The 55,238-nt window shown below is 67.3% G+C and carries 52 protein-coding genes, 2 pseudogenes and 1 riboswitch (1 of these 55 running past the window's edge); of the genes and pseudogenes, 31 read left to right on the forward strand and 23 right to left on the reverse strand.

Annotation, left to right across the window (positions count from 1 at the left end; genetic code table 11):
- Window positions 1-189: transposase (locus ACR80S_RS15210; protein ID WP_435403720.1), on the forward strand; the 189-nt coding region annotated here is incomplete at its 5' end.
- A gap of 385 nt (window positions 190-574) precedes the next feature.
- Here the strand turns inward: ACR80S_RS15210 and ACR80S_RS15215 are convergent.
- From ACR80S_RS15215 to ACR80S_RS15235, 5 genes are all read right to left on the reverse strand, one after another.
- Window positions 575-1,480 carry an extracellular catalytic domain type 1 short-chain-length polyhydroxyalkanoate depolymerase gene (locus ACR80S_RS15215; RefSeq protein ID WP_435403721.1) on the reverse strand — a complete coding sequence of 302 codons (906 nt, stop codon included), beginning with the start codon at window positions 1,478-1,480 and terminating at the stop codon, window positions 575-577.
- Window positions 1,481-1,872: 392 nt separating this feature from the next.
- Complete coding sequence (locus ACR80S_RS15220) at window positions 1,873-1,998, reverse strand: hypothetical protein (RefSeq protein WP_435401668.1); 126 nt, start codon at window positions 1,996-1,998, stop codon at window positions 1,873-1,875.
- Window positions 1,999-2,113: 115 nt separating this feature from the next.
- Window positions 2,114-2,968, reverse strand: a complete 855-nt coding sequence (locus tag ACR80S_RS15225) for an alpha/beta fold hydrolase (RefSeq protein WP_435403722.1) — start codon at window positions 2,966-2,968, stop codon at window positions 2,114-2,116.
- Window positions 2,969-2,988: 20 nt separating this feature from the next.
- A complete protein-coding gene (locus ACR80S_RS15230) occupies window positions 2,989-3,330 on the reverse strand; it encodes an SDR family NAD(P)-dependent oxidoreductase (RefSeq protein ID WP_435403723.1) in 342 nt (113 codons plus the stop codon).
- Between the two features lie 76 nt (window positions 3,331-3,406).
- Complete coding sequence (locus ACR80S_RS15235) at window positions 3,407-3,688, reverse strand: DUF503 domain-containing protein (RefSeq protein WP_435401666.1); 282 nt, start codon at window positions 3,686-3,688, stop codon at window positions 3,407-3,409.
- A gap of 131 nt (window positions 3,689-3,819) precedes the next feature.
- Here ACR80S_RS15235 and ACR80S_RS15240 point away from each other — a divergent pair, with 131 nt between their 5' ends.
- The 9 genes from ACR80S_RS15240 (at window position 3,820) to ACR80S_RS15280 (ending at window position 12,490) form a co-directional block, all read left to right on the forward strand.
- Window positions 3,820-5,241 carry a CHAD domain-containing protein gene (locus ACR80S_RS15240; protein WP_435403724.1) on the forward strand — a complete coding sequence of 474 codons (1,422 nt, stop codon included), beginning with the start codon at window positions 3,820-3,822 and terminating at the stop codon, window positions 5,239-5,241.
- 104 nt (window positions 5,242-5,345) lie between these two features.
- Window positions 5,346-6,389, forward strand: coding sequence for a nucleoside monophosphate kinase (locus tag ACR80S_RS15245; protein WP_435403725.1), 1,044 nt, complete (start codon window positions 5,346-5,348; stop codon window positions 6,387-6,389).
- Window positions 6,390-6,564: 175 nt separating this feature from the next.
- Window positions 6,565-7,383, forward strand: a complete 819-nt coding sequence (locus tag ACR80S_RS15250) for an ion transporter (protein ID WP_435403726.1) — start codon at window positions 6,565-6,567, stop codon at window positions 7,381-7,383.
- Window positions 7,384-7,490: 107 nt separating this feature from the next.
- Window positions 7,491-8,321, forward strand: a complete 831-nt coding sequence (locus tag ACR80S_RS15255; protein WP_435403727.1) for an SDR family oxidoreductase — start codon at window positions 7,491-7,493, stop codon at window positions 8,319-8,321.
- A gap of 62 nt (window positions 8,322-8,383) precedes the next feature.
- Window positions 8,384-8,734, forward strand: coding sequence for a DUF3147 family protein (locus ACR80S_RS15260; protein ID WP_435403728.1), 351 nt, complete (start codon window positions 8,384-8,386; stop codon window positions 8,732-8,734).
- A 328-nt stretch (window positions 8,735-9,062) separates the two neighbouring features.
- A complete protein-coding gene (locus ACR80S_RS15265) occupies window positions 9,063-9,581 on the forward strand; it encodes a peroxiredoxin-like family protein (RefSeq protein ID WP_435403729.1) in 519 nt (172 codons plus the stop codon).
- A 300-nt stretch (window positions 9,582-9,881) separates the two neighbouring features.
- Entirely contained in the window at window positions 9,882-10,652 is a 771-nt protein-coding gene (locus ACR80S_RS15270; RefSeq protein WP_435403730.1) for a 3-hydroxybutyrate dehydrogenase, read from the forward strand.
- A gap of 3 nt (window positions 10,653-10,655) precedes the next feature.
- Window positions 10,656-11,399, forward strand: a complete 744-nt coding sequence (locus tag ACR80S_RS15275) for an acetoacetate decarboxylase (RefSeq protein WP_435401658.1) — start codon at window positions 10,656-10,658, stop codon at window positions 11,397-11,399.
- 44 nt (window positions 11,400-11,443) lie between these two features.
- Entirely contained in the window at window positions 11,444-12,490 is a 1,047-nt protein-coding gene (locus ACR80S_RS15280) for a patatin-like phospholipase family protein (RefSeq protein ID WP_435401657.1), read from the forward strand.
- On the opposite strand, the gene ACR80S_RS15285 is transcribed toward ACR80S_RS15280, so the two are convergent.
- Window positions 12,478-15,783, reverse strand: coding sequence for an AAA family ATPase (locus ACR80S_RS15285; RefSeq protein ID WP_435403731.1), 3,306 nt, complete (start codon window positions 15,781-15,783; stop codon window positions 12,478-12,480). The two genes, ACR80S_RS15280 and ACR80S_RS15285, sit on opposite strands and share 13 nt — an antisense overlap.
- Window positions 15,780-17,075, reverse strand: coding sequence for an exonuclease SbcCD subunit D C-terminal domain-containing protein (locus ACR80S_RS15290; protein ID WP_435403732.1), 1,296 nt, complete (start codon window positions 17,073-17,075; stop codon window positions 15,780-15,782). Before ACR80S_RS15290 ends, ACR80S_RS15285 begins: the two co-directional genes overlap by 4 nt.
- 93 nt (window positions 17,076-17,168) lie before the next feature.
- Between ACR80S_RS15290 and nfi the strand changes: the two genes are divergently transcribed.
- Window positions 17,169-17,855, forward strand: a complete 687-nt coding sequence (gene nfi / locus ACR80S_RS15295; protein WP_435401654.1) for a deoxyribonuclease V — start codon at window positions 17,169-17,171, stop codon at window positions 17,853-17,855.
- Here the strand turns inward: nfi and ACR80S_RS15300 are convergent.
- On the reverse strand, window positions 17,852-18,757 hold the full coding sequence (locus ACR80S_RS15300; protein WP_435401653.1) for an aldo/keto reductase: 906 nt from the start codon (window positions 18,755-18,757) through the stop codon (window positions 17,852-17,854). The genes nfi and ACR80S_RS15300 overlap by 4 nt on opposite strands.
- Before the next feature lie 152 nt (window positions 18,758-18,909).
- Here ACR80S_RS15300 and ACR80S_RS15305 point away from each other — a divergent pair, with 152 nt between their 5' ends.
- The 3 genes from ACR80S_RS15305 (at window position 18,910) to ACR80S_RS15315 (ending at window position 20,609) form a co-directional block, all read left to right on the forward strand.
- Window positions 18,910-19,479: a DUF1415 domain-containing protein gene (locus ACR80S_RS15305; protein ID WP_435401652.1), complete on the forward strand. Its 570-nt coding sequence runs from the start codon at window positions 18,910-18,912 to the stop codon at window positions 19,477-19,479.
- Window positions 19,480-19,551: 72 nt separating this feature from the next.
- Complete coding sequence (gene tpx, locus ACR80S_RS15310) at window positions 19,552-20,052, forward strand: thiol peroxidase (protein ID WP_435403733.1); 501 nt, start codon at window positions 19,552-19,554, stop codon at window positions 20,050-20,052.
- Between the two features lie 122 nt (window positions 20,053-20,174).
- Window positions 20,175-20,609 carry an OsmC family protein gene (locus tag ACR80S_RS15315; RefSeq protein ID WP_435401650.1) on the forward strand — a complete coding sequence of 145 codons (435 nt, stop codon included), beginning with the start codon at window positions 20,175-20,177 and terminating at the stop codon, window positions 20,607-20,609.
- Window positions 20,610-20,659: 50 nt separating this feature from the next.
- On the opposite strand, the gene ACR80S_RS15320 is transcribed toward ACR80S_RS15315, so the two are convergent.
- Both ACR80S_RS15320 and ACR80S_RS15325 read right to left on the reverse strand, forming a co-directional pair.
- Window positions 20,660-21,361: a gamma-glutamyl-gamma-aminobutyrate hydrolase family protein gene (locus tag ACR80S_RS15320; protein WP_435401649.1), complete on the reverse strand. Its 702-nt coding sequence runs from the start codon at window positions 21,359-21,361 to the stop codon at window positions 20,660-20,662.
- Entirely contained in the window at window positions 21,358-22,365 is a 1,008-nt protein-coding gene (locus ACR80S_RS15325; RefSeq protein WP_435403734.1) for an amidoligase family protein, read from the reverse strand. Before ACR80S_RS15325 ends, ACR80S_RS15320 begins: the two co-directional genes overlap by 4 nt.
- 84 nt (window positions 22,366-22,449) lie before the next feature.
- On the opposite strand from ACR80S_RS15325, the gene ACR80S_RS15330 reads away from it, so the two are divergent.
- Together ACR80S_RS15330 and ACR80S_RS15335 are read left to right on the forward strand one after the other, a co-directional pair.
- On the forward strand, window positions 22,450-24,765 hold the full coding sequence (locus ACR80S_RS15330; RefSeq protein WP_435401647.1) for a mechanosensitive ion channel family protein: 2,316 nt from the start codon (window positions 22,450-22,452) through the stop codon (window positions 24,763-24,765).
- The gene (locus tag ACR80S_RS15335) at window positions 24,762-26,348 is read left to right on the forward strand and encodes a hypothetical protein (RefSeq protein ID WP_435401646.1); all 1,587 of its coding nucleotides are present in this window, start codon (window positions 24,762-24,764) and stop codon (window positions 26,346-26,348) included. Before ACR80S_RS15330 ends, ACR80S_RS15335 begins: the two co-directional genes overlap by 4 nt.
- Before the next feature lie 61 nt (window positions 26,349-26,409).
- Here ACR80S_RS15335 and deoC read toward each other — a convergent pair whose 3' ends face one another.
- Window positions 26,410-27,195 carry a deoxyribose-phosphate aldolase gene (gene deoC, locus ACR80S_RS15340; protein WP_435401645.1) on the reverse strand — a complete coding sequence of 262 codons (786 nt, stop codon included), beginning with the start codon at window positions 27,193-27,195 and terminating at the stop codon, window positions 26,410-26,412.
- 150 nt (window positions 27,196-27,345) lie between these two features.
- Here deoC and ACR80S_RS15345 point away from each other — a divergent pair, with 150 nt between their 5' ends.
- Window positions 27,346-28,029 carry a CBS domain-containing protein gene (locus tag ACR80S_RS15345; protein WP_435403735.1) on the forward strand — a complete coding sequence of 228 codons (684 nt, stop codon included), beginning with the start codon at window positions 27,346-27,348 and terminating at the stop codon, window positions 28,027-28,029.
- 164 nt (window positions 28,030-28,193) lie between these two features.
- Here the strand turns inward: ACR80S_RS15345 and ACR80S_RS15350 are convergent, their stop codons facing one another.
- On the reverse strand, window positions 28,194-29,348 hold the full coding sequence (locus ACR80S_RS15350) for an aminotransferase class V-fold PLP-dependent enzyme (RefSeq protein WP_435403736.1): 1,155 nt from the start codon (window positions 29,346-29,348) through the stop codon (window positions 28,194-28,196).
- A 256-nt stretch (window positions 29,349-29,604) separates the two neighbouring features.
- Here ACR80S_RS15350 and ACR80S_RS15355 point away from each other — a divergent pair, with 256 nt between their 5' ends.
- The 4 genes from ACR80S_RS15355 (at window position 29,605) to ACR80S_RS15370 (ending at window position 34,171) form a co-directional block, all read left to right on the forward strand.
- Entirely contained in the window at window positions 29,605-30,750 is a 1,146-nt protein-coding gene (locus tag ACR80S_RS15355) for an ABC transporter ATP-binding protein (RefSeq protein WP_435403737.1), read from the forward strand.
- A gap of 168 nt (window positions 30,751-30,918) precedes the next feature.
- A complete protein-coding gene (locus ACR80S_RS15360; RefSeq protein WP_435401641.1) occupies window positions 30,919-31,980 on the forward strand; it encodes an ABC transporter substrate-binding protein in 1,062 nt (353 codons plus the stop codon).
- A gap of 91 nt (window positions 31,981-32,071) precedes the next feature.
- A complete protein-coding gene (locus ACR80S_RS15365) occupies window positions 32,072-33,322 on the forward strand; it encodes an ABC transporter permease (RefSeq protein ID WP_435401640.1) in 1,251 nt (416 codons plus the stop codon).
- Window positions 33,323-33,340: 18 nt separating this feature from the next.
- Window positions 33,341-34,171 (forward strand): ABC transporter permease, encoded by an 831-nt coding sequence (locus ACR80S_RS15370; RefSeq protein ID WP_435401639.1) that lies wholly within the window; start codon window positions 33,341-33,343, stop codon window positions 34,169-34,171.
- 29 nt (window positions 34,172-34,200) lie between these two features.
- On the opposite strand, the gene pta is transcribed toward ACR80S_RS15370, so the two are convergent.
- Together pta and ACR80S_RS15380 are read right to left on the reverse strand one after the other, a co-directional pair.
- Window positions 34,201-36,366: a phosphate acetyltransferase gene (gene pta / locus ACR80S_RS15375; RefSeq protein WP_435403738.1), complete on the reverse strand. Its 2,166-nt coding sequence runs from the start codon at window positions 36,364-36,366 to the stop codon at window positions 34,201-34,203.
- Window positions 36,363-37,550 (reverse strand): acetate/propionate family kinase, encoded by a 1,188-nt coding sequence (locus ACR80S_RS15380; RefSeq protein ID WP_435401637.1) that lies wholly within the window; start codon window positions 37,548-37,550, stop codon window positions 36,363-36,365. Before ACR80S_RS15380 ends, pta begins: the two co-directional genes overlap by 4 nt.
- Window positions 37,551-37,679: 129 nt before the next feature.
- Here ACR80S_RS15380 and ACR80S_RS15385 point away from each other — a divergent pair, with 129 nt between their 5' ends.
- From ACR80S_RS15385 to ACR80S_RS15400, 4 genes are all read left to right on the forward strand, one after another.
- The gene (locus ACR80S_RS15385; protein WP_435403739.1) at window positions 37,680-38,612 is read left to right on the forward strand and encodes an EamA family transporter; all 933 of its coding nucleotides are present in this window, start codon (window positions 37,680-37,682) and stop codon (window positions 38,610-38,612) included.
- Between the two features lie 150 nt (window positions 38,613-38,762).
- Entirely contained in the window at window positions 38,763-39,263 is a 501-nt protein-coding gene (locus ACR80S_RS15390; protein ID WP_435401635.1) for a porin family protein, read from the forward strand.
- A 197-nt stretch (window positions 39,264-39,460) separates the two neighbouring features.
- Window positions 39,461-40,396, forward strand: coding sequence for an HAD-IIB family hydrolase (locus tag ACR80S_RS15395; RefSeq protein WP_435403740.1), 936 nt, complete (start codon window positions 39,461-39,463; stop codon window positions 40,394-40,396).
- Entirely contained in the window at window positions 40,393-41,613 is a 1,221-nt protein-coding gene (locus tag ACR80S_RS15400; protein WP_435401633.1) for a glycosyltransferase family protein, read from the forward strand. Before ACR80S_RS15395 ends, ACR80S_RS15400 begins: the two co-directional genes overlap by 4 nt.
- Before the next feature lie 13 nt (window positions 41,614-41,626).
- Here the strand turns inward: ACR80S_RS15400 and ACR80S_RS15405 are convergent, their stop codons facing one another.
- From ACR80S_RS15405 to ACR80S_RS15425, 5 genes and pseudogenes are all read right to left on the reverse strand, one after another.
- Entirely contained in the window at window positions 41,627-43,426 is a 1,800-nt protein-coding gene (locus ACR80S_RS15405) for a sugar phosphorylase (RefSeq protein WP_435403741.1), read from the reverse strand.
- A gap of 69 nt (window positions 43,427-43,495) precedes the next feature.
- Complete coding sequence (locus tag ACR80S_RS15410; RefSeq protein ID WP_435403742.1) at window positions 43,496-44,071, reverse strand: cytochrome b; 576 nt, start codon at window positions 44,069-44,071, stop codon at window positions 43,496-43,498.
- A gap of 67 nt (window positions 44,072-44,138) precedes the next feature.
- A pseudogene (locus ACR80S_RS15415) lies at window positions 44,139-44,324 on the reverse strand (hypothetical protein); the annotation flags it as partial.
- A 48-nt stretch (window positions 44,325-44,372) separates the two neighbouring features.
- Entirely contained in the window at window positions 44,373-45,041 is a 669-nt protein-coding gene (gene tenA / locus ACR80S_RS15420) for a thiaminase II (RefSeq protein ID WP_435401630.1), read from the reverse strand.
- 81 nt (window positions 45,042-45,122) lie between these two features.
- Window positions 45,123-45,258: riboswitch (TPP riboswitch) on the reverse strand.
- 42 nt (window positions 45,259-45,300) lie between these two features.
- Complete coding sequence (locus ACR80S_RS15425; protein WP_435403743.1) at window positions 45,301-46,071, reverse strand: CDP-alcohol phosphatidyltransferase family protein; 771 nt, start codon at window positions 46,069-46,071, stop codon at window positions 45,301-45,303.
- Window positions 46,072-46,285: 214 nt separating this feature from the next.
- Between ACR80S_RS15425 and ACR80S_RS15430 the strand changes: the two genes are divergently transcribed.
- From ACR80S_RS15430 to ACR80S_RS15450, 5 genes and pseudogenes are all read left to right on the forward strand, one after another.
- Window positions 46,286-47,272 carry a zinc-dependent alcohol dehydrogenase gene (locus ACR80S_RS15430; protein WP_435403744.1) on the forward strand — a complete coding sequence of 329 codons (987 nt, stop codon included), beginning with the start codon at window positions 46,286-46,288 and terminating at the stop codon, window positions 47,270-47,272.
- Window positions 47,273-47,287: 15 nt separating this feature from the next.
- Complete coding sequence (locus tag ACR80S_RS15435) at window positions 47,288-47,686, forward strand: 6-pyruvoyl trahydropterin synthase family protein (protein WP_435401627.1); 399 nt, start codon at window positions 47,288-47,290, stop codon at window positions 47,684-47,686.
- A gap of 14 nt (window positions 47,687-47,700) precedes the next feature.
- A complete protein-coding gene (locus ACR80S_RS15440) occupies window positions 47,701-48,816 on the forward strand; it encodes a glycosyltransferase family 4 protein (protein WP_435403745.1) in 1,116 nt (371 codons plus the stop codon).
- A complete protein-coding gene (locus tag ACR80S_RS15445) occupies window positions 48,813-49,739 on the forward strand; it encodes a class I SAM-dependent methyltransferase (protein ID WP_435403746.1) in 927 nt (308 codons plus the stop codon). Before ACR80S_RS15440 ends, ACR80S_RS15445 begins: the two co-directional genes overlap by 4 nt.
- Before the next feature lie 71 nt (window positions 49,740-49,810).
- Window positions 49,811-50,620, forward strand: a pseudogene (locus ACR80S_RS15450) (lysylphosphatidylglycerol synthase transmembrane domain-containing protein); the annotation flags it as partial.
- 93 nt (window positions 50,621-50,713) lie between these two features.
- Here the strand turns inward: ACR80S_RS15450 and ACR80S_RS15455 are convergent.
- Window positions 50,714-51,595: a RibD family protein gene (locus tag ACR80S_RS15455; protein WP_435403781.1), complete on the reverse strand. Its 882-nt coding sequence runs from the start codon at window positions 51,593-51,595 to the stop codon at window positions 50,714-50,716.
- A 55-nt stretch (window positions 51,596-51,650) separates the two neighbouring features.
- Between ACR80S_RS15455 and ACR80S_RS15460 the strand changes: the two genes are divergently transcribed.
- Window positions 51,651-52,781, forward strand: a complete 1,131-nt coding sequence (locus tag ACR80S_RS15460) for a GTP cyclohydrolase II (protein WP_435401624.1) — start codon at window positions 51,651-51,653, stop codon at window positions 52,779-52,781.
- Here ACR80S_RS15460 and ACR80S_RS15465 read toward each other — a convergent pair.
- The 3 genes in view from ACR80S_RS15465 to mdoH are tightly spaced (each overlapping or abutting the next) and all read right to left on the reverse strand, a layout consistent with a single transcriptional unit that may run on beyond the window.
- Complete coding sequence (locus ACR80S_RS15465; protein WP_435403747.1) at window positions 52,765-53,661, reverse strand: creatininase family protein; 897 nt, start codon at window positions 53,659-53,661, stop codon at window positions 52,765-52,767. The two genes, ACR80S_RS15460 and ACR80S_RS15465, sit on opposite strands and share 17 nt — an antisense overlap.
- Entirely contained in the window at window positions 53,658-54,470 is an 813-nt protein-coding gene (locus ACR80S_RS15470; RefSeq protein ID WP_435401622.1) for an FkbM family methyltransferase, read from the reverse strand. Before ACR80S_RS15470 ends, ACR80S_RS15465 begins: the two co-directional genes overlap by 4 nt.
- Window positions 54,470-55,238, reverse strand: partial view of a glucans biosynthesis glucosyltransferase MdoH gene (gene mdoH / locus ACR80S_RS15475; RefSeq protein WP_435403748.1) — the 3' end only. Its footprint extends 1,169 nt past the window's final position; only the last 769 of its 1,938 coding nucleotides appear in the window; its start codon lies beyond the right edge, outside the window; it ends in the stop codon at window positions 54,470-54,472. The genes ACR80S_RS15470 and mdoH overlap by 1 nt, the downstream gene beginning before the upstream one ends.

Raw genomic sequence — 55,238 nt, forward strand, 5'->3', positions numbered from 1 at the left:
CGGCTGCGCCGTGTTTACCTCAAGCGAACCGCCTTCGCCCAAGCCCAGGTCAACACCATCCGCCTGAAGCTGCTGAAAATCGGCGCCGTCATCACCCGCAACACGCGGACCATCCGGTTGATGCTGAGCAGCCAGTACCCGGAGCAGGACCTCTTCCTGACGCTGGCCAGCAAGCTGGTGCCCGGATAGCGTCGCGGCGTGCTGTCCCCGGCACAGAAAAGACATGGGGGTTGGGGGAAGTGCGCCCTGAAGCCAAGAAATTGATCAAAAAGTAGCCAACCTCAAACCCAGAGCGCCATCATTCCCACCGAGCCTAGAATCTGGGTGTTTCTGACAGGCCCGGTGCAATATCCGGGCTAGCACTTTCCCTTGCCGGGCGTGCAGGGGACTCATCCGGGGCACCACACCCGGGAACAGCGCCAGTCAGGCGCTGCGCGCCATGCCGGGCGCACCAAAAAACAACCCTCGCGGGCGGCCTGGAGGGTTGTGCGCTAAGGGGAAAGGAAGCAACCGTTTCTAAGCTGTAATGGTTTTGATCCTGGGTGCTGGCGGGACACGTCCGACCACAGTTCCCCTACTGCGTAAGGCCCCAGAAATGCGCTATATGGCGGGTCGAAGAAATGCCGACTTCTAGCATATACTTGTCTTCTTCCCCGAGGCCCTCGTCCCCCTCGGCCATGATCGGCGTGCCGTGGCCCATTCCCTCGATGATGTATTCATCGATCACCTCCCGCTCGTCCGAGTTGCACCAGACCTGTCGGGTAAAACCATCGACCTCCTCCTCCCGTGTCGGTGGTCCTTCCACCTCGTGGATCTGCTGCCACTGCCGAACGATGGAATCAGCGTTGGAATTGTCGACGGTCGAATCGCTGCCGCCATGCCAGACCGAGATCGTTGGCCAAGGGCCGGCGAAAGTGGAGGCATCGCGCACAAGCGCGTCGAGCTTATTATCTGACGGGCCGCCATATCCCTTCATGCGAACCATCGCCTCCATCAAGTTGTCCGCGCTGCCGTAGGGGAGTCCGGCGATGATCGCGCCGCCTGCGAATACCTCCGGATAGGTCGCCAGCATCACGGATGTCATGGCACCCCCCGATGACATCCCCGTGATGAAGACGCGCGACGGGTCGATGGTGTAATCATCCACGACCTGCTCGATCATATGGCGAATAGAGAGTGGTTCACCGCCGCCACGGTCGGTGTCGCCAGACTTGAACCAGTTAAAGCTGCTAAGGGGGTTATTGGTTTTTCTTTGCTCCGGATACAGGAGCGCTATCCCGCATTCGTCGGCGAGTTCAGACCAGCCGGATCCACGATTATAGCTTTCCGCCGACTGAGTGCTGCCGTGCAGCACGACGACGAGCGGCCCGTTCTTCGGGAAGTTCTCCGGGATATAGATATCCGCATGCAACGACCCGGGATCGGTTCCGAATTTTTCCAAGTGCGTCAGCTGATTGTCGCTACCTGAAGAAGTTGGCATAGGACCTCCTTGCCAGTTACGTATAATGCATGATGCTGCCCGCAGAGAAAATCCGCTGTGTACAGCATCATGCAAAATAGATCGCTAGGTTGCCTCCGTCTGTTCGATAGCACTCAGACAGCGGTAGCGCTGTGCGATCCAAGGCTGGAGCGCGTTGTCGTAGTGGTGGATGTGGTCGATAACGACGCCAGTGCGGGTTAGCGTGCGGCGGATAATGGGCGGGAATTCAATCAGGATCGCCGTGACATGAGTCACGACAGCCAGCGCGCCCCCACTCGCTCCCACGTCAGCCCAGCGCGCAGCCGGCGATTGGAGCGTTCAAGGCGGCAGGTAGCCACCGGCAGGTTGCAGGTCCAGGGACGCCTCCCGGCCTTCCCGGCAGCGGACGGTTATTACCGGGTCGAGGTCGCCGATCCGACGGGCACGGTGTTGCGAGCCGGCACCCGTAGCTTCTGCGATTTGCACGCCTGGGTGTACTCGCGGTCAAATGTCGCCAGGCTGCGCTTCTGCTTGGTCATGAGTACCTCCATTGCCTCCATTGCCTCCATTATGAGGCTTATCGGGGTGCCCGCTCCAATTAGACCAGTTCAGGGTTCGCTGCCGGCTCGATATGATATCTGTCGGCATTGACCGTCATGGTGGCGTGCCGATTATCCGTTCCAGCTCATGGTTGAAGGCCTCAGGCTTGGCCATGTGCAGGAAGTGGTCTGACTCTTCGATGATCACGGCCCTGAACTCGGGCTGCAGTTGCCGGTTGGCCTCGATGTCGGTGGGCCACAGATCGGCGTTGATCGCCACCACCTGGATCGTCAGCTCCTCGAAATGCCGCTCCGCTTCCCCGTCGGCATGCCGCAACAGCATGTCATCCATGGCGCTGATGGCCACCTCCGGCGGAGCGGCCGCGATGTCGTGCATGACCCAGTCGCGTAGCTCCGAGTCAGTGCTCTCGATGAACATCGACGCCACGAACTGACTTGCGGCTGGCGCAAAGTCCTTCTGGAGCGGTTCCAGCATCTTGTTGTGCTGCTCCTGGCTGATCTCCGAGGCCAGGTGGTGAAAGGTATCGACACCCACGATGCCGATGACGCGTTCCGGCATCAGGCGTGTCGCTTCCACGCTGACCGGTCCGCCCATGGAGTGTCCGATGAGGATCGCGCGCTCCACTTCCAGATCCTCCATCACCGCCTTCACGTCCTCCCCGAAGGCCGGCATGGTATAGGCGTCACGGCCCAGCCCGGAGTGGCCGTGCCCCGCAAGGTCGAGCGTGATCACTCGATGATTCTGCGAAAAGTACGGGAGCTGCCCGCGCCAGTACCGCCCATCGCTGCTCCAGCCATGGATGAAGACGAGCGTGGGTTCGCCACTCCCCTGCACCTCGTAGGCAATCGGCACGCCGTCCGCCGAGTCGGTCATTCGCGGCCAGTTGACCTCGGCTGCCAGCGCCTGATTGGCCATCACCAACAACAGTGCCAGTCCCAGGTAACGCACGCCGTGTAACGCAACTCTCCTCATGACGCTCTCCTCGAGTTACCGTGCTTTCCGCAGCATAGACGAGTGAGAAAAAGGATATCCCCTTTTTGGGTGGAGGCGTCTGCGCCATAAGGCCATTGGGCCGAGCGTGAAGGGCGCCTTGCCCTCCTGGCTGGCCAGGCGGGCCTCCACCTTGCGGTAGGTGTCGGCAAGGCCTCCAGGCCCTCCTCGCGGTGCCTGGCCACGTCCGCCTCGGCGCGTGCCGTGGCGAAGACCCGCCAGCCTCGCGCCGCCATGGCATGGGCCGCGGCATGGCCGATGCCGCTCGAGCAGCCGGTGATCAGCAGGCTGCGCGGTGGGTTCGCTCTTGCATCCGACATTTTGTCTCCTCTCTATCTCCCGCAGGGCTTGTCGATCTCCGCAGGGCCTGTGTCAGGACGCCTTCATGGCGCTGCGCTACAGCAGCTCCCGAGTCGCCTCCATCACCCGCCCATCCACGGCGCGCTGGATCTTGTCCTCGATCTCGGCGAGCAGGGCCTCCACCTTGGGGATGCTGGTGGCGACCGACACGAAGGTCCACTCGCTGGCCTCCAGGCGATCGAGTTCGCCGCTCTCGCAGACCGCTACCGCCGGGTTGCGCCCGAAGCGCTCGTGCAGGCCGCCCATGCGCTGGCGCTTCTCCTTCAGCGACTGACAGCCGGGCAGCGAGATGTGCAGGGTGAGGATGCCGATATGCATTTGGGGCCCTTTAGTGCAGTTGACGTCCAGTGTTGCATGGCTGAGCTATACCACGAGGCCGATGCCACTGAGGAGAGGCGGGTCGAATTGGCCTAAGCTTGGCACCACACCTTGCGGCTCGGAGCGACCCCATGCGGCACCTCTTCTTGATGCGCCACGCCAAGGCGAAACAGGGCAGCGGCGACATGGCCGACCATCAGCGGCCACTGCGCAAGCGGGGCCGGCGCGAGGCGGCTGCCATGGCACTTCCCCTGCAGCGGTGGCAGGCCCTGGACGGTGAGCTTCACGTCAGCGGCGCCACGCGCACCCGGGAGACCCTTGACGAGATCGCTGGGCAGCTGCCCGAGCTCTCCCTGACCGAACGGGCATTCGTCGACGAGGCCCTCTTCACCTTTGATGGCCAGGTGCTGTTCGCCTGGTTGAAGGCGCTGCCGGACGAGACCAAAAGGGTACTGGTGATCGGTCACAACCCGGCGCTGCTGGAGTTGGCCCACTGGCTCTGCGCCGAGGCGCCTGCGTCGCTGCCCACCGGCGGCGCGCTGCACCTCACTCTGCCGGTGACCACGTCCTGGTCGGCAGTGGGGGAGCATGGGGCCATGCTGGCGGCCAGCCTGGCCCCGGAGGAGGCCAGCCATGCACTCTTCCAGCGCCAGGAGCCCGAGCCCCCTGACCTGATCAAGGCCGGTCTGAACCAGCGGATCCTTGGCCTGCTTGGCCACCAGTACCTCCTGGTCAGGGCCCTGGAGCCCGGGGTGATCGCCGGCGCCGATCCCGAGTTCCTGCACCAGTACCGCGTCAACCTGCGCCGCAGCCGGGCGATCGGCGAATCCGCGCTGGCCACCGCCCAGAAGCCTGTCGGTAAAAAGAAGTCCGCAGGTAAACGGGCGCTCGAACGGAAAAAGATGCCCGGCTTCAAGAAACGGCTGAAGCGGCTCAAGCGTCGAGCCCAGGCCACCAGCGACCTGCGCGACCTGGACGTCTTCCTGGAGAGTCTGAACAAGACCCCGCCACCGCTCTCGACGCGGAGCCGCCGGGCCCTGAAGCACTGGCTGCAGGCACGCCATCACGAACAGCACGAGGCGCTGTGCCAGCAGCTCGGCGATGCCGATTACACCAAGGAGATGCTGGCCTGGCAGGCCTTTCTCAGCTCCAGGGGGTTTCGGCAGTCCCTGCGCAAGCTCTCGTCGAAGCGCATTGAGAAGGTGTTGGCCGAGCGAATCGCCAGGCACGACCGTGACCTGGCCGAGCTCTCTTCCGAAGCCGCCGATGAGGCCTTTCACGACCTGCGCAAGAGCGTGAAGCGCATCCGCTACCTGGCCGAGTTGGAGCCGAAGCGCCACCGCGCCTTTCTGACCGGATTGAAACACCGTCAGACCCTGCTGGGTGACTTCCAGGATCGGTGCACCCGCCAGGTATGGATCGGTACCTTTGCCGCCGGCTCACGCAACGCACCCAGGCGTCAGGAAGAGTGCGAGGCCTGGCGCTCCGCGCTCGAGAAGGAGAAGCTGGCGCTGCGTGGGGAGGTCATGGCGCTGGCGCCGTTGGCCTACTGACGGCCGGCGTGAGAGATATCGCGGGCAGCCCGTAGTATGGTAAATGCCTTTCATTTCTGGGGGTTTCCCCTCCATTCACACGTCAATCGACCATGAGAATGCCCATGACCGAAACCGCAGAATTCATGCCCAACACCCTGTATATCGAAGTATCCGGATCCGGCCTGCCGGAGGTCGATGGCCTCTACGTGCCTTCCGAGGCGCCTCCCGCCAAATCCGAATCGGGCGTGGTCTCCAGCCCCGGCTACTGGAACGGCAAGATGGCCTGGGATCGTGCCGATGGCAAGGCGGCCAGAAGCCCCGCCATTTCCTACTCCAATAGCTACGCCTCCTGGCGTATCTGCCGCCTGGACGGACATCTCGCCTACGAATTGACCTGCGATGATGAATTGCCGCCCACGGATCGCGAGTGGAACGTCTACAAGATGGGGGTTGCCCCGGGTCCCAGGGTGGTGATCCACCACTGTGACCCGCGAGAACCTTGCCCGGAACCCAATGTCGTCTATGTGCTCGGTGGCCCCGGGGCTGGCAAGGGCACCATGTGTGAACTCGCGGAACTTCAGCTGGGCTGGACGCATCTCTCCACGGGTGATCTGCTGCGTGCAGAGCAGAAGGCTGGAGGTCCCACGACCGAGGTCATCAAGGAATACATCGCCGCCGGCAAGCTGGTGCCCAACGAGATCGTGGTTCGTCTGCTCAAGGACGCCATGGAACGGACCACTCGGACCACCGGCAAGAGAAACTTCCTGATCGATGGCTTTCCCCGTTCGCTGTCCAACCTGGAGGCATGGTACGAGGTCTTCGGCAGGGAGGCAGAGCTGCCCACCATGCTGTACTTCGAATGTCCCTTTGAGGTTCTCGAGCAGCGCATCATGGGCCGTGCCAGGTACTCGGGTCGGGCCGATGACAACGTCGAGGCCATGAAACTCAGGTTTGATACCTTCAAGGCCGAAACGCTGCCAACGGTTGAGCTGTTCAAGAGCAAGGGAAAGTGCGTTGAAATCGACACCAGCCAGGGCCGCGAAGCCGTGTATGCGCTGCTTCGGGATCAACTCGCCCAGTACACCGACAAGCATCTTATGGATCAACCGCTTACCGAGAAATCCGAGACCCTTCTTGGCCTTAGGCCCTATCCGAAAGACGAGTGAGTGGTCGGCTTCACTGCCTGCCTCGGGCATGCCGTCGCCGTTGGTCTGGGCCGAGCGCCCATCTCTGGTTTATCGACAGCGGCAGGGACGCATCATGGCAGTTACCAACCGATACTGTATGAAAACGTGCCGGCCGCCATGCTTAGCATTTCGGTAGGTTGGGGAGGGGCGCTCGATGAGCGAAAATTCTGACGAAAAAACCGCGGACGAGGAGGAGCTCGAACGAGAGCGATACCAGCTGCTCCAGCGTCTGGAGGGCTGGCTGGAAACGCCAATGCTCGTTCTCGCGTTCGTGTGGTTGGCGCTGTTGGTCGTGGAGTTGATCTGGGGCGAGAGCCGGTTGTTCTATTATCTCGGAACGACTATCTGGGTCGTCTTCATTGTCGATTTTTCTGTGAAGTTGTTGCTGGTCCCGGATAGGGTTGGTTATCTCAAGGGTAACTGGCTGACCGCTATTTCGCTGCTGATCCCCGCGCTGCGAATCTTCCGCGTCTTCCGGACATTTCGGCTACTCCGCCTGGCCAGGACGGGGCGTGGGTTGCGGCTGTTTCGCGTCGTCAGTTCGTTGAATCGCGGGATGAAGGCGCTGGGTGCGAGCCTGAGCCGACGGGGCTTCGGGTACGTGATCGCCCTCACCCTTCTGGTCACCTTCGCCGGTGCGGCGGGGATGTACGCGTTCGAGAGCGAGGTGCCCGGCGGCCCGGACAGCTACGGCGAGTCGCTGTGGTGGACCGCGATGATCATGACGACGATGGGCTCGCAGTACTGGCCTCAGACGGGGGAGGGGCGTGTGCTGTGCGTCTTACTGGCGCTCTACGCCTTCGGTATCTTCGGCTACGTGACAGCGGCGCTTGCCACCTTCTTCGTCGGCCGTGACGCCGATAGTATCGATGCCGAATTGGCGGGGGCCAGACAGTTGGACCTGCTCCGGAATGAGGTGATCGCCTTGCGCGATGAGATCCGCGCCCTGACGCGACTGCCGCCACCGTCGTGAAATGTGCACGCTCAACAGTTAGGGACGGCTACACTTGTGGCCGACGAACACGGCTCGGAGCTCATGAATATAAAGAAAGAATCCATTAGCCGGAAGAGGATCTTGTCATGAATAAGACCGTCTTGATCACAGGTGCAACATCGGGCATGGGCAAGGCAACAGCGCTGCTGCTTGCCCAGCATGGCTACAGCGTTTACGCGGGCGTGAGAAACAGCAGTCAGGAACTGATGGAGGAGGCTGAAAAGCTCGGTGTCCAACTTAATGCAGTGACGCTTGATGTACAGGATACGACATCTATTCAGGCAGCAGTCCAGCATGTCATGGACAAGGAAGGGAAGATCGATGCCCTGGTGAATAATGCGGGATTCGGCCTTCTGGCGACGTTGGAAGAAGGGACTGATGAGGAAATATTCAAGCAATTTGATGTGAATGTGTTTGGTCTGATAAAGATGACCAGGGAGGTCCTGCCACATATGCGGGAAGCGAGAAGTGGCGTTATTATCAATATTTCTTCCTTCCTGGGCAAGATGGGACTCCCCCTGCTGTCCCACTATAATGCCAGCAAATATGCTGTCGAAGGTATTACCGATTCCTTGAGGTTCGAGGTTGCTCCTTTTGGTATAAGAGTGCATTCAATTCTTGCCGGATTGTTCGGGACAAACTTCGTGAAAAAAGGGCTTGTCGCCAATAGCAAAACAACCGCCGACAGCTCTCCCTATAGGGGATTGGTGTCTCATTTTGTGCCGATTGTTGCCAAGGCAATCAATGAAGGGCCTGATCCGCTTCCTATAGCTCAAGCCGTGAAACATGTCATTGAAGATGATGATAGTGATATTGCCATTGAGGTTGGCAAGGAGGCAGAGCAGTTCGTGCCAATGCGTAAGCGCATGGATGACAAGACGTTCGAAGAGAAGGTAAAGGAGACCTTTGGATTGTAGGGAGTGTGTCAGCCGTAACGAAAGTCTATCGGGCACATCCCTGCTCCCGGAGGTGGAATCACTTGGTTTATTACATCACGAAAGTGGCGATAACCGCTGTCCTGGTGGTGCTGATAGCGGAGATCTCCAAGCGCAGCTCCTTTGTCGGCGCTGTGCTTGCGTCGATTCCGCTGACGTCCGTCCTGGCCATGCTCTGGCTCTACATCGATACGGGCGATAGTGGGAAGGTCAGCGAGCTTTCCGGTAGCGTGTTCTGGCTGGTTTTGCCCTCCCTGGCGTTGTTCATTGCGCTGCCTCTGCTGTTGGCGAAGGGAGTCAACTTCTACCTTGGGCTCGCGGGTTCGATCGGGATCACCGCCATCTGCTACTGGCTGATGGTGACGGTTCTGCATCACGTTGGCATCGAGCTTTGATGCGGTGTCGGGTGGTAAAAATTTAAGGTGTACCTAATTGTTCCACTCGGCTGGCAGGCAAGTACTACGTTGCAGCTTCGACATCGGTACATTCCGCCGGTCGGATGAGAGGAAGTTGGCAACAGCCTCTGCCTGACAAGGTGCGAGAATTGCACCGTCCAGTTCCCGGTGCGGCCGCTTTAAAACTATCCAATTCCGCTTTGCGTTCTGTGCGGTAGCGCACAGATCCGGCTATCCCCGTCTCTCAAACTGATTGCGCAGGTTCCTGCCAATGTGTGGTGATCGGGCCATATTGGCAGGCTGGTGCAGCGCAAACAGGGTTTGAGTCATGTCAATACAGATAAAAATAGATACGTTATTTCCGGATTTTTTCTTGCAAACCGTCGGTGGCGAGGCATTGGTGCCTGGTCGGCCGCCCCCGGGGAAGTGGCGAATGCTGGTCATTTACCGCGGTTTGCATTGTCCCATCTGTAAAAAATATCTAAGCCAAGTCAATGGCATGAATCCAGACTTTGAAAAAATGAACGTTGAGGTCATCGCGGTATCCACCGACCCTGAGGAGAAGGCTGAAAAATTCGCCTCTGAATTGGGTCTGAATTTCAAGGTAGCCTATGGCCTTAGTACCGATCAGGCGTGGGATTTGGGGCTGTATATTTCTACCCCATTGGATGAGGCGGAAACCGATCAATCTTTTGCCGAGCCCGGTTTATTTTTCCTCCGACCAGATGGCAGGCTGCATTTCGCTGAAATCTCCAGCGCCCCTTTCTGTCGTCCCGATCTGGAGACGATCAAGAAGGGAATTGGCATTATTCAGGAAAAGGACTACCCACCACGTGGTATTGGATAAATAACGATAGGCCCCGCTTGGGATGGCTAAGCCGGCATCCGGCCTGCCATGCGCAGTGTGGACATCCATGGGATGGGCCCACTCAAGTGGGCCCTGATCTCTTGACCACCCGGCATGGAGTCTACATTCAGACCAAGTTGTCATAAGGCGCCAGGCTGCTCATTCCAAACATGTTGGTATAGGTAATCAATAGTACCCATGCACGTCATGCGAGTGTGGTTTGGCGAGCTGATATTATCGGCCCTTTGCACTTGCAGATGGTCGGTTCATTACTTCAGAAGACGTAAAGGTGAAACGACCATGAAACTTGACAGCAAGGTTTGCGTCATTACTGGTGGCGCCAGTGGCCTCGGCCTCGAAATCGCAAAATACTTCGCCGCTGCAGGCGGCAAGGTGACGATCGCCGACATCGATATTGACGCGGCGAACAAGGCTGCAAAATCACTCGGCGAAGGGCATATGGGTGTCGACATGGATGTGACCGACCCGGACGCCGTCCAACAGGGTATCGACAAGGTGATCGAGACATATGGACGCGTGGACGTTCTGTTGTCCAACGCTGGCATTCAGATGGTCAAACGGGTCGAGGAATTTACCTTCGACGAGTGGCGCAAGGTTGTGTCGATCCATCTCGACGGTGCCTTCCTGACGTCCAAGGCCGTGCTGCCACAGATGTACGCACAGGGGTCGGGCACGATCCTCTACATGGGCTCGGTCCATTCTCAGGAGGCGTCCGCCCTCAAGGCGCCCTACGTCTCGGCCAAGCATGCCCTTATGGGCCTGGCACGGACGATTGCCAAGGAAGGTGGCGACAAGGGTGTGCGCACCAACGTGATCTGTCCCGGCTTCGTCAAGACGCCGCTGGTGGAGAAGCAGATTCCCGAACAGGCCAAAGATCTCGGTATCTCGGAGGAGGACGTCGTCAACAAGGTGATGTTGGGCGAGACCGTGGACAAGGAATTCACCACGGTCGAGGATGTGGCGCATACCGCATTGTTCCTCGCCACCTTTCCAAGCAATGCGCTGACCGGCCAGAGCATTGTGGTCAGCCATGGCTGGCGGATGGACTGAGTCATGAACAAGGAAGACATCCTGTCACTCTCCGGCATGCCGCCGGGAAATCCAAGCTATCCCCACGGCCCCTACCGCTTCATCGACCGGCAATATTTCAACATCATCTATGCGACCGACCCCGAGGCGATCCGCAACATGGTGCCCGAGCCGCTGGAACCCGATGGTTCTGGCACGGTGGTCTATGAGTGGATTGCGATGCCCGACAGCTCTGGTTTCGGCGCTTATGAGGAATCAGGCATCGTCATCCCCTGCACGCTGGACGGCAAGGCGGTCAACTACACCGCGATGATGTTTCTGAACATCGAGCCGCCGATCACCGCCGGGCGCGAGATCTGGGGGTTCCCCAAGCGCTGGGGTGAGCCTTCCCTGCGGGTCGAGAAGGATACGCTGACCGGCACTCTCTCCTATGCCGGCCAGCGGGTGGCCATGGGCACGATGGTCTACAAGCACGACACCGCCAGTGACGACCCCGATGAATGCGCGGGCAAACTTGGCAAGACTGCCGTGAACCTGAAGCTGATCCCCTGCGTCACCGGCGGGCCTCGGATCGCCGAACTCGTAGCGTTCGAGATGACGGACATCACTGTCAAGGGTTTCTGGCGCGGGCGGGCGCGGTTACATCTGGTGCCGCACGTCAACGCGCCGGTGGCCGACCTGCCGGTGCGACGGATCGTCGAGGGCCAGCACATCATCGCCGACCTGTCGCTGCCCTACGGGCGTGTCGTGCACGACTATCTGGCCTGAGTATCTCGTGGTCAGCGCCTCCACAATTGGAAAGGACCTATCCCATGGCACAGAAACCGAAACTCGTTAACCTCGCCTTGCAGGGCGGAGGCTCCCATGGCGCTTTCACCTGGGGGGTGCTGGATCGGATCCTGGAAGATGGCCGATTGCAGATCGCCGGTGTCTCGGGCGCATCGGCCGGGGCAATGAACGCCGTGGCGCTGGCGGATGGTTTCACCCGCGACGGCCCAGAGGGCGCTCGCGCCGCACTCGCCGATTTCTGGCGCGCCATGAGCGATGGTGCAAAGAACAGTCCGCTGAAACGCATGCCGATCGACGTGCTGATGGATAATTGGGGGCTGGAGAACAACCCCATGTATCACGCCATTGATGCGATGTCGCGCGTGGCCTCGCCCTATCAGCTCAACCCCATGGATATCAATCCGCTGCGTGATCTGGTGGAGGCGAGCATCGATTTTGACATGGTGCGCAAATGCAACGCTTTCAAACTCTTCATCTCCGCTACCAATGTGGAAAGCGGCACGGTCAAGGTTTTCCCGCGGGAGACGTTGACCGCGGACATGGTGATGGCCTCGGCTTGCTTGCCTCAACTCTACCAGGCGGTGGAGATCGACGGCGTACCCTACTGGGATGGCGGCTACATGGGCAATCCGTCGCTGTTTCCGTTCCACGGCAAGACCGGCACCGACGACATCGTGGTGATCCAGGTCAACCCGATCGAGCGTAAGGGGGCGCCAAGCACGCCTCAGGAGATCCAGAACCGGATGAACGAGATCAGCTTCAACGGCAGCCTGCTCAAGGAGCTACGAGGCATCGATTTCGTTGACCGGTTGATCCGTGAGGGCAAGTTATCGGAGGACGAATATCGACAGGTGCGTGTGCACATCATCGAGAACCAGGCGGAGCTGAAACCCCTGGGTGCCTCGTCGAAGATGAACGTGGAGTGGGCGTTCCTGACCAAACTCCGCGATATGGGCCGCGACACTGCCACGCGTTGGCTGGACGAGAATTTCGCTGCCATCGGCGAGCGTTCAACCGTCGACTTGCATGCGATGTTCCAGGGTACTGGGGCTGAACATCAGGGTGGATAAGCCAACCTAATCCGGCTCGTGCCATTGCCCAGCGGTTCTACCTGGATCTGCACCGGGATGCGTTCGTGCATCTCCTGCACATGGGAGATCACGCCCACGCGGCGGCCCAGGGCCTGCAGGCCATCCAGGGCCTCCATGGCGAGTGCCAGGGACTGTGGGTCGAGGCTGCCGAAGCCCTCGTCGATAAATAGCGATTCGATGGTGAGCTCCCCCGAGGCCATCGATGCCAGCCCCAGGGCCAGGGCCAGGGAGACCAGGAAGGTCTCGCCGCCGGAGAGGGAATGCACCGAGCGGCGCTCATCGCCCATGTCATGATCCACCACCAGCAGGCCCAGTGGTGATCCACCCCGCGCCAGGCGGTAGCGCCGGCTGAGACCGGATAGGTGGGCGTTGGCGTGCTCCAGCAGCTGCTCCAGGTTGTAGGCCTGGGCGATGCGCCGGAACACCTTGCCGTCGGCGGAGCCGATCAGCTCGCTGATTCCGCCCCACCGGCGATGCTCGACGCGTGCCGCCTCCAGTTTGCTCTGGCCGGCCTGCTGGCGCCGGCGTCGTCGCTCGTCGTCGCTCAGGGCGAAGGCGGCGGTGTCGCGGGCTTTCTGGGCTTCATCCAGCCGCGGGGTCAGCTCGGCGTAGGCCTCGGCCAGGGCGGCCTGGCGGCGCTGCAGGGCATCGGCCACGGCCTTTTCCAGCAGTGCCTCATCCTCGTCGTCGTCGATCAGTTCCTGGCCGCGGCGGTGGCGCAGCAGGGCGTCGCGTCGCTCGGCGAGGGTGGCGGCGGCGCGCTGACGGGTCTGGTCGGCCTCCTCGAGCCGCTTCTCCTCCTCGATGGCCTCGTCGTCGCTCTGGGCCAGCAGGCGGTGGAGGGTGGCATCACTCAGTTCGGGATGATACCCACGCCATTCGGCGAGGGAGCGGGCTAGCTCGTCGTGCTCCTGCTGCAGGGCGGTGAGCTGTTCCTCCAGATGCGCCAGTTGCTGGGCCAGGCGCTGCTGCTCGCGTTCGGCGTCGTGTCGGCGGGTGAGGGCGGCATCCTGGGCCTGGCGGGCTTGCGTCTCGGTGCGGTCTAGCCACTGCTGCCAGGCCTCCGGCGTGGGGTGGTCGCCGAGCAGGGCACACAGGGCGTTGGCAGTATCATCGTGCTGGCGCTGCAGGTCGGGGCGGCGCTCGTCCAGCTCAGCCAGCCGCGCCTCGGCGCTGGCTTTCTCGGTGATCAGGCGGGTGAGTACCAGCTCCCCCTGGCGCAGCGATGCCTCCAGCGGGGCGAGTTCGGCTTCGGCGCGCTGGAGCATCTCCAGGCTGGTTTGGTGGGCGCTGCGTTCATCGAGGCGGCGCTGGCGCTGCTGGTTCAGCCAGGTGTCTCGCTCGTCCACCGCCACCTCGGTCAGCGCTGGGTGCAGTGGCTGGGCCTCGAGCGCCTGGCGAGCGGATTCCCGCCGCCCCTGGACGGTCGGCTGTTCTTCGTTCAGTTGCTGTCGGGTGTCCCGGGCAAGCGTGTACTGCGCCTGTAGCGCCTGGTGATCGTTCAGCGCCTGTTCATAGGCCTCGCGGGCGGCGGTGAGTTCGCGCTCTTCCGCTTCCCGCTGGGCGACGAGCTGGGCCACCTCGGGGCTGGCGGGCGGGTGCTGGCGCCAGGGGTGGTCCAGGCCTCCGCAGACTGGGCAAGGTTCGCCTTCCGTAAGGCCGTCGCGCAGCATTGCCACGCTCTCGCTCCTGGCGGCGCGGGCGCGCTCGATAAAGGCCGAGAGGCTCTCGAGGTGGGCCTGGCGCTCCTCCAGGTGCCGGCGGGCGGCCTGTCCCTCGCGGGTCAGGCTCGCCAGGCGCTCATTGACCCGGGCGAGGCGCGTCTCGTGCTGCCGGTGGGCCTGCTCGGCCTGGTGGAAGTCGCGCCAGGCGGCCTGCAACTCACCCAGCGACAGCTGGCGGGCGGCGGCCAGGTCGTGGGCCTGCTGGATGGCCTGGCGGGCGGCGTGGTGGTGGGAGTGCTCACCCACCAGCTCGGCCAGGGTGGCCTGCCATTGGCGCTGCTGCTCGAGCCGCTGCCGCTGTGCCGCGTGCTGCTGGCGGTGTTCTTCGCCTTGCTTTCTCGCCTGTTCACGGGCGCGCTGTTGCTCGGCCTCGAGCTCGCCCAGCTCGCGCTTGCGCTGGGCCAGGGCATGATGAAGCTCGCGGGCCTGGTTGAGGGCGGGCTCCGCCCGGCGGCGCGCGGCGCTGGCCGCTTCCAGAGCCTCACTGGCCTTGCGGTGGGCAGCGGTGGCGTTATTGGTCTGCTGCTGTGCCTCGACCCGGCCCTTCCGGGTGGTGTCGCGGGTGCATTCGGCCGCTTCGATCAACCTGGGCAGGCGGGTCTGTCGGGCGAGATCCTGGTGGCGGGGACCAATCAGCCGGCGCCAGTCGCGGTCGGCGCGCCGCCCGGCCAAGGACTGCCAATCGGCTTCGGCGGCCTGCTGCCTTGTTACCCCGTCAGCATGGGCATCGCGCAGGCGGGCATCGTCATCGTGCCAGCGTTGCTGCGCCTTGAGCGATTCCGCCTGGGTCTGCAGGTGCGCGAGGGCTTCCCGGGTGGCCTCGGCGGCCCGCTCCAGTTCGGCGCGGGCTTCGGACTCGGCGGGCAGGTCGTCGGCGAGCTTCGTTTCCAGGGCATCGACCGCCTTTCTTGCCTCGTTGGCGCGCCGATAGGCGGCCACGGAGATCTCGGAATACTCGCTGGTGCCGGTGAGTCGCTCCAGCAGGTCGCTCCTGGCGTTGTCGTCGGCCTGCAGGAAGGCGGCGAACTCGCTCTGGGCGAGCAGCACGGCACGGGTGAACTGGTCGAAGCTGAGCCCGAGCCGCTCCGGTAGCAGACGGTCGAACTCGCGCTTCTGAGCGGTGAGCAGGCGTTCGTCGTCGAGGTCGGTGAGCGATTGCTCCACCCCCTGCAGGCGGCCAGTGGCCTTCTCCCGGGCGCGGCGCGCGGCCCAGCGGGCGCGGTAGCGGCGCCCGTCGCGGCCCAGGAAGTCCACCTCGGCGTAGCCGCTGGCGGTGCCGCGGCGCAGCAGGGTGCGCGCATCGCTGGTGGTGAGCTTGGAGTCCGGGGTGTCGTCGATCTGGCTGTCGCGGGCCGGCGCCTGGCGCAGCCTGGGGGTGCTGCCGTAGAGCGCCAGGCACAGGGCGTCGAGCAGGGTGCTCTTGCCTGCCCCCGTGGGTCCGGTGATGGCGAAGAGGCCGGCATCACTGAGCGGCGGCGCGGTGAAGTCGAGTTCGAGCGGTCCGGGCAGGGAGGCGAGGTTCTCCAGGCGCAGGGCGAGAATCTTCATGGGCGGGCATCCCGGGCGCTCGCATCACTGTCATCGGCGTCAAGCACCTCCTGGCGCAGCGTGTCGAAGTCGGCCAGCACCTCGTCGCCCGGCGGCTCGCCCCAGCGCGACGCCCAGGTGAGTTCGAAGAGCCGGCGCGGGCCAAGGGTCTCGAGATCCACTCGCGCCGGCGACGCGCCGTCCTCCCCCTTCGGCAGACGGCGCTCCAGGCGCAGCAGGCGCAGGGCCTTGTCCTTGAGGGCGGCCTCCACCCGGGCGCGCAGGTCGGGGATCGGGGCGTCGAGCTCCACGCGCACCTCCAGCCAGGGCCACCGCTCCCTTGGCAGCGCTGGGTCGTCCTGCAGGGCCTCGAGCGCGGCGAGCGCCTCGTCCAGGGGAGCGGGGCCGATGCGGTGCATGGCCACCGGGCGCGGCACGGGTATCGCCGTGGTGTCGACCAGCGCCTCGCCCTCGAGGATTACCTCTACCACCTGGTGGGGATAGGCCACCTCGCTGAAGTCCAGCGGCAAGGGGCTGCCGCTGTAGCGGATGCGCGACTCGCCAACCTGTTGGGCGCGGTGCAGGTGGCCCAGCGCCACGTAGGCAATCTCCGGCGGGAAGAGGGCGGCGGAGATCGACTCCTCGCCGCCGATAACGATGGGTCGCTCACTGGCCTCGGAGACCGATGCCCCGTGCAGGTGGGCGTGGCTCATGGCCACCAGGGCCTGGCCAGGCTCGCGACGCTCGCGGGCGGCCTTGATGAGCTGGCGATGCACCCGGCTGATACCGGCGACGTAGCCGTTGCGTGGCGTGTCGCTGGGCGGGATGTCGCCGGCGTCGTCACGACTCCCCAGCGCCGAGCCGGTCACCTCGGCGGGGCGCAGGAAGGGTAGCGCCAGGCACCAGGCGCGCGTCTCGCCCTCGGCGTCGGTGAGCGGCACCAGCAGGCGCTCGGTGTCCAGGGTGCCGTCGTCCAGCCAGTTCACCCGCCCCAGGGCGTGGGTGCGCAGGCGGCGCATCAGGGGGGCGGGCAGCTCGATGCGGTTGCCGCTGTCGTGGTTGCCGGCGATCAGTACGATATCCAGGCTCGGCAGCCGTTCGTGGGCGGCGACGATGAAGTCATAGAGCAGCTCCTGGGCGCGCAGTGAGGGGTTGACCACGTCGAAGAGGTCGCCGGCCACCAGCAGGGCATCGGCTTGGCGTTCGAGGAGATTGTCGAGCAGCCAGGCGAGGAAGGCGCGATGCTCGGCATGGCGTTCCTGGCCGTGGAAGCTCTGGCCGAGGTGCCAGTCGGCGGTATGGATCAGCTTCATGTGGTCTCCTTGTCCCCCTGACCAGGCCCTTCACAGCCTGCGTCCCGGGGGCGATAGTCTACGCGACTGGAAAGCGGCTGTTCAGGAGTCCTCATGCCTAATACCCCCCTTCACGACTGGAATCTCGCGCCCCGGGAGGCCATCGCCCTGCAGAAGCGCCTGGCCGGGCGGGTGGAGCGTGCGGATCGCCTCGACCCGTTGCACCGCATCGCCGGGGTAGATATCGGCTTCGAGCAGGGAGGCGAGATCACCCGAGCAGCGGTGGTGGTGCTGGCCTGGCCGCCGGGGGAATCGAACGAGTTTGAGGTGGTGGAACGGGTGGTGCATCGCGAACCCACGCGGATGCCCTATATCCCAGGGCTGTTGTCGTTTCGCGAGGTGCCGGCGGCGCTGGCCGCCTTCGAGAAGCTGACCCTCCGCCCCGAGCTGGTGATGGTGGACGGCCAGGGCATCGCCCATCCGCGCAGGCTCGGGGTGGCGTCTCATCTTGGGCTGTGGCTCGACCTGCCGACCATTGGCGTGGCCAAGTCGCGGCTCTGTGGGCGGAACGAAGAGCCGGGGCCGGCCAGGGGCGATTGGACGCCGCTCACCGACGGGCCGGATAACGAGGTGATCGGCGCGGTGCTGCGCTCGCGGGAGAAGGTAAAGCCGATCTTCGTCTCGCCGGGGCATCGCGTGACGCTTGCCACGGCGCTGGACTGGGTAGTGCGTTGCCTCGGGCGAACCAAGCTGCCGGAGCCGACCCGTCTGGCCGATCGGCTCGCGTCACGCAGGTGCTAGACGATATCCAGCGGTGTCTTGCGGCCGGGTGCCGGAAAGGCGTCGTCGAGGCGGGTCAGCGCCTCGTCCGGCAACGGGATCGACAGCGCCCCGGCGTTCTGCTCGACGTGCTCCAGGCGGGTGGCCTTGGGGATGGCGATGACATCGCGACATCCGTTGATGGGACGGACCGCCCAGGCCAGCAGCAGTTGGGTGGGGGTGATGCCGAGCGACGAGGCGATCTCGAGTACCTCGGGGTGGGTGAGCAGCCCCCGGCGAAGCTGGCCCGCCTGGGCCAGCGGGCAATAGGCCATGGTGGGAAAGCCGTGCTCGCGTTGCCAGGGGAGCAGGGCGTGCTCGATGCCCCGGGAGCCCAGGTGGTAGAGCACCTGGTTGACGGCGCAGGCCTCGCCGCCGGGCAGGGCGTTGAGCTCGGCCATCTCGTCCACGTCGAAGTTGGAGACCCCGAAACGGCGGACCTTGCCCGCTTCGCGCAGCCGCTCGAAGGCTTCCAATGTCTCTTCCAGAGGGATGCTGCCCGGCCAGTGCAGCAGGTAGAGGTCCAGGTGATCAGTCTTCAGGCGCCTAAGGCTCGCCTCGCAGGCGGCGATGGCCGAGTCGCGCCCGGCGTTCCAGGGGTAGACCTTGGAGACCAGGAAGGCCTCGTCGCGCCGGCCCAGCAGCGCTTCGCCCACGACCTCCTCAGCGCCGCCATCGGCATACATCTCGGCGGTGTCGATCAGCGTCAGGCCCAGGTCCAGGCCTAGCTGCAGGGCGTGTACCTCGTCCTGGCGTGGGGCGGGTCTCTCGCCCATGTGCCAGGTGCCCTGGCCGATGGCAGGGAGCTCGACGGCGGGCTCATGGGCGGTGGCGGGCAGGGTGACGGTAGATGGCGCGGCAGAGGGCAGTGGGACGGCGGGCATGGGGACTCCTTGGCGGCTGATTGGCGCCTGATCAGGATCGCTTCCGGCTGGACAGGATTGCTGACGGTGGCTGAACGCGTTTCTGTCGGGGTTTCTGAGGGCGTTTCTGCCACAATAGCAGATCCCATTTCCCCGCTGCCGCGAGAGTCTCCATGTCCGCATCCACCGAGCCCCATCAGGATCAGGCCCTGGCCGCCACGCGCGCCTGGGTCGAGACCTTCGTGGTCGCCCGCAACGTCTGCCCCTTCGCCGGCCGGGAGGTAGCCGGCGACACCATCCGCTACGTGGTGGTGAAGGCTGGCGACTGGGAGCGCGCCCTGCTTTTGCTGGTGGCCGAGTGCGAGCGGCTCGACGAGACCCCCGCCATCGAGACCACCCTGCTGGTGCTGACGCCCGGGCTCGATGACTTCGACGATTACCTGGATTTCCTGGCCATCGCCGAGGCGCTGCTCGCGGACCAGGGCTTTGAGGGCACCTACCAGCTGGCCAGCTTCCATCCCGATTACTGCTTCGAGGGGGCAGAGCAGGAGGATGCGGCCAACTTCACCAACCGTTCGCCCTTTCCGATGCTGCACCTGCTGCGTGAGACGGGACTCGAGCAGGCGCTCGAGCACTACCCGAACCCCGAGGCGATCCCCGAGCGCAATGTCGCCACCATGCGCGAGCTGGGTCACCAGGCGCTGGCCGCTGCCCTGGCGGCGCTGCGTGACGGCAAGCGTTGACGCCAACGTTGGCCGTGCCAGCGGCGTCTCGTTAGGCTCGTTTTTCCCCATGATGACCCAGGAGTGTGCTGCATGAGACAGGTAACCCGCGCCGGCGACCCGGTGGACGTGGCCGGTGATTTCCCGGAGATGGGCCAGGCGGCTCCCGCCCTGACCCTGACCAACACCGACATGGCCGACGTGACGCTGGCCGACTTCGCCGGCCAGCGCAAGGTGCTCAACATCATCCCCAGCGTCGACACCCCGACCTGTGCCTTGTCGACCCGCACCTTCAACAAGTTGGCTTCGCAGATGGCCAACACCGTGGTGCTGGTGGTCTCTGCCGACCTGCCGTTTGCCGCCAAGCGCTTCTGCGGCGCCGAGGGCCTGGACAACGTGGAGACCCTTTCGACCTTCCGCCATCCCGAGTTCCATCGGACCTGGGGCGTGGCCCTTTGCAGCGGCGTGATGAAGGGACTCTGTGCGCGGGCGGTGGTGGTACTCGACGAGCGCGACCGCGTGATCCACAGCCAGCTGGTCGGGGAGATCAAGCACGAACCCGACTACCAGGCGGCACTCGAGTCGCTGGCTTGAGTGGGGCTGGCTCGAGAGGCGCAGACTTAAGAGGCGAAGACTTAAGAGGCGCTGGCGTGAGAGGCGACTACACTGGGTGTGCCATTCACCTCATCAACGCCATTCATTCGGGAGAGTGACCCATGAGCATTACCAAGACGGCTTCGGCCCGCTGGCAGGGCGGCATCAAGAACGGCAAGGGCACGATGTCCACCGAGAGCGGCGCGCTGAAGGAGACGCCGTACGGCTTTCGCCAGCGCTTCGAGGGCGAGGCGGGCTCCAATCCGGAAGAGCTGATCGGCGCCGCCCATGCGGGCTGCTTCTCCATGGCGCTGTCGCTGATCCTGGGCGAGGCCGGCATGGAGCCCGAGAGCATCGATACCCAGGCCACCGTGACCCTGGCCGAAGACCCGGAGGGCGGTTTTCATGTCCCGAGCATTCACCTGGTGACCCGGGTGAAGATCCCGGGGGCCGATCAGGCGGCCTTCGAGGAGTGCGCCGAGAAGGCCAAGGCCGGCTGCCCTGTCTCCAAGCTGCTCAATGCCGAGATCACCCTGGAGGCCACCCTGGAGAGCTGAGCCTGACCCGCAAGACCCTCGACGGCCACCCTCGGGTGGCCGTCGGCGTGTCAAGGTGCCGGCGGGTCAGCGAGCCGGTCGCGATGGCGTCCGGAGGCCTTGACCAGGGCGCGGATCAGCCGCTGCTGGGGGCGGTTGAAGATCAGCCACTCCGGGTGCCACTGCACGCCGATCAGGAACTCGTGGTCGCGGGACTCGATGCCCTGCACCAGGCCGTCGCGGTCGCGGGCGACGATCTCGATGCCGCGACCGGCCCGTTGGACCGCCTGGTGGTGCAGGCTGTTGATGCGACACCAGCTGACCCGGAGGATGCGGTGCAGCTTGCTGGCGCCGACGATGTCCACCGTCTTGCGCGGTAGCACGGTGCGGCGCCGCTTGAGCCCCTCGTGAGTGGTATAGATGTCCGGGTCCAGGGTGCCGCCCAGGTAGACGTTGATCAGTTGGGCGCCGCGGCAGATGCCGAGTACCGGGGCGCCCGCGGGGATGAAGCGCTCCAGCAGCTCGAGCTCGAGTTCGTCGCGCTGGGGGTCGAGGCGCACGTCGAACTGCACCTCGGCGTTGTAGAGATGCGCCTGGATGTCGTCGCCGCCGCCGATGATCAGGCCGTCGAGGTAGTCGGGCAGGGGGCGCGAGGGCGACAGGCGACGGGGGCGGCCGCCGTGTCGCCACACCGCGAACCAGTCGAAGAGCCAGGCGATCTGGCTCTTGTCGTCGGAGGTGGTGATGCCGATCAGGGGGCGGGTGTCGCTCACGCGGCCCCCGCCCAGCCGCGCATGCGCAGCCATAGCCTGGCGAGCGGCGAGCGGGTGTGCTTGGCCACATAGCCGGCGCTGCGTTCATGCAGCAGGTCCTTGTCGGCGGCCAGTGTCTCGACCTCGAGCCAGCGATTCCACTCCGTCACCGAGCCCCAGCCGGGCTCGGAGAGGCGGGCGTCCGGCAGTCGGTAGTGGAAGGTCGGGCGGGCCTTGACCAGCTTGTTGTGAAACAGCTCGTGGGGATAGTCCGGCCGAAGGTGGGCAAACAGCGGGGTCATGTCCAGCTCGCGGTTGCGGGTCGGGTTGTCCGCCAGGTAATCGCCGATCAGGGTATCCAGGTCCGGCGCATAGTTCGGCGCCAGGACCTTCAGCGCATAGGCCTTGGGGAAGGGGTTGGCGTGGGGCAGCACCTCGCGGGTGATGTCCACGTCGATCTGCTCGCGCAGCCACTCGGCGGTCAGCAGGTAGGCGCGCAGGTGGTCGAGGAGGCTCGCTGTCTCTAGGGTTGCCACCTCGGGGTTGAGGTGCAGGCCAAAGCCATAGAGCAGGCTGGCGTCGGTGCCCTTGGCGCCGTGCTCCCGCAATCCGGCGAACAGGGCGTCGAGCTCCTCGAGTTCGTTCCAGGGCACCGGCGGGCAGATGATCTCGGTGGGGACGAGGCCGGTGACCACGTCGCCGATCAGCTCGCGGGCGCGGGTGTGAAAGTCGACCCGCATCTGGTGGCGCTGGCGCTCCCACTCGGTGTCGTCCTTCGGCTTGGCGTCGAGCACCTGACTGTCGGGGTGGGCATACTGGGTATCGAGCTCGATGACGAACTCTCCCCAGCGAGTCCCCCGGACCTTCAGGCGGTGGGCGCTGATGACCACCAGTTCACCGCCGAACAGCTCGCGTACCAGCTCGGCGGTATCGCGGGGGGGCAACCCGGCGAACTCGATCTCGACCCCGACGCGGCGTGTCTCGCCGTCGGGATTCCGGGGTTCGGGTGGCGGTAGCGGCGTCATGGCGGCATCCTGTGCGTGACCGATGGGCTCGCGAGGAGCCTAACATATTGGCGACCCGCGTCGCCGAGGGAAGACGGAGAAACGATGTCCCAACCACTGCGTAGCCTGCTTGTCTGCCTGCTGTGGCTGCTGCCTCTGCTGGCGCTGCCCGCCCAGGCCCAGCAGCTCGGCCTGTCCGGGCTGCTGGGGGCGGGAGAGGAGCCGGCCGCTGAGCATGACCCCCAGGCGTTCCAGGCCTCCCTCGAGCAGGTAATCGCCACCCTGGAGGACGCCGAACGGCGGGGCCAGCTGCTGGAGGGTCTGCGCGAACTGCAGGCGGTGCACGGCGAGGCGGCCGAGGAGGCGGCCCTGGCGCCACGGCAGGGGCTGCTCGGTGCCCTGGCCGAGACCCTCAGCGACCTCGGCGAGCAGGCCGAGTCGGGGCACTCCCCCGTCGATCGCTGGCGTGACCAGCTTGAGCAGGGCTGGGTGGACCTCAGTGGCCTGGTGACCGGCACCGGTAATGCCGACCTGATGCGTTTCCTGGTCGAGGGGGCGGTGCTGCTGGGCATCTGGGTCGGCCTGCTGGTGATCCTGATCGCTCTGGGGCGTCTGCTGGCGCGTCGCCGAGGGTGGCCGCTGGACCTGCCCCGGGACCCGCGGGCCTGGCTGCTCACCGTGCACTTCCTGCGCCGGATGTTGCCCTGGGCGCTGGCCTTCTTCCTGGTGCTGGGCCTGGCGCAGCTGATTCCGGAGAGCGCCGGGCGCACCATGGCTCTGGTGGCGGCCTATATTGCCCTGTGCGGGCGAACCCTCTCGGTGGTGGTGGAGACCTTCGTCTCGGTGTTCACCCGCGGGCACCGCTTCGTCGCGGTACAGATCCTGCAGCAGCGAGCCCTACGCCCACTCTTCGTGATCGGTGCGCTGATCGCCCTGGGTGATGCCTTCAACTCCGGGCGGCTCACCGACCTCATTGGCGACGAGCTGGCCGGCCTGCTCTCGGTGCTGGCCAACATGCTGGCGGCGCTGCTCAGCATGCGCTTCATCCTGCGCTTCAAGCGGCCGATCCAGCACATCATCCGTCACCGCCCCTGGCATGAGCGCCGGGAGAGCCGCGGCAGTGCCAGCGTGGTAGGAGTGATGGGCAAGCTCTGGCACGTGCCGGCCCTGCTGCTGGTGGGGGGCTCGCTGGTGGCGATCTTCGTCACCGGTGGCGACGTGGGGACGGCACTTGCCCGCTCGATCATCTCGGCCTCGCTGCTGGTGCTGGCGCTGGTCATCACCGGGCTGCTGCGCCGCCACGGGGAGGGGCGCAGCAAGCACCAGAAGCGTCGCCGCATCAGCCAGTACCGCCTGCGCCTGGAGCGCTTCGGCTATGTGCTGGCCCATGCCACCACCTGGCTGGGTTTCGCCGAGCTCTCCACCCAGGTGTGGGGCGGCTCGCTGATGGGTATCGGTCAGCAGGGGGTAGCCAGCGCGCGCATCGGCCAGGCCCTGCTGGCCATGGCCTTCACCGTGCTGCTGGCCTGGCTGGCGTGGATCTTCGCCGATACCGCCATCCAGCGGGCCTTGACCAGCTCGGCACGCACCCGTGGACGGCGGGTCAACCAGGCTCGGGCCCAGACCATCACGCCGATGATCCGCAACGTCATCTTCATTACCATCGTGATCATCGCCACCATCGTCGGCCTGGCCAACCTCGGCGTCAACGTCACGCCGCTGCTGGCCGGTGCCGGTGTGATCGGCCTGGCCATCGGCTTCGGGGCCCAGACCCTGGTGCAGGACCTGATCACCGGCATCTTCATCCTCATCGAGGACTCCATGGCGGTGGACGACTTCGTCGAGATCAACGGCCATATCGGCACGGTGGAGGGCTTGACGCTGCGCACCGTTCGCCTGCGGGACCTGGATGGGATCGTGCACATCATCACCTTCAGCCGCATCGCCTCGATCCACAATATGTCGCGCCAGTTCGGCATCGCACTGATGAAAATCCGCATCCCCCATGACATGAAGATCGACGATGCCATCAGCCTGATGCAGGAGACCGCCCAGGCGCTGCGCCAGGATCCGATGATGCGCCATTACATCTGGTCGCCGCTGGAGATGCAGGGCATCCAGGCCTTCGAGGAGGGCTGCCCGATCCTGCGCATGCGGTTTCGCACCGCGCCGGAGATGCAGTGGGACGTGGCCCGCGCCTTCAACCTGCTGTTGCGTCAGCGCATGGAAGAGCAGGAGATCGATCTCGGGGTGCCGCGGCTCAGCGTCAGCATGGAGGGTCGCGGCGGCGGCCGCCTGGATGGCAGCAGCGAGCGCGGCGACAGCCGTGATGCCAGCGGGCGCGAACCCGGCCAGGTCGGCGTTGCGGACCCCGAGGGTGACACCAATGCTCGGGGTGCCTCCCCGGATCCTGGACAATGATCAGCGTCGATCGCCCGGACAGTCTCTCCCTGCGCATCTCCCGGGTGCTGCAGGAGGAGACGTCCCACCAGCTCGACCTCTTCCTGTTCGTGCCCGGCGAACTGGGGCTCGGTCCCCGTGTGCTCGCCGAGGAGGCGTTCTACCACGCGGCGATCCACGTCAAGCGAACCTACTACAGCGATCGCTACCGGCTGCCGATGGTGCTCAGCCGCCTGGCGGAGCGTGGCCGGCTCGACCCGGAGCAGTACCGCCTCGGCATGAGCCTCTATGCCTATCAGTACGTGGTGGCCCTTGAGCGTTCCAACCAGCCACTGCTGGAGGCCGCCCGCCGGGTGCGCCGGGACGAGAAGGCTGCCGCCGGCAAGGAGAAGCCCTCGGCTGTGAAGGCGACATCCGGCAAGGAGAAGGAGGCGCCCGCCAGGGATAGGCAGGCACCCGACAAGGAGAGAACAACGCCCGACCAGGAGACGCCTTACTCCGGCAAGGAGAAGGAGGCCACCGGTCGCCCAGCGAAGCAGGAGAAGGAGGAGACGCCCCTGGAGGCCAGGCTCGAGGAACACGCCGAGCTGGCCGCGGGCATTCTCAAGCGGCTGCGTCGCCAGCAGCCCGCCGAGGAGAGCCTCAGCCGCTACTACGTCACCATCGACAACTACCTCTCCTGGTTCACCGAGCAGCGCCTGCTGGCGCTGGTGGCCGTTCTGCCCAGGGGCGCGCGCTTCCGCGAGATTCGCGAGCGGCTGCTGGCGATCTGCCGGGAGGAGGGCGCCTACCGGGAGGCGCGTGAGTACAACGCCAAGCGGGTGACCCGGGACCCGACGCGCATGTCCAACAAGATGCGCCTGCTGCGCCGGCTGATCGAGTACCCGGTGACCCTCAAGCAGAAGACCCAGGAGCTCGGTGGCGGCGAGCAGAAGGCGGTCAAGGCGCTGGCCACCGCGGTGGTGATGGTGTTCGTCTCGCTGGGGCTGCTGCAGGTGCGTGACACCCTCTCCGACATCACCGCCCTGTTCGTGCTGGCCATGGCGGTGATCTATGCGCTGCGAGAGGTGTTCAAGGATGACCTGCGCAATACCCTGTGGCGGTTGCTGCGTCGCGGGCGTCCCAAGTGGCGCCGGCAGTACCTGGACCCCACCCGCAACGTCCAGGTGGGACACCAGCTGGAGTGGTTCGACTATGCGCGCTTCCTCAAGCTGGATGAGGAGATCCAGCGGGTGCGCAAGCGCAGCGTGGCCCAGCGCGAGGAGGTGGTGCTGCACTACCGCTCCCGCTCGCGGATGTCTCCGACCCGCTTCCTCAGCGGCTACGAGCATACCCGCGAGACCCTGACGCTGAACCTCGCGCCGCTGGCGCGGCTGATGGACAAGGGCAGCCACCGGGTCTATCGGCTGGAGGAAGGGCAGGTGGTGCGCGAAGAGGTGGAGAAGCGCCACCTGATCAACCTGGTGATCCGCGAGGTGCAGGGCGACCGGCCGCCGACCCTGGAGCGCTGGAAGGTGGTAATGAGCCGGTCGCGGATCGTCGACCTGGAGCGGGTCCACGCCGAGGGGCCGGGCTACGAGGAAGCCGGCCCGGAAGTCGTTTGATCCCCGTGAGCTCAGTGGCCGGGGAGTGTCTCGGGCCCAAAGGCACCGTAACACAGCTGACTTAAGCTGCGCCCCCGGCCGGCGCGACACCCAGGCCCAGGGTGACCAGCAGGTCGTCGAGCAGCGCCGATGCGCCGAAGCGGAAGTGCTCGGGGGTGATCCAGTCGGCGCCCATGATCCGCTCGGCCAACAGCAGGTAGGCCTGGGCCTCTTCGGTGGTACGAATACCACCGGCGGCCTTGAAACCGATGGGCCGCGCCAGGGCAGGGCCGCGTTCGCGGATGACGGTGAGCAGGATCTCGGCGGCTTCGAGGGTGGCGTTGATCGCCACCTTGCCGGTGGAGGTCTTGAGGAAGTCGGCGCCGCCTTCCAGGGCCAGCTCGGCGGCGCGTCGTATCAGCGCCGGCTCCTTGAGCTCGCCGGTCTCCAGGATCACCTTGAGGGTGGCGTCGCCGGCGGCCTGATGGCAGCAGGCGACCAGTTCTTGGCCGGTCTCCTCGTCGCCGGCGATCAGGCAGCGCCAGGGGAAGACCACATCGACCTCGTCGGCACCGGAGGCTACCGCCTCACGGGTCGCGCGGGCGGCGGCCATGATGTCGTCATTCCCGTGGGGGAAATTGGTCACCGTGGCCACCTTGACCTTGCCCTCCAGGTCCAGGGCCTTGAGGGTGCGCCGGGCGGTCGTCACGAAGGCCGGGTAGACGCACACCGCCGCCGGGGTGCCGACGGGAGTCTTCACGCGGCGGCACAGCGACTCGATGGCGGCATCGGTGTCGTCGTCGTTGAGGCTGGTCAGGTCCAGCAGGGCGAGGGCCTGGCGAGCGACGCGTTGGCTATCATTGGTCATGAGAGCTCCTTACCAGTTGTCGTGGGGTGTGGTGAGTCGTGGTGCAGAGTTGAAAATGACGTCGAACAACCCTGCCTCGGGTCAATGCAGTGGCGCCGGCGGGTTGCTATCTTCAAAGAGTGATTCTGATCAATCCGTGGAGAACGCCCGATGCAAGCTGCAGATGTCATGACCCAGAATGTCATCACCGTGTCACCGGACAGCGAGGTGAGCGAGATCGCCACCCTGCTGCTGGAGCACGGCATCAGCGCGGTACCCGTCGTGAATGGCGGTGGCAAGGTGCTCGGCATCGTCAGCGAGGGTGACCTGATGGGGCGAGTGGAACAGGATGCCAGTCGCCGCAAGTCATGGTGGCTGAGGCTGTTCGAGGGCCAGGACGCTGCCGACTATGTGAAGTCCCACGGCCGCCGCGCCAGCGAAATCATGACCAAGGACCCTATCACCATCGAAGAAGATATGCCGCTGCACAAGATCTCCCGGCTGCTCGAGAAGTACCGCATCAAGCGGGTGCCGGTAGTCAGGGGCGACAAGCTGGTGGGCATCGTCAGTCGTTCCAACCTGCTGCGCGGGTTCTCCGTGGTGGCCACGGAGGCCAGCGTGACCGCAGACGATCGCGAGATCCGTGAGGCCATTCACAAGGAGGTCGACGAAAATACCGGCGTGATGGTCGACAGGATCAACATCATCGTCTCGGAGGGCAAGGTACAGCTTTGGGGGTTGGTGGAAAACCAGCAGGAGAAGATGGCCGTGCAGGTGGCTGCCGAGAACACGCCCGGCGTCACCTCGGTCGACAACAACCTGGGCTTCATCCCTCGCGGCGTGGGCAGCCTGTGAGGGGCGGCATCTCGGCGCTCTTGCACTAGGATGTCGGGGAATAAACGGCCGGGGATGAACGGCCAGGGATGAATGGCCACGAGATCAACGAGAGGGGGCGGCCATCGGGCTGCCCCCTCTCGCATATTTGCAGGTCTCGCGTTGTCGCAGGCGCTATCCCCCGGTCAGGCCTCGGCGGGGGGCACCGGCTCCGCCCGGGCGATCGCCTCGAGGGCTGAGCGCAGGTTGGCCAGGCTGCGCTCACGGTCATGGAGCTTCTCCAGGCCGAACAGGCCGATGCGGAAGGTCTGGAACCCCTCGCCCTCGTCGCACATCAGCGGCACGCCGCCCGCCACCTGCAGGCCCGCCTCGGCGAACTTGCCCACCAGGCCGGCGTCATCGGTGTAGCTGACCACCACGCCGGGGGCCTCGAAGCCGGGGGCCGCCACGCTCCGGTAGCCGAACTCGGCCAGTAGTTCGCGCACGCCGTCCCCCAGCGCCTGCTGCTCGTCGCGGACCTTCTTCAGGCCGTAGCCCTCGATCTCTTCCATCACCTCGCGCAGCGTGACCAGCCCATCGGTGGGCAGGGTGGCGTGGTAGGCGTGGCCGCCGCCCTCGTAGGTCTCCATGATCGAGAGCCACTTCTTGAGGTCGCAGGCAAAGCTCGAACTGGTGGTCTCGTCGATGGCGTCGCGGGCATGGCGCGAGAGCATCACCATGGCGCAGCAGGGCGAGGCACTCCAGCCCTTCTGGGGGGCGCTGACCAGCACGTCGACGCCTAGGTCCTGCATGTTGACCCAAATGGCGCCGGAGGCGATGCAGTCGAGCACCAGCAGGCCGCCCTCCTGGTGGATGGCATCGGCTACCTGGCTGATGTAGTGGTCGGGCAGCATGATCCCGGCGGCGGTCTCCACGTGGGGCATGAAGACGATGTCCGGCTGCTGTTCGCGGATCGCCTCGATCACCTCCTCGATGGGGGCCGGGGCGAAGGGCGAGCTGGTGTCACTCTCGTCGAGGCGGCGCGCCTTGAGCACGTTGATGTCGGCGGGGATGTGTCCCATCTCGAGGATCTGGCTCCAGCGATAACTGAACCAGCCGTTGCGGATCACCAGGCAGTGGCGGTCCTGGGCGAACTGGCGAGCCACCGCCTCCATGCCGAAGGTGCCGCTGCCGGGCACGATCACCGCGCTGTGGGCATGGTAGACCCGCTTGAGATGGCCGGAGATATCGCGCATCACCTCCTGAAAGCGGGCGGACATGTGGTTCAGGGCGCGGTCGGTGTAGACCACCGAGTATTCCAGCAGCCCATCGGGGTCGACGTCGGGAAGCAAGCCGGGCATGTGAGTCTCCATAATGAAGCGGGTGACCTTCAGGAAACCGAAGGCGGGTCCATGGCCAGAGGATATGCCCATTCGACAGCCGGGGCCAGCGGCCCGCCACGGGTGCTTGAGGTGGGTCAGGGCGCCTGCGTTTGGTGGGTCAGGGCGCCTGCGTTTATCGCTTCGTCAACGGTCCCCCTTGACGGGGGAAGAGCGGCGTCATAGCTTGGAATTTAGACATTTTCTGCGAACGTCTGAATTCAGGCCTGGAGCCCCGATGTCCGACAACAACAAGATCGCCGATGGCAACGACACCCCGGTGCCGGATGGCCCATCGCCACTAATCCGCTTCGCGGCGGTGCAGAAGACCTATGATGGCGAAACCCTGGTGGTGAAGGACCTCAACCTGACCATTCATCAGGGCGAGTTCGTGACCCTGCTCGGCCCCTCGGGCTCCGGCAAGACCACCTGCCTGATGATGCTCGCGGGGTTCGAGAACCCCACCGCCGGCGACATCTACCTGGGCGATCAGCGCCTCAACACCGTACCGCCCCACAAGCGCAACTTCGGCATGGTCTTCCAGAACTATGCCCTCTTCCCGCACATGACCGTGGAAGAAAACATCCGCTACCCGCTCAAGACCCGCCGCCTACCCGCTGCCGAGGCCGACCGCAAGGTGTCGGAGATTCTGGACATGATCCAGCTCCGTGAGTTTGCCAAGCGGCGCCCCACCCAGCTCTCCGGCGGCCAGCAGCAGCGCGTGGCGCTGGCTCGCTCGCTGGTCTTCGAACCCAAGCTCGTGCTGATGGACGAACCCCTCGGCGCCCTGGACAAGCAGCTTCGCGAGCAGATGCAGCTGGAGATCAAGCACCTCCACGAGGAGCTCGGCCTCACCGTGGTCTTCGTCACCCACGACCAGGGAGAGGCGTTGACCATGTCCGACCGGGTGGCGGTGTTCAACGATGGGGTCATCCAGCAGATCGATACCCCCCAGGCGCTCTACGAGCACCCCTCCAACACCTTCGTGGCCCAGTTCATCGGCGAGAACAACACCCTGCCGGGGCGCATCGAGTCGGTGAACGGCGAGCAGTGTCGCGTGCTTTACGGCAACGATCAGGCCACCGGGGCGCTGGTGGGGCCGGGGCTAGCCAGCGGCGACGCCACACAGCTGTCGATCCGCCCGGAGCGGATCAAGCTCAACGGGGCGAGCCGCAACCTGCCCAACCGCCTGCAGGCCCGGGTCCGCGAGTTCATCTACCTGGGCGACCACCTGCGCATCCGCCTCGAGGTGGCCGGCAACGACCAGTTCGTGGCGCGCCTCCCGGTTGCCGAGGTCCAGAGCAGCATGCGCCCGGGGGATGTCATCGAGGTCGGCTGGCGCGACGAGGATGTGCGCGCCCTGGACATGCCCGGCCCAGGATGACGGCCCGCCGGGGCGCCATGGGGGACGGCAGCCGCCGCCACTCCAAGGCATCACGGCACTCACAACGACCATCACAACGACCATCACAACAACCATCACAACAACCATCACAACAACCATCACAACAACCATCACAACAACCATCACAACCACCCTCGGGAGCGTCCCATGACCCATCAGCCTTCACCCCTCAAGCCCCTGGCCCGCGGCATCGCCGTCGGCAGCCTGCTCGCAGCCGGCCTGGCCCTGTCGGCCAATGCCCAGGCGCTTACCGTCATCTCCTTCGGCGGCGCGTCGGGGGACGCTATGCAGGAAGCGTACTTCGGTCCCTTCGCCGAAAGCACCGGGGTCGACCTGACGCCGGGGGACTACAACGGCGAGCTGTCGCGAATCCGTGCCATGGTCGAGACCGGCAATGTCAGCTGGGATCTGGTGGAGATGGAGTCGCCGGAACTGTCCCGGGGCTGCTTCGAGGGGTTGTTCGAGCCCATCGACTGGGATCGCCTCGGGCTTGCCGACGTGCTCATCGACTCGGCCGTCGAAGAGTGCGGCGTAGGCACCTTCGTGTGGTCCACGGTGCTGGCCTATGACGCCGACGCCCTGGACGCCGCGCCCGGCTCCTGGGCGGATTTCTGGGACGTCGAGCAGTTCCCCGGCACCCGCGGGCTGCGCCGCGGCGCCAAGTACACCCTGGAGTTCGCGCTGATGGCCGACGGCGTGGCCACCGATGAGGTCTACGAGGTGCTGGCCACTGACGAGGGCGTCGACCGCGCCTTTGCCAAGCTCGACGAGATCAAGGCGCACATCCAGTGGTGGGAGGCCGGCGCCCAGCCGCCCCAGTGGCTGGTGGCAGGCGACGTGGTGATGACCTCCTCCTACAACGGCCGCATCGCCGCCGCCCAAGAGGAGGGCAACAACCTGGAGATCGTCTGGAACGAGAGCCTCTATGACCTGGACTACTGGGCAATCGTCGCCGGCAGCGAGCATGTCGACGAGGCCTATGACTTCATCGCCTTCGCCAGCCAGCCGGAGACCCAGGCAGTCTACTCCAGCGAGATTCCCTATGGCCCGGTGCATCCCGACGCCATCGCCCAGCTGGATGACGCGCAGGCGCAGCGTATGCCCACCCATGAGGAGAACCTCGAGGGCGCGTTGGCCATCAATACCGGCTTCTGGGTCGACTACGGCGAGGAGCTGGAGCAGCGCTTCAACGCCTGGGCGGCGCGCTGATTATCCCCCGGCAGCGGCGGTCGCCGCTGCCCCTCTTCTTTGTTGCCGCGGGACCGCCGCGGCAGCCGTCTGACCTCAGCGGGAGGACCCCATGACCACGACCGCGGCGTCGATGCCGGAGGCCAGGCCCGCCGGCAACCTGAGGGCCCAGTTGCGGCGGGCCGAGCGGAGACGAAAGTTCCGGGCGATGGCCCTGGTGGCCCCCCTGGCGCTGTTCCTGGTGGTGGTCTTCGTGGTGCCCATCGGCAGCATGCTGTGGCGCAGTGTGGACAACAGTGAGCTGGAGTCAGTGATGCCCCAGACCGCGGCGGCGCTGCGGCAGTGGGACGGCACCGGCCTGCCCGACGAGGCCGCCATGGCGGCCCTCGCCGCCGAGCTGCGCGACTCCCGCCAGGGCGGGGGCCTGGGACGCATCGGGCGCCGTCTCAACTACGAGGATACCGGCTATCGCGGCCTGCTGATGCGCACCCTGCGCGGGCTGCCGGTGGCGGCCGTCGATGACTGGACGGCCACCTTGGTCGAGATCGACCCCGCCTGGGGCGAGACCGCCACCTGGCTCGGCATCCAGCGCGCCGCACCGGCCACCACGGATCGCTACGTGCTGGCCTCCCTGGATATGGAGCGCGGGGCGGATGGCGAGATCCAGCGCGTCGACCGGCAGGACCGCCTCTACCAGGCCGTCTTCCAGCGCACCATGGTGATCGCCGGCGGGGTGACCCTGATCTGCCTGGCACTGGGCTTCCCGCTGGCCTACCTGCTGGCCACGCTGCCGGCGAAGACCAGTAACCTGCTGATGATCCTGGTGTTGCTGCCGTTCTGGACCTCGTTGCTGGTGCGCACCGCGGCCTGGATCATCCTGCTGCAGTCCAACGGCCTGGCCAACCAGTCGATGGTGGCGCTGGGGCTGATCGAGTCCCCCATGCAGCTGGTGTTCAACCGCATTGGGGTATTCTTCGCCATGGTGCATATCCTGCTGCCCTTCATGGTGCTGCCGCTCTACAGCGTGATGAAGGGCATCTCTCCCAGCTATCAGCGCGCCGCGGTCTCGCTCGGCGCGCACCCCTTCGCGGCCTTCTGGCAGGTCTATGTGCCCCAGACGGTCTCCGGGGTGGCGGCGGGCACCATCCTGGTGTTCATCATGGCGCTGGGCTACTACATCACCCCGGCGCTGGTGGGTGGTCCCGCCGACCAGATGGTCAGCTACTACGTGGCCTATTACACCAACACCACCAACAACTGGGGGATGGCCGCCGCGCTGGGCAGCATCCTGCTGGTGGTCACCCTGCTGCTCTACCTGGTCTACCACCGCCTGGTGAATCGCCGGCAGCTGATCCGGCGCTGAGCCCGGGAGGAGAACGATATGGCACTGCCCCCCTACGCCTCACCGGTGGAGAAGCTCTGGTTCTGGACGTTCCGGATGTTCTGCGGCCTGGTGCTGCTGTTCCTGATCACCCCGGTGCTGGTGATCATCCCGCTCTCGTTCAGCAGCGGCTCCTTCCTGACCTACCCGCTGCCGGGCTTCTCGCTACGCTGGTACGAGGCGATCTTCGATACCTCCGGCCCCTGGCTCGCGGCGCTGAAGAACAGCCTGATCGTCGCGCCGCTGGCGACCCTGCTGGCCATGGGGCTGGGCACCCTGGCCGCGGTGGGCCTCAACCGGGCGGACTTTCCCGGCAAGGGGCTGATCCTGGCGCTGCTGATCTCGCCGATGGTGGTGCCCCTGGTGATCGTCGCCGTGGGCATGTACTTCTTCTTCGCCCAGGTGGGGCTGCTCAACTCCTACACCGGCCTGGTGCTGGCCCACACCGTGCTCGGCGTGCCCTTCGTGGTGATCACCGTGAACGCCACCCTTCAGGGCTTCGACTTCAACCAGGTGCGCGCCGGGGCCAGCCTGGGGGCGAGCCCGCTCCGGGTCTTCTTTACCGTGGTGCTGCCGCAGATCCTGCCCGGGGTGATCTCCGGCGGGCTCTTCGCCTTCGCCACCTCTTTCGACGAGGTGGTGGTGGCGCTGTTCATCGCCAGCCCCACCGAGCGCACCCTGCCGATCCAGATGTTCTCCGGCATTCGCGAGAACATCAGCCCGGCCATCGCCGCCATGGCCACCATCCTGATCCTGCTCTCGACCCTGCTGCTGGTGACCATGGAACTGCTGCGCCGGCGCAGCGAGCGGCTCAAGGGCAGCGTGGAGTAGACCGCCCCCCCCTGGGAAGGGCCGCCGCCTCAGCCGCGCTGGGCGGCCTGGATGGCGGTCAGGGCGATGGTGTAGACGATGTCGTCCACCAGGGCGCCGCGGGAGAGGTCGTTCACCGGCTTGTTGAGGCCCTGCAGCATGGGGCCGACGCTGACCACCCGGGCGCTGCGCTGCACCGCCTTGTAGGTGGTATTGCCGGTGTTGAGGTCGGGGAAGACGAACACCGTGGCGCGCCCGGCTACCGGGGAATCCGGCGCCTTCTGGCGGCCGACGCTCTCGATGGCCGCGGCGTCGTACTGCAGCGGGCCGTCGATCAGCAGGTCCGGGGCCTGCTCCCGGGCCAGCTGGGTGGCCTGGCGCACCTTCTCCACGTCGGCGCCGGAGCCGGACTCGCCGGTGGAGTAGCTGATCATCGCCACCCGCGGCTCGATGCCGAAGGCCTGGGCGGAACGGGCGCTCTGCAGGGCGATCTCGGCCAGGGCCTCGGCGTCCGGGTCGGGATTCACCGCGCAGTCGCCGTAGACCACCACCTGCTCGGGCAGCAGCATGAAGAAGATCGACGACACCTGCTGGTAGCCCGGCGCGGTCTTGATCAACTGGAAGGCCGGGCGCACGGTGTTGGCAGTGGTGTGGATGGCGCCAGAGACCAGACCGTCCACCTCGTCGAGCTGCAGCATCATAGTGCCGAGCACCACGTTATCCTGGAGCTGGGCCTCGGCGGTGAGCGTGTTCACCTTGCCGCTGCGCCGTGCCACCATGGCCTCCACGTAGCGTTCGCGGATGCTGTCCGGGTCGATGATCTCGAGCCCCTCGGGCAACTCGATGCCGCGCTGGCGGGCCACCTCCTCGATCTCCTCGCGCTTGCCGAGCAGCGCGCAGCGGGCCAGCCCGCGGCGCTGGCAGATGGCGGCGGCCTCCAAGGTGCGCGGCTCGCTGCCCTCGGGCAGGATGATGCGCTTGTCGGCCTGCTGGGCCAGCTTGACCAGCTGGTGACGGAAGGCCGAGGGGGAGAGGCGGCGGGTATAGCCACGGCTCAAGTGTTCCTTGAGCCACTCCAGGTCGATGTGGGCGGCCACGAAGTTCGCGACTCGCTCGGCCCGCTCGAAGTCATCGATGGGGATGTCGTTGCCCATCTGGCCGAGGTTCCTGGCGGTGGTGAAGCTGTCGGTGTCGACGCTGATTACCGGCAGGCCGGTCTTCAGTGCCGGACGACACATCTCGATCATGTTGTCGCCGGGAAGGAACCCGTTGGTGAGCAGTATGCCGGCCAGGGGCACGCCGTTCATGGTGGCCAGCGCCGAGGCCAGCACTACGTCGTCTCGGTCCCCGGAGGCCACCACCAGGGTGCCGGGCTTGAAGATGTGCAGTGCATTGGCGGCGCTGCGCGCGCACAGGCTGGTAGCGAGCACCCGTCGCTCGGGCTCTCCCTCGTTGAGGAAGATGGCTTTCAGGGAGCGGGCCACGTCCAGCACCCGCGGGGCGGAGAGGGCGGGGGCGAAGGGCACCATGCCGATCAGGTGGAAGCGCTCGGTGGCCAGTGCGGGGGAGTGGAGACGCAGCTCGGCGAGCAGCGCCTCCTCCAGGGCCGGGGCGGCAGTGCCGGGAGCCAGGCCGCTGGGGTCCTCGCCGCCGGGCATGTTGTGCATGCGCATGAGGATACAGCCCAGGGTGCGGGCCGAGCTGACCCCGCCGAAGGCGCGGGCATGCATGTCGAGCTGTTCGGCCAGCGCCTGAGGCTCGGCCAGGTCGCCGCTGCCCACCAGGATGATCCGCGCATTGAGCGCATCGGCCAGCTGGGCATTCACCTGGGCGGCGTAGCTGGCGTGGCGCGTCGGTACCAGGCCCTCCATCACCAGCAGATCGGGCGCCCCGTCGCGGAAGGCCTCCAGGGCGATTTCCTGGAGTCCCACCACCTGCTCCATCAGCACGTCGAGGCGATCCTGGCGCAGCAGTCGCTCCATCTCGGCCTGGGCGATCGGCGCGGGGGGGCGCAGCCCCAGGGTGCTGTTGACCAAGGCGCAGGAGCGATCCGGTCCCGGGCCGTTGAGCTCGTCCTGGCGCAGCGGCTTGAGGAAGCCGGCCTTGAGGCCGATAGTGTCCAGCGCCTGAATCAGGCCGAGGCAGGCCGAGGTGAGGCCGGCCCCCTCGCCGGTGGGCACGAGCAGGATGGCCTGGGGAGCGGGGCGCGGTGTCATCGGGGGGTGTCTCCCAACAGCTGGCGGGTCTCGTCGGCGATGCGGCCCTCTTCGTCGGTGGGGATCACCCACAGAGCGGGCCGGTTCGGGGTCAGGGTGTCAATGCGGCCCTCGCGGCCGCGGACCGTGGCGAGGTTGGCCTCGGGATTCAGCGCGAGGCCGAAATGGGGCAGCAGATCGATCACCTGCTGTCGCACTCGCGGCGAGTTCTCGCCGATGCCGCCGGTGAAGAGGATGCCGTCCAGGCGGGGCAGGGCGCAGGAGAGTGCAGCCAGAGACTTGGCGATACGGTAGCAGAACACCTCGATGGCCAGGGCGGCGCCGGCGTGGCCCTCCGCGGCGGCGGCCTCCAGTTCGCGCATGTCGTTGGTGAGGCCGGAGAGGCCCAAGAGGCCGCTCTCGCGGTTGAGCACGCGGTCGATCTCCTCGATCGACCAGCCCAGCTGGCGCACCAGATGGACGTGCAGGCCGGGGTCGACGTCGCCGCTGCGGGTGCCCATCGCCAGGCCCTCCAGTGGGGTCAGGCCCATGCTGGTATCGAGGCTCTTGCCCTGCCAGACGGCGGTGATGGAACAGCCGTTGCCCAGGTGGGCGGTCAGCCAGCCGCCGCCCGGCAGGCCGCTAAGGGCGTTGGCGCGGGCACTCACGCAGGCATGGCTGGTGCCGTGGAAGCCGTAGCGGCGGATGCCGTGGTCGCGGTAGAGCGCCTCGGGCAGGGCGTAGCGGTAGGCCCGCGGCGGCAGGCTCTGGTGGAAGGCGGTGTCGAAGACCGCCACCTGGGGCAGATCCGGAAACAGTGATCGAGTAGCGGCGACGCCCAGCAGGTTGGCCGGGTTGTGCAGCGGGGCCAGGGCGGCGGTCTGCTCGATGGCGGCCACCACCTCGTCGTCGATCCGCGTGGCACGCGTGAAGCGCTCGCCGCCATGCACGATGCGGTGCCCCACGGCGAAGGGCTGCCGTCCCTCGAGCCCCTCAAGAATCGCCTCGAGAGCCTGGACATGGCCGGCGCCACCCAGGGGGCGGGTGAAGGCATCCCCGCTGCCGTCGACGCCCTTCAGGCGGGCATCGCCGCTGCCCAGCCGTTCGACCAGGCCCGTCAGGCGCGGCTGATCGGCCGTTGCCGGCACCAGCGCATATTTGATGGAGGAGGAACCGCAGTTGATCACCAGCACCGGATCGTTCATCGACGCCCCTTGAGGGATAACATGTTGACTTTAGTCTAACATGAGGCCGCCGTCGGTCGTCTCCTCGACCGATCGACGGCCATCATGCTGCGCTGCATCTAACCCTACACTCTGCACGGAAGACATGACATGTCGACCCCTTCCGCCGAATTCACGGCGCCTGCTCCCTTCCCACGGCCGCTGGCCCTGGCGCTGATGTGTGGCCTCGCCACCCTGTTTGCCGCCAACCACGTGTCCGCCCGAGTCGCCTTCGATGCGGGTGCGGGCCTGCTTCTGGCGATCGTACTGCGCTCCGGGGTGGCCACCCTGGCGCTGGCGGCGCTGGTGGTCTTCCAGCGCAAGTCGCTGCGTATGCCCGCCGGAACCGGCCGCTGGCAGCTTACGGTGGGACTGCTGGTAGCAGTGCAGAGCCTGTGCCTCTATTCGGCGGTGGCGCGCATCCCGGTGGTGGTGGCGCTGCTGCTGATGAACACCCTGCCGATCCAGCTGGCGCTGCTCTCCTGGGCGCTGGGGGGCTCGCGGCCCACTGCCCGTGCGGCGCTGGTCATGGGTGTCATCCTGGTGGGCCTGGTGGTGGTGCTCGACGTGCCGGCCTGGCTGAACGACCCCGAGGCCATGGGGCCGGGCTGGCCGGCCGGAGTAGCGTTCGGCCTGGCCGCCGCCACGGCATTCGCCGGCGCCCTGTGGATCACCGAGCATCGTCTCGCCGCACTGGGCAGCACCCTGCGCAGCCTGCTGACCATGCTCACCGTGCTGGTGGCCATGATCATCGCCGGCGGCCTGGGGCTGGTGCCGGGCGGCATGGCCCTACCCCAGTCGCTGCCCGGCTGGGCGGGGCTCGTCCTGCTGGCGCTGTGCTATGCGGTGGCCTTCTCGACGCTGTTCATCTGCGTGCCGCGCCTGGACATGGCGCGCAACGCCCCGGCCATGAACATGGAGCCGGTGGCGGCGCTGATACTGGGTTACCTGGTGCTGGGCCAGACGCTCTCGCCGGTGCAACTGGCGGGCGGTGCCATCGTGCTGGCGGGGATCCTGTTCCTGGGGCTGTCGAAGCGGGCCTGATGCTCAAGGGGCGAAGCCTCCGATGGTCGCAGCGTCGTCACTCGGCGACTCGGCTTGGCGTGCATTTGCACATTCTCGCCTTGAACCTTTCGGGCGGCGGGACCAGACTGGAGGCGTTATAAAACAGTGTTCTTTAATAAGGAGGACGCCATGAAACGCTTCATTCTCGTCGCTGCGACTGCCGCCCTGTTTGCCGCCGGTGCGGTCACCAGCGCACAGGCCCAGCAGACCTTCTATCCCCAGCCCTACATTGGCGGTGATGCCACCTTCTGGAACCTCGACCGGGACAACCGGCCGGACCGCGACAGCGTCGGCCTGCGCCTCAACGGCGGCATGAAGTTCAACGACTACTTCGCCGTGGAGGGCCACCTGGCCGGTGGCGGTTCCGACGGTCCCGTCGAGCTGGACTACTTGATCGGCGCCTACGCCAAGGGCATCCTGCCGGTGGCCCCGGAGTTTCGCCTCTACGGCCTGGCCGGCTTCACCGAGGTGGACTACGACATCGACCGCGAGAGCGGCTTCTCCTACGGGGCCGGCGCCGAGTTCGATGTGGCCCCCAACCTGGCGGTGGGCGCAGACTACATGCGGTATCTCGACAAGTCCGACACCACCTTCGACGCGGCCAGCGTCGGCGTGCGCTACCGCTTCTGACGCACGACGTCGACTCGCTGTTTCAGGCGCCCCGCGGCCTCCCGCCGTGGGGCGCCTGCGTTTTCGCGGTGCATGGCGATGCACTTGCATGGTGCAAAACGGTCCCTTTGGCGCCGTAAGCCGCCATCCGTGCGGTCTGGCACGCCCTGTGCAAGGGCTTGGGCAAGAGAGACCTGACTGTCTGCCCGGGAGCTGCCATGACCGATTCACCTGGAACTTTATCTGAAAAGGCGCCGGATACCGGCCTCGATGCCGCCCTGACGCCGCGGCTGTTGTTCACCGACCTGGACGGCTCGCTGCTCGACCACCACAGCTACGACTGGAGTCCTGCCGGGCCCTGGCTGACCCGTCTCAGGCAGCTGGGCGTGCCGGTGATCCCGGTGACCAGCAAGACCCGCAGCGAGATCTTGCCGCTGCGCCATGAGCTGGGCCTGACCGACACCCCCTTCATCGCCGAGAACGGCGCCGTGGCGGGCCTGCCGCCGGCCTGGTGCCACGCGCGCATCGACCGCCTCGGCCCCGACGGCCTGGCGATTCGCACCCTGGGCGTGGACATCGGCTTCGTGCGCAAGCGCCTCACGGTATGGCGCGAGCGCCTCGGGGTGCGCTTCACCACCATGAGCGAGATGGCCCTCGATGAGCTCGTGGATTTCACCGGCCTTTCCGAGCCCGAGGCTCGACTGGCGCGCATGCGCGAGGGCAGCGAACCGCTGATCTGGGAGGACGACGAGGCGCGTCTCGAGGGCTTCCGCGAGGGGCTCACCGGCGACGGCCTGCAGCTGGTGCGCGGCGGGCGCTTCTGGCACGCCACCGGCACCTCCCACAAGGGCAGTGCGGTGAACTGGCTGATCTCCCGCTGTGAGGCGCTGCGCGGCCGCCGGCCGCTCACCCTGGCGCTGGGCGACGGCCCCAACGACATCGCCATGCTGGAGGCGGTGGACCAGGCGGTGGTGATCCGCGGCTGCCACGGCCTCGCGGTGGAGCCCGCCCAGCCGGCGCTCTACCGCAGCGAGGCCACGGGACCCACCGGCTGGGCCGAGGGGGTGGCCTACTGGTGGGGGCGAGCCGACCGCCGGGTGATGCCGGCGGGGCTTCGTTCGCGGGGTGACTCTCAGAAGGAGGCCGTGGCATGAGCGACTTCCACCAGAACGGCATCATCACCGACTTTCACAACCTGACCCGCCGGCCGGTGGCGGCCCTGGAGGCGGAGCTCTGCGAGTTCGGCCGTCGTCGGCCCATGAGCCTGATCCTGCCCTCGCTCTACACGGAGCTCGAGGGGCCGGCGCTTTCGCATATCGTCGAGGCGTTGGCCGAGGTGCCCTACCTGGCTGAGGTGGTGATCGGGCTCGACCGGGCCGACCGCGCCCAGTTCCTGCATGCCCGCCAGTTCTTCTCGCGCCTGCCCCAGCGTCACCGCATCCTGTGGAACGACGGGCCGCGGCTGCGTGCGCTGGATGCCGAGCTTGAGGGCCAGGACCTCTCCCCGCGGGAGCCCGGCAAGGGGCGCAACGTCTGGTTTTGCGCCGGCTTCGTGCAGGCCGCGGCCCGCGGGGCGGTGGTGGGGCTGCACGACTGCGACATCCTCACCTACGACCGGGGCATGCTGGCGCGGCTCTTCTATCCGGTGGCCCACCCCCACTTCAACTACGAGTTCTGCAAGGGCTACTACCCGCGCATCGCCGAGGGCAAGCTCAACGGCCGGGTGTCGCGGCTGATGGTCACGCCGCTCCTGCGGGCGCTCAAGCAGATGCACGGGCCGCTGCCCTACCTCGAGTACCTGGACAGCTACCGCTATCCCCTCTCCGGGGAGTTTGCCATGCGCGCCGAGGTGCTCGACGGCATCCGCATCCCCGCCGACTGGGGCCTGGAGATCGGCGTGCTCTCCGAGGTGCACCGCAACCACTCCACCAAGCGGCTCTGCCAGGTGGACCTGGCCGATGTCTACGACCATAAGCACCAGCCTGTCTCCGAGGAGGACGCGTCCGCCGGGCTCAACCGCATGAGCCTGGACATCGCCAAGGCGCTCTACCGCAAGCTGGCCACCCAGGGGGTGACTTTCAGCGGCGAGGGCTTTCGCACCCTCAAGGCCACCTACTACCGCCTGGCACTGGACCTGATTGAGGCCTACCACCACGACGCGGTGATGAACGGCCTCGCCCTGGACCGCCACGCCGAGGAGCGCGCCGTGGAGCTGTTCGCCGCTAACCTGCTGGAGGCGGGCAACGCCTTCCTCGACAACCCCGGCGAGCGCCCCTTCATTCCCAGCTGGAACCGCGTGCGCTCGGCCATCCCCGACCTGTTGACGCGCCTCCACGACGCCGTCGAGGCCGACAACGCCGGGGAGGTGTAGCGCGGTAGAGGGCTCAGGGCTGCTGCACCAGCCATAGCGTGCGGTAGGGCGCCAAGCTCTCCTCGCCCGCCCAGGGCGCGTCCTCCAGCAGGTCGAACCAGTTCCCCTCGTCGAGCGCCGCTACCCCCAGCGGCTGGCGCGCGTCGCTGACGTTATGGATCGCCAGCAGGCGCCGTCCGCAGGCCAGCGGGCCGCGCTCGAGCACCAGCAGCGTCGGCGGCGAAGTCAGCACCCGCTGGGGGGCGTCGGGGTGGAAGCAGGGCTCGGCGCGGCGGATGGCCAGGCGTCGCCTGAGCGCGAGGAACGCCTCCCGGGTGGGGGTGTGGCGGCTGTCGAGCAGTTCGTCGAGGTTACTCAGCTGCCAGCGGCGGCGGTTGATGGAGCGCAGCCGGCCGCTGCGCTCCACCCCCTCCAGGTCGTTGGGAGTCGCGGTCAGGCAGTGCAGGTAGAGGGCCGGGATGCCCTGCAGGGCCAGCATCAGGTGCTGGCTGCACAGGAAGCGCTCGATCTGCCAGGGGTCGGGGCCTCGGCGAGTGCCCTGCATGGCGTCGAACCAGGTGATGTTGATCTCGTAGGGGGTGTCCTCTCCGTCGGGGCGCCGGCGCATGCTGACGAAGCCGCCGAAGCGGTGCATCAGTTCCAGCAGTGCCTCGATCTCGTGGGCGGGCAGCCAGCCCTCCAGCGGGCGCACGCCGATGCCGTCGTGGCTGGCGGTGAAGTTGAGGTAGCTGCAGCCCGGCGGCAGCACCGGCAGGCTCCTGAGCCAGCTGGCCAGAAGGGTGGCGTCGCCGCCGGTCAGAGTGTGCAGCAACAGCGGCGGCAGCGAGAACTGATAGACCAGGTGCGCCTCGTCGGGGAGAGTGGGGAGACGATTCGGGTCCCCGTCTGAAAGACGTTCCAAGCCAAAGTAGCTGAGGTTCTCGTGGTGGGGCACATTGGTCTCGGTGAGCAGCAGGGTGCCCGGTGCCACGTGGTCGACCACGGCGCGCAGCAGGCGGACCACCTCATGGGTCTGGGGCAGGTGGATGCAGGGGGTGCCGACCTGTTTCCACAGGTAGGCGATGGCGTCCAAACGCACCACCCGGGCGCCCTGGGACAGGTAGAAGAGCAGGATGCCGATGAACTCCAGCAGCACATCCGGGTTGACGAAGTTCAGGTCGATCTGGTCCTCGGAGAAGGTCGCCCAGAGGTGGCGGGTGCCGCGGCGGGTGGGCACCGGCACCAGCAGCGGCGAGCTGCGCGGACGCACCACAGCGGTGAGGTCGGTCTCCGGGTCCATCTCGATGAAGTAGTCGCGCCCCGGCTGGCTGCCGGAGAGGTAGTCGACGAACCACAGCGACTCCCGGGAGACGTGGTTGAGCACCAGGTCCACCGCCAGGTCGCGCCCTTCGGCCAGCGCGCGGATGTGCGCCCAGTCGCCCAGAGTCGGGTCGACTTCCCGGTAGTGGATCACCGAAAAGCCATCGTCGCTGCTCCAGGGGAAGAAGGGCAGCACATGCACGCCGCTGAAGGTGTCGGGCAGGCGCCGGTCGAGAAACTCGCCCAGCACCTCCAGGGGGGCTCGCTCGCCGTCGAGGAGGCTATCGCCGTAGCCGATCAGCCACTGGTCGCGCTCGCTCCAGAGCGGCACGGGGGCGTCATGCCGGGGGGATGTCTCGGGTGCTTGATGCTCGAGCAGCGTCAGCAGCCGACGCAGCACCTCGTCGGCGCGTTCGCCGTAGAGGAAGGCCAGGTGGCCATGGGCGCGGCGGCGGAAAGCCGCCGCATCCAGTGGAGTGGTGACGGAGGGTGTGAAGGTCGGGCGGTCGGGCATGTCGGGTTCCCTGATCGGTCTGGCGTTGCCAGTACCATGCAGGGAGCGTGCCAGCCCTTCCTGCCTGGATCAGAACAGGCTCATGCGCTTCATCACGTTGTCGCGACGGATCAGCCAGTGGAAGAGGGCGCCGGCGATGTGCAGGGCCACCAGGCCCAGGATCGCCCAGCCCAACCAGCCATGCCATTCGAACAGCCGCTCCGACAGCGCCTCGTCCACCCCCACCACACCGGGCAGACGCCAGTGCAGGAACTGCACCGGAAAGTCGCCGCTGGCGGTGGCGGCCCAGCCCAGCAACGGCTGCACCAGCAGCGCCAGGTAGAGCAGGTGGTGCACCGCCGAGCTGAGCACCCGCTGAAAGGCGGGCAGCGGCGGTTCATGGTCGGGGACCACGAAGAGCAGTCGCGTCACCAGGCGCAGGGTCATCAGCGCCAGCATCGCCACGCCGAGGGACTTGTGGGCGGTGTAGAGAAAGTCGGTTCCCCTCTGGCCGAAGCGCTCCATGGCCCCTTCGAAGCCGAGAAATCCCAGGGTCAGGCCGCTGGCCAGTGAGAAGAGCAGCACGACGGCCACCAGCCAGTGCAGCACGCGGTGCGGGTAGGCGTAACGATCTGTCTCCGACCTGTGGCTCTCTATCATTGACATGGGGGCTCTCCTGAGAATCGATGCGGGTCATAACTTCAGCCTAGTCAATGCCACCCTCGCCTGCGCTTCATACCTCCTGATAGAGCTGGCTACCTTTGTCGCGGAACTTCTCCGCTTGCTCCTCCATGCCTTTGATCAGCGCTTACTGGTCGCCGTTCAGCCCGTGGTCATTCGCATAGTCACGGACCTCCTGGCTGATCTTCATGGCGCAGAACTTGGGCCCGCACATGGAGCAGAAGTGGGCGGTCTTGCTCATGGGGCTTTCCTTGTTGTGGCTTTTGTTGTGGTGAGTCGTGGGGCGTTAAAGGGCTCGGTCGAGCCCCATCTGCCAGAAGTCGATCTCCAGGCGCGTGGCGTCATGGAACACCCGGGTGAGTTCCTCGAAGCGTGCGGGGGTAACGTCGGCCAGGCGGGCGTCGAGCCAGGCCACCTCGGCGCGGCGGGCGGCCTGGAACTCTTCGCTTTCGTACATGGCGATCCAGGCGTCATAGGGGTTGGCGTTGCCGCGCCGGGTGGAGGGTCGGGCGTTGATCCAATCGGCGATCTCGCCGTAGCCCACCAGGCAAGGGGCCAGGGCCACGTGCAGGTCGAGCAGGTCGCCTCGGTTGCCGGTGTCGAGCACATAGCGGGTGTAGGCGAGCGTCGCACGGGCCTCGGGCAGGGCGGCGAGGTCGGCCTCGGCGATGCCCCATTCCTGGCAGTACCCCACGTGGAGGCCAAGCTCGAGATCGACGATCGCCTTGAGGCCCTCATGGGCCTGGCGCAGGTCACTCAGGGTGCGGCTTTTGTAGGCGGCCAGCGCATAGGCCCGGGCGAAATGGATCAGGAACAGGTAGTCCTGCTTCAGGTAGTGGCGAAAAGCGTCCTCGTCGAGGGTGCCGTCGCCCAGGCCGCGCACGAAATCGTGCTCGATATAGGCGCGCCAGTCATCCTGGCAGGCGGCGGTGAGGTCGCTGAAGCGGTAGCCCATCGGCTGTCTCCGGAGTCGAGTGGGGATCCGGAGCAGGGGCGTAGAGTAGAGACGAGGGGCCGGGAGGGGAAAATGGCGTGGTGTCCTGGCCCGCTTGATTCCTACGCCGGTACTAACCGGATCAGGTTCAACGGGACCAGCGCTCGACTCATCTCCATGTCTGGAGAGACCCCTGCGCCATCTCAGCCGGACTTCACCGGCACCCCGTCAAGCGTGAGGCAAGTCTAGCAGCCCCGGGCGGATCTGCCAGCCCCGAGGCTTACCGGTGGCGGTAGAGCCAGCGCACGTCCACCGCGAAGGAGGCGGCCAGTCCCGCCAGGGCGGTGACCGCCAGCCAGGTGGCGAGCAGATCGGACATGGCCGGCAGCAGGGCGAGCATCAGAGCGGCGACCTGCCAGACGCAGACCGCCTTGCGCCGGAAGCTCTCGGGGAGGTCGGCGGCGAGCCAGGGCCAGCGCCAGCGTGCCGCCACGAAGGCGTAGCGCATGGCGCCGATGGCCAGCACCCAGGGGCCGACCCGCTCGAGCAACAGCAGGGCCAGGCAGAGCACCAGGATGAAGAAGGCGTCGAGTTCCATGTCGAAGCGTGCCCCCAGGGCGCTGGCGCTAGCGGTGCGCCGGGCCACCCAGCCGTCCACGCCGTCCAGGCTCAGGGCGACCAGGGCTAGGGCGAAGAGCCACGTCCCCCGGGCGGCCATCAGCGCCGGGTCGGCCAGGGTGCCGGCCAGCAGGGCCACCAGCACGCCGCGTGCCAGGGTGACCCGGTTGGCCGCGCCGAGACCGTCCGGGCGCCGCGGGCAGCGCCTCAAGGCGCGCCACAGCAGAGCCGCCATGCCCAGGTAGGTGCCGATGGCGAGCGGTGCCACCCAGGGGGAGGCGCCGGTGCCCAGCCCGATTGTCAGTAGCCCCAGGGTGGCCAGCAGCGCCAGCAGGGCGACGCCGCCCAGGCCCAGCTCCATGCCCACGCGCACCTGACTTGCCGCGCTGGCGGCGTCATCGGCGATGTCCTGGTTCGAGGTGGTGAGGGGCATGGGGACACCCGGGTTGTTGTCGATAGCCATTCTCGGTGGAATTGTCGCTGGGCATGGTCGCTGGGCATTGCCGCTATGCTGAGGCTCAGGGCCCATGATGATTACCTTAGCAGCCGGCCGCGATGGAAACCTCCGGTGCCGCCAAAGTTGTGCGCAATGTGGTATATGTACCATTATTGTAAAGGTATTTCTTTCCCTTCTCGCTGGAGCCTTCATGTCTTTCGACACTGCCACCGCCTTCTGGACCCTGGCGCCGGGTCAAGGCGCCCTGCGCGAGGAGCCGCTGCCCGCTCCCGGCGAGGGGGAGGTGCAAGTCAGGGCGCTGTTTGGCGGCATCAGTCGCGGCACCGAGGCGCTGGTGTTCCAGGGGCGGGTGCCCGAGAGCGAGTGGCAGCGCATGCGCGCTCCCTTCCAGGCCGGTGATTTCCCCTGGCCGGTGAAGTACGGCTACGTCAGCGTGGGGGTGATCGAGGCCGGCTCCGCGCCACTGCTGGGCCGAGAGGTGTTCTGCCTCTATCCCCACCAAGATCGCTACGTGGTGCCCGCCGCCGCGGTCACGCCGCTGCCGGTGGGCCTGCCGGCCGCCCGGGCGGTGCTCGCCGCCAACATGGAGACCGCGATCAACGGCTGCTGGGACGCCGAGCCGCGCCTCGGCGATCGCATCGCGGTGATCGGGGCCGGGGTGGTGGGCGCCCTGGTGGCCTGGCTCTGCGCGGCCATCCCCGGCACCCGGGTCTGCCTGGTGGATATCGCCCCGGGGCGGGCCGAGCTCGCCCGTGCCCTGGGCGTCGACTTCTGCCTGGCCGAGCAGGCGCCGGTCGACAACGATCTGGTGGTTCACGCCAGCGGCAACCCCGAGGGGCTGCGCCTGGCGCTGGCGCTGGCCGGTGACGAGGCGCGGGTGGTGGAGATGAGCTGGTACGGTGATCGCGAGGCGAGTCTGCCGCTGGGGGAGGCTTTCCACTCCCGACGGCTACGCCTGGTCGCCAGCCAGGTAGGCCGCCTGCCGGCGGAGCGCACCCCGCGCTGGGATCCTGGCCGTCGCCTGGCGCTGGCGCTGGACCTGCTGCGCGACCCCCGCCTCGACGCCCTGATCAGCGGCGAGAGCGATTTCTCTGATTTGCCCGCCCTGATGCCCCGACTCGCCGCCGCCGCGGGCGAGGTGCTCTGCCACCGCCTGCGCTATCCGACGCCCGACTGACTGGAGCTACTGACCATGTACCGACTCACCGTTCGCGACCACTTCATGATCGCCCACAGCTTCCGCGGCGAGATCTTCGGCCCCGGCCAGCGCATCCATGGCGCCACCTACGTGGTGGACGTCACCTTCCAGCGCCGCGAACTCGACGACCACGACCTGGTGGTCGACATCGGCCTGGCCGGCGAGGCGCTCAAGGCGGTGCTCGGCGAGTTCAACTTCCAGAACCTCGACGAGTTACCGGAGTTCAAGGGGCGCAACACCACCACCGAGTTCATGGCCCGGGTGATCTTCGAGCGCCTGGCCACGGCAATTCAGCTTGGCAAGCTGGGGGAGGGCGCCGGCGGGCTCGAGGCCATGACCGTCGCCCTCCACGAGTCGCATATCGCCTGGGCGAGCTTCGAGGGTACGCTGTGATGGTGAGTGCTGCCGTGACCTCGCCCGCCGGCACCCTGACGCTGATCGTGGCCGGCGACCCCGGCCAGCTCACCGGCGGCTACGTCTATGATGCCCGCATCGTTTCGGTGTTGCGGGCCCGGGGCCACCACGTCGAGGTGGTGGGGCTCGAGGGGCGCTTTCCCGTGCCCGACGACCTGGCCCGGCGCAGCATGGCCCGGGTGCTGTCGTCGCTGCCGGATGGCGACCGGGTGGTGATCGACGGGCTCGTCATGGGCGGCCTCCCCGAGGAGATCGCCCCCCATGCCGATCGCCTGGTGATCATCGCCCTGGTCCACCACCCCCTGGCGGACGAGACCGGCCTGGACGATTCGACCCGCCGGCATCTCCACGACAGCGAGACCCGCGCCCTGGCGCTGGCGCGACGCGTCATCGTCACCAGCGCCTGGACGGCCCGCGGCCTCGACCGCTTCGGCGTGGAGGCATCGAGGCGTCGCGTGGTGGAGCCCGGCGTCGAGCCGGCGGCGCTTGCCGCCAGCGCCCTGGACCTCGAGGCGCCGGGCCCCCGTCGTCTCCTCTGCGTGGCGACCCTGATCCCGCGCAAGGGCCATGACCTCCTGCTGGAGGCGCTGTCCGGCTTGCAGGACCGCGACTGGACCCTGGAGGCCGTCGGCAGCCACGCTCGAGATCCCCATCACGCCGCCCGGCTCTTCGCGGCCGCGCGTCGTCATGGTCTGGAGAGGCGCATCGTCTGGGCCGGAGAGCGCGATGCCCCGGGCCTGGCGGCCGCCTACCACCGGGCCGAACTCTTCGTGCTGCCCTCACGCTATGAGGGCTACGGTATGGTGGTCACCGAGGCCCTCGCCCGCGGGTTGCCGGTGCTCACCACCACCGGCGGCGCCCTGGTCGACACCCTGCCGGCGCGGGCCGGCCTGGCGGTGCCCCCCGACGATGCGGTTGCCCTGGGCGAGGCGCTGGCCGCCTGGCTCGACGACGCCGAACTGCGCCGGAGGCTGCGTCGCGGTGCCCGGGAGGCCCGCCATGGCCTGGGCGACTGGCAGCAGGCCGGCGACCGCTTCCTGGACGCCCTGGACGAACCCTACTCACCGACGGCCGCCACCGGCACCCCGTCAGATGAGGCATCACCATGACGGCGCCATCCGATACCGAGCGGCTGCCCGCCGGCACCACCACTCCCCGTGAACGTTTCAGCGCCGACTGGCTCTCCCGGCGCGAGTGGCTGGACGGCCACTCGCGCAGCCACGCCCTGACCGGCCTGGCCGCAGACTGGCTCGCCGCGCGCCATGGGGCGCATGGCCGCCCTTATGGCATCGTCGATCTGGGCTGCGGGAGCGGCAGCAACCTGCGTTTCCTGGCGCCGCGGTTGCCCGGCCCCCAGCGCTGGCGACTGGTCGACCATGACCCGGCCCTGCTGGCCCTGGCCCGCCGGCACGGGGCGACCCAGCGCGATGCGACTGGCGCCCGGCTGGCCATCGAGGCCTGCTGTCGCGACCTCTCGCCGGTAGATGCCGGCCTGCTGGAGGGCGCCGACCTGGTGGTGGCCTCGGCGCTCTTCGATCTGGTCTCGCGTGCCTGGGCCGAGTCGCTGGTGGCGGCCTGTGCCGCGCGCCACCAGGCGCTGCTGGTCACCCTCAGCGTCGATGGCGACTGGGCCTTTCTCGACGCCGCGGGCTCGCGCCTGGAGGACGTCGAGGACATCGCGGTCCGGGCGCTCTTCCAGGCCCACCAGCGCCGCGACAAGGGGCTCGGCCCGGCGCTGGGCGGCGAAGCGCCGACCGTGCTGGCCGCCGCCATGGCCGCCGCCGGCTATCGGGTGGCGCGTGCGGCCACGCCCTGGCATCTCGCTGCCGGCGAGGACGCGCTGCGGCCGCTGGCCGAGCAGCTGCTCCAGGGCTGGCACGATGCCGCCCTGGCCCAGGCCCCGGAGGAGCAAACGTTTCTGCAGCGCTGGCATTCGCGCCGGCTGGCGGGCCTCGTCACGGGCGAACTGGGGCTGACCGTGGGGCATTGTGACCTGCTGGCCCGGCCGCCGCTGTCGGCTGTTGGCGCCTGAGCATGGCGATGCTTCGACGAGGGTCCCGACGATTGCCCGTCCGCCTGGTGCGGCCGCTGGTGGGGCTCTCCATGTTGGTCGGGCTCGCCTGGTGGCTGGAGCCGGGGGCGATTCTCGCCCAGGTGCAGCGGCTCTCGCCGGGCTGGGCCCTGCTGGCCCTGGCGCTGACCCTGCCGCCTTTGGCGCTCAGCGCTTGGCGCTGGCGGTTGACCGCCCGCCTGCTGGGGCTATCGCTGGGCTTTCGTCGGGCCCTGCGGGAGTACTACCTGGCGCTGTTCCTCAACCAGGTCCTGCCGGGCGGTGTGGCCGGCGACGCCGCCCGGGCCTGGCGTCACTCTCGTGACAGCGGCCGGCGCGGCGGTGCCTGGCGGGCGGTGATCATCGAGCGCGCCTCCGGCCAGCTGGCAATGGCTTTGCTGACCCTCGCGGTGCTCGTCGCCTCGCCGCTGTGGCATGAGCTGATGGCTCGCGGTGTCAAGGGCGTGGCCGCGTCGGGCTGGCTGCCGGCCGGGATCGCTGCCGTGCTGCTGCTGATTCCGGTGGGCTGGCAGCTGGCCCGGCGCCCGCCGGCGGCCCTGGTCGGCCTCGGCGGCGACCTGCAACGCAGCTTGCTGGCCGCCTCGGTGTGGCCGAAGCAGCTCGCCGGCTCGCTGCTGGTGGTGATCAGCTACGCCCTGGTGTTCGTCTGCGCCGCCCGGGCGATCGGCGTCGAGCTGCCGCTGGGCATCCTGCTGGCGCTGGTGCCTCCGGTGTTGCTGGCGATGCTGATTCCGCTGTCTCTGGCCGGCTGGGGCGTGCGCGAGGGTGCCGCTGCGCTGGTCTGGGGGCTGGCGGGGCTGCCGCCCGCTCAGGGCGTGGCGGTCTCCATGGCCTACGGGGTCATCGTGCTGGCGGCGAGCCTGCCCGGCGGCCTCGTGCTGCTGTGCCGGGTGGCACACCCCGCCCCGGGACTCGCCGACAAGGCGCGCGGCGGATCAGGCAGCGGGCTCGTCGAGAACGAGATCGAAGAGGGTGTCGTCACCGCAAGGGAAGGTCCGCGACGCGGGGCGACGCGCCTGATGCAGGGTGTCGATGGGGGTCATGGCGAGCCCCGGTCGGCCGGAGCCGATCAGCAGCGGCGCCATCAGCAGGTGCAGCCGATGGAGCACACCGGCCTCGAGGAAGCGCGACACCGTGACTCCGCCGCCCTCGATCAGCACCCGGCCCAGGCCACGCTCGGCCAGGGCATCGAGCACGCTGGCCGGTGCGAAACCGCCGGCAACCAGCGGCAGCGCCAGGCGCTGCACATGGTCCCCCGCCGGGCCTTCCGGCCACGCCCCCTCGCCGTGCAGGTGCAGGGTCGGCGCCTCGGGGTCGCGCAGCAGCAGCCGGTCCGGCGTCACCCGGCCGCGGGGGTCGAGGATAACCCGGACCGGGTGCGGCCCGGCCACGTGGCGCACGGTCAGGCGGGGATCATCCTCGCAGGCGGTGCCGGCGCCGACCACCACGGCATCCACCAGGGCGCGCAGCCGGTGCAGGTGCACCAGGCTCTGTGGCCCGTTGATGAAGTGGGAGTGCCCGCTCTCGGTGGCGATGCGCCCGTCCAGGCTCTGGCCGAGCTGGGCGATGGCCAGCCGGCCGGCCCGGGTGGCCAGCGGAAGCAGGCAGTCGAGCAGGTCGCGGGCCGACGGCGAGACGGGGCGTTCGGCCTGCCAGCCGGCCGGGGAGAGCCGCAGGCCGGCCACCGCCGCGGCCTCCCCCCCGGGGATAGGGGAAGGGGGGTGGGCGGCATGGAGGAGGGCCTGCCAGGCCTCCTCAAGAGAGAGAATCGAATCAGTGGCGCCCATGGGGCCTCCTGTCGGGGAGCTGACTGCCATGATGCGCAGTTCGCCGGCGTGACGCAAAGCGCACCGATACCACCAGGAGAGAGCGATGCATCAGGTTGAACGAGCCATCTTCGATCTACGACGGGGGCTGCCGGTGCTGATCGTCGCCGGCGAGTCCCGAGTGCTGGTTCAGGCCATCGAGGGGGCGGCACAGGCGGCCGTTGCGAGGTTGGGTGAGCAGGCCGGCGCCACGCCGGCGCTGGTGCTGAGCCGCCATCGCATGGCGATCCTCGGCGAGGGAGAAGCCGACGAGGCGGCCCGGCTGCCGCTGCCTGACGGGCTGGCTGCGGGGCGCCTGGGTGCCCTGGCCTACGGGGCCACGCCGGCGACGAGCCTCGGCGAGGCGGGGCTGGAAGAATGCGTGGCGGCCCTGGAGGCGGCGGAGCCGGCCGACCTGGCGGCCCTCGCGCTGGTGCGCCGGGCGCTGTTGATCCCCTCGGCGCTGGTGGCGCGGGTCGCCGAGGCGCGCCGGGACGCGGTGGCGGCGGCGATGGCCGACGGCACCCTGCTGGCGGTGGAGGCCGAGCAGGCGGCGCGCTGCCTGGATGGCGCCGGCGGCATGCTGCGCCGGGTCAGCGAGGCCCGGATTCCCCTGGCCGATGCCTTCGACTGCCGTTTCATCCTGTTCCGCGAGCCCGATGGCCTGCGCGAGCACGTAGCGGTAGTGATCGGCGACCCGGCCCTGGACTCACCGTCGGTGCCCGTACCGCTGCGCCTGCACTCCGCCTGCCTCACCGGCGACCTGTTCGGCAGCCTGCGCTGCGATTGCGGCGAGCAGCTGCGCAACGCCGTGGCCGAGATCGAGGCGCTGGGCGGTGGCGTACTGCTCTACCTGGCCCAGGAGGGGCGCGGGATCGGCCTGGCCAACAAGCTGCGCGCCTACACCCTCCAGGATGGCGGCCTCGACACCCTGGATGCGGACCAGATCCTCGGCTTCGGCGAGGACGAGCGGCGCTATGGAGTGGCGGTGGACATGCTGGACGCGCTGGGCATCCGCCGCGTGCAGCTGATGACCAACAACCCCCTCAAGATGGCGGCCCTGGCCGAGGGCGGTATCGAGGTGGTCGAGCGCCAGGCGCTCTACGGCACCCTCAACGACCACAACCATCGCTACCTGAGCGCCAAGGCGGAGCGTGCCGGCCACCTGCTCGACGAGGTGTTCAAGGCCCGCCGCTGAGGCCTTCAGGCCCGCCGCTGAGGCCTTCAGGCCCGCCGCTGAGGCCTTCAGGCCCGCCGCTGATCCTCTCGAGGCGCATCGCCCGGGTCTCGCTCAGGATCCGGGCGATGCGCCGGGCATAGTGGGCCGCCAGGCGGCGCCCGAGTTCAGCGCTGCCAAGATGCGCGTTGCCCACCACCCCCTGTCGATGCAGGTCCTCGGCGAGCCAGGCGAAGGCCGCCTCGCCCTCCGGGCCCAGCAGCTGGCCCTCTTCCGCCATGGCCTCCCCGCGGGAGATCGAGTGCGCCAGGTGTTCCAGGCGCACCTTCTCCGGCGCCAGGTGGCGCATCAGGGCGGTCTCCAGTGCCCCGCCGTGCAGGCCGTGGCGCAGCTCCTCGGCCGGCAGCGTCGCCTTCTCCAGCCCCTCGGGCAGGGGCATGCGCGTGTAGTGGGCCTTGACCACCAGCAGGCCGTGGCGGCGGCGCAGCTTCAGGGCGGCCAGGTCCATCACCGCCTTGTTGCCGCCGTGGCTGTTGAGCCACACCAGGCGGTGGAAACCGGCCCGGGCCACGGCGTCGCCATGGGCCTCCAGGGTGGCGATGGCCAGCTCCGGCGAGAGGCTCAGGGTGCCGGGGAAGCTCAGGTGCTCGTCGCTGGCCCCCACCGCCATGGACGGCAGCTGCACCAGTGGGAAGCCCAGCGGCAGGGTCTCGAGGGCGGCCGCCAGCAGCCCCTCGCCGATGTCCAGGTCGGTGGAGAGCGGCAGGTGGGCGCCGTGCTGCTCGATGGCGCCGAGCACCATCACCGCCACGCACTCCTCGGGCAGCTCGGCGAGTTCGGGTGTCGTCAGCTCCTGCCAGCGCAGAAAGGCGCGCGGGGTCTGGGCGGGGGAGGGGCTCATGGGGTCGGCTCCGGTGTCGATGGGTCCGGGGGCGAGAGTGTGTCCGGTGGGCTCAGGCGCGCGTAGAGGTCGCCCGAGGCAAGGCCATCGGCGCCCCGGTCGAGCCACTCAAGGGCTTCCGCCGCGGTGCGCCAGGCGGGCCAGCGGAACGCCCGGCGCTCCCCCTCGATGGTATTAAAGCGATAGTCGCCCAGCTCGGCGAGGCGTGTCACGCACCGCCGGCCCACCTCCAGGGCGCCGGCCACGAACTCCACCGAGACGCCCTCCAGCGGCGTGGAGAGCCCCGCCAGCACCTCGGCCTCGAACCCCTCCACATCGATCTTGCAGAAGCGCGGGGTGCCGTGCTCGGCGATCAGCGCATCCAGGGTGGTCACCGTCACCCGCCGTCGGCTCTCCCAGCGCACGTCGCGGAAGCCGGGGTTGCGCTCGCCGATGGTGGTGCGCCACTCGTCGGCCAGGGTGGAAACGGTGGGGTTGGCCTCGCTGACCGCCAGCTCCGCCTCGCCCGGTGTGGCGCCGGCGGCCCAGGGCAGCAGGGTGACCCCGGGGCGGGTGCCCACCAGCCTTGCCAGGCAGCGAAAGAGCCCGGGCTGGGGCTCCAGGGCCACCACTCGGGCGCCCAACGCCTGGAAGGCCGCCGTGCGATCGCCCAGGTGGGCCCCGACGTCGAAGGCCAGGTCGCCGGGCCCGACGAAGTCGGCGTAGAGGCGGCGCAGCGAGCGCTGCCGCCCCGGCCGCCAGTAGATCAGCAGCGAGCGGGCGATACCGACGCCCTGGCGCAGGCGTGCCGGCGAGAGAAGGGCAGTCATCAAGGTTCCTTGTCGATAGGCTTAACACGACCCAGGGATTGGATGGGCATCTCCCCGGGGCCTTCGGGGGGCGGTGGCCGGGGGACCAGCGTTTCGGCCCCGGCCGCGTCGCCGGCGGCGAGATCGTTACGCTCTCCCAGCAGTTCGGCATAGGCCCGGGGCTCAGGAGTGCGCAGCAGGCCGACCCTGGCCAGCCACGCGGCCGGACGCCGGCTGCCGCTGGCTACCACCAGCAGCGGGGCCAGCGCCAGGCCCACCCACACCGGCGACAGCCACCCGACCAGCATCGGCACCTGCCAGTGGACCAGGGCGATCCACAGCCCCCCGAGCAGGGCGAAGGGCGCGGTATGGCGCAGCGCCTGTCGCCAGGGCACGGCGCGCCCCTCGCGGTGCTGGGCGCCCCAGTCGACGCTGGTGCCAGTCAGGACCCCGATCACGAAGGCGCTGTGGAAGGCCATCATGATCGGGGCCAGCAGAATGGCGGCGAGGCCCTCCAGCAGGACACTGGCGATGAGGCGGGTGCGTCCGCCGTAGCCCCCGGCGCGCCGGCCTATCGCCAGCAGCAGCCCCAGCAGCTTGGGCAGCAGCAGTAGGGTGGCGGTCATCGCCAGCAAGGCGGCGATCAGCTCCGGCTGTGCCCGAGGCCAGAAGGGGAAGAGCTGCTCGGCATTGCCGAAATAGACGGGTTGGCTGCGGGCGATCAGTACCGCGTCCAGGCTGCCGGCGAGCACGATGCCCAGCCACAGCAGCGAGGAGACGAAGGCCGTG

This window comes from Halomonas salsilacus (assembly GCF_051216275.1).
Taxonomy (GTDB): domain Bacteria; phylum Pseudomonadota; class Gammaproteobacteria; order Pseudomonadales; family Halomonadaceae; genus Halomonas.

Excerpts from the sequence above, each read along its gene's own strand:
- ACR80S_RS15215 (WP_435403721.1), bottom strand. The coding sequence starts at position 1,480 with ATGCCAACTTCTTCAGGTAGCGACAATCAGCTGACGCACTTGGAAAAA.
- ACR80S_RS15220 (WP_435401668.1), bottom strand. The coding sequence starts at position 1,998 with ATGACCAAGCAGAAGCGCAGCCTGGCGACATTTGACCGCGAGTACACC.
- ACR80S_RS15230 (WP_435403723.1), bottom strand. The coding sequence starts at position 3,330 with ATGTCGGATGCAAGAGCGAACCCACCGCGCAGCCTGCTGATCACCGGC.
- ACR80S_RS15235 (WP_435401666.1), bottom strand. The coding sequence starts at position 3,688 with ATGCATATCGGCATCCTCACCCTGCACATCTCGCTGCCCGGCTGTCAG.
- ACR80S_RS15240 (WP_435403724.1), top strand. The coding sequence starts at position 3,820 with ATGCGGCACCTCTTCTTGATGCGCCACGCCAAGGCGAAACAGGGCAGC.
- ACR80S_RS15245 (WP_435403725.1), top strand. The coding sequence starts at position 5,346 with ATGACCGAAACCGCAGAATTCATGCCCAACACCCTGTATATCGAAGTA.
- ACR80S_RS15250 (WP_435403726.1), top strand. The coding sequence starts at position 6,565 with ATGAGCGAAAATTCTGACGAAAAAACCGCGGACGAGGAGGAGCTCGAA.
- ACR80S_RS15255 (WP_435403727.1), top strand. The coding sequence starts at position 7,491 with ATGAATAAGACCGTCTTGATCACAGGTGCAACATCGGGCATGGGCAAG.
- ACR80S_RS15265 (WP_435403729.1), top strand. The coding sequence starts at position 9,063 with ATGTCAATACAGATAAAAATAGATACGTTATTTCCGGATTTTTTCTTG.
- ACR80S_RS15270 (WP_435403730.1), top strand. The coding sequence starts at position 9,882 with ATGAAACTTGACAGCAAGGTTTGCGTCATTACTGGTGGCGCCAGTGGC.
- ACR80S_RS15275 (WP_435401658.1), top strand. The coding sequence starts at position 10,656 with ATGAACAAGGAAGACATCCTGTCACTCTCCGGCATGCCGCCGGGAAAT.
- ACR80S_RS15280 (WP_435401657.1), top strand. The coding sequence starts at position 11,444 with ATGGCACAGAAACCGAAACTCGTTAACCTCGCCTTGCAGGGCGGAGGC.
- ACR80S_RS15285 (WP_435403731.1), bottom strand. The coding sequence starts at position 15,783 with ATGAAGATTCTCGCCCTGCGCCTGGAGAACCTCGCCTCCCTGCCCGGA.
- ACR80S_RS15290 (WP_435403732.1), bottom strand. The coding sequence starts at position 17,075 with ATGAAGCTGATCCATACCGCCGACTGGCACCTCGGCCAGAGCTTCCAC.
- nfi (WP_435401654.1), top strand. The coding sequence starts at position 17,169 with ATGCCTAATACCCCCCTTCACGACTGGAATCTCGCGCCCCGGGAGGCC.
- ACR80S_RS15300 (WP_435401653.1), bottom strand. The coding sequence starts at position 18,757 with ATGCCCGCCGTCCCACTGCCCTCTGCCGCGCCATCTACCGTCACCCTG.
- ACR80S_RS15305 (WP_435401652.1), top strand. The coding sequence starts at position 18,910 with ATGTCCGCATCCACCGAGCCCCATCAGGATCAGGCCCTGGCCGCCACG.
- tpx (WP_435403733.1), top strand. The coding sequence starts at position 19,552 with ATGAGACAGGTAACCCGCGCCGGCGACCCGGTGGACGTGGCCGGTGAT.
- ACR80S_RS15315 (WP_435401650.1), top strand. The coding sequence starts at position 20,175 with ATGAGCATTACCAAGACGGCTTCGGCCCGCTGGCAGGGCGGCATCAAG.
- ACR80S_RS15325 (WP_435403734.1), bottom strand. The coding sequence starts at position 22,365 with ATGACGCCGCTACCGCCACCCGAACCCCGGAATCCCGACGGCGAGACA.
- ACR80S_RS15330 (WP_435401647.1), top strand. The coding sequence starts at position 22,450 with ATGTCCCAACCACTGCGTAGCCTGCTTGTCTGCCTGCTGTGGCTGCTG.
- ACR80S_RS15335 (WP_435401646.1), top strand. The coding sequence starts at position 24,762 with ATGATCAGCGTCGATCGCCCGGACAGTCTCTCCCTGCGCATCTCCCGG.
- deoC (WP_435401645.1), bottom strand. The coding sequence starts at position 27,195 with ATGACCAATGATAGCCAACGCGTCGCTCGCCAGGCCCTCGCCCTGCTG.
- ACR80S_RS15345 (WP_435403735.1), top strand. The coding sequence starts at position 27,346 with ATGCAAGCTGCAGATGTCATGACCCAGAATGTCATCACCGTGTCACCG.
- ACR80S_RS15350 (WP_435403736.1), bottom strand. The coding sequence starts at position 29,348 with ATGCCCGGCTTGCTTCCCGACGTCGACCCCGATGGGCTGCTGGAATAC.
- ACR80S_RS15355 (WP_435403737.1), top strand. The coding sequence starts at position 29,605 with ATGTCCGACAACAACAAGATCGCCGATGGCAACGACACCCCGGTGCCG.
- ACR80S_RS15360 (WP_435401641.1), top strand. The coding sequence starts at position 30,919 with ATGACCCATCAGCCTTCACCCCTCAAGCCCCTGGCCCGCGGCATCGCC.
- ACR80S_RS15365 (WP_435401640.1), top strand. The coding sequence starts at position 32,072 with ATGACCACGACCGCGGCGTCGATGCCGGAGGCCAGGCCCGCCGGCAAC.
- ACR80S_RS15370 (WP_435401639.1), top strand. The coding sequence starts at position 33,341 with ATGGCACTGCCCCCCTACGCCTCACCGGTGGAGAAGCTCTGGTTCTGG.
- pta (WP_435403738.1), bottom strand. The coding sequence starts at position 36,366 with ATGACACCGCGCCCCGCTCCCCAGGCCATCCTGCTCGTGCCCACCGGC.
- ACR80S_RS15380 (WP_435401637.1), bottom strand. The coding sequence starts at position 37,550 with ATGAACGATCCGGTGCTGGTGATCAACTGCGGTTCCTCCTCCATCAAA.
- ACR80S_RS15385 (WP_435403739.1), top strand. The coding sequence starts at position 37,680 with ATGTCGACCCCTTCCGCCGAATTCACGGCGCCTGCTCCCTTCCCACGG.
- ACR80S_RS15390 (WP_435401635.1), top strand. The coding sequence starts at position 38,763 with ATGAAACGCTTCATTCTCGTCGCTGCGACTGCCGCCCTGTTTGCCGCC.
- ACR80S_RS15395 (WP_435403740.1), top strand. The coding sequence starts at position 39,461 with ATGACCGATTCACCTGGAACTTTATCTGAAAAGGCGCCGGATACCGGC.
- ACR80S_RS15400 (WP_435401633.1), top strand. The coding sequence starts at position 40,393 with ATGAGCGACTTCCACCAGAACGGCATCATCACCGACTTTCACAACCTG.
- ACR80S_RS15405 (WP_435403741.1), bottom strand. The coding sequence starts at position 43,426 with ATGCCCGACCGCCCGACCTTCACACCCTCCGTCACCACTCCACTGGAT.
- ACR80S_RS15410 (WP_435403742.1), bottom strand. The coding sequence starts at position 44,071 with ATGTCAATGATAGAGAGCCACAGGTCGGAGACAGATCGTTACGCCTAC.
- tenA (WP_435401630.1), bottom strand. The coding sequence starts at position 45,041 with ATGGGCTACCGCTTCAGCGACCTCACCGCCGCCTGCCAGGATGACTGG.
- ACR80S_RS15425 (WP_435403743.1), bottom strand. The coding sequence starts at position 46,071 with ATGCCCCTCACCACCTCGAACCAGGACATCGCCGATGACGCCGCCAGC.
- ACR80S_RS15430 (WP_435403744.1), top strand. The coding sequence starts at position 46,286 with ATGTCTTTCGACACTGCCACCGCCTTCTGGACCCTGGCGCCGGGTCAA.
- ACR80S_RS15435 (WP_435401627.1), top strand. The coding sequence starts at position 47,288 with ATGTACCGACTCACCGTTCGCGACCACTTCATGATCGCCCACAGCTTC.
- ACR80S_RS15445 (WP_435403746.1), top strand. The coding sequence starts at position 48,813 with ATGACGGCGCCATCCGATACCGAGCGGCTGCCCGCCGGCACCACCACT.
- ACR80S_RS15455 (WP_435403781.1), bottom strand. The coding sequence starts at position 51,595 with ATGGCAGTCAGCTCCCCGACAGGAGGCCCCATGGGCGCCACTGATTCG.
- ACR80S_RS15460 (WP_435401624.1), top strand. The coding sequence starts at position 51,651 with ATGCATCAGGTTGAACGAGCCATCTTCGATCTACGACGGGGGCTGCCG.
- ACR80S_RS15465 (WP_435403747.1), bottom strand. The coding sequence starts at position 53,661 with ATGAGCCCCTCCCCCGCCCAGACCCCGCGCGCCTTTCTGCGCTGGCAG.
- ACR80S_RS15470 (WP_435401622.1), bottom strand. The coding sequence starts at position 54,470 with ATGACTGCCCTTCTCTCGCCGGCACGCCTGCGCCAGGGCGTCGGTATC.